A 55586-nucleotide genomic window follows, 5' to 3' on the forward strand; every position below is an offset into this window, starting at 1 on the left:
GGTGCGGGGGCCGAGGGTCTGCTTCAGGCGGGGTGGATCAGGCGGGTTTCGTAGGCGGCTATCACCAGTTGTGCTCTGTCGCGGGCTTGGAGTTTGGAGAGCAGGTGGCCTATGTGCGTCTTCACCGTGGCCGGGCTCAGGTGCAGGTGTTCGGCCAGTTCGCTGTTGGAGAGGCCGCGGGCGATGAGGGTGAGGACCTCGCGCTCCCGGTCGGTCAGGGCGTCCAGGGCGGCCGGCGGCGGCTGGACGGGGGCCGGGCGTCGGACGAACTCGGCGATCAGGCGGCGGGTCACCGTGGGGGCGAGGAGCGACTCACCGGCGGCGACGGCTCGGATCGCCGACAGCAGGTCGGCGGGCGGGGTGTCCTTCAGCAGGAAGCCGCTCGCCCCGGCCTTGAGCGCCGAGTACACGTAGGAGTCCAGGTCGAACGTGGTGAGGATGAGGACGCGGACGTCCGGAAGGTCGGAGCAGATCCGCCGGGTCGCCTCGATGCCGTCCATCTCGGGCATCCGGACGTCCATGAGGACGACGTCGGGGCGTTCGCTCGCGGCCAGTTCGACGGCCTCGGCGCCGCTGCCGGCCTCGCCGACGGTGCGGAGGCCGGGCGCGGTATCGATGAGGACGCGGAAGCTGCCGCGCAGCAGGGCCTGGTCGTCGGCGACGAGGACGCGCAGTTCCAACGGGTTTCCTAGGTTTCGTACGGGAAGTCGGCCGATACGGCGAAGCCGCCGGACGGGCGCGGGCCGGCGGTGAAGTCGCCGCCGTACATCATGACGCGTTCGCGCATGCCGATGAGCCCGTGCCCGTCGCCGCCCGGCAGGACGCGGACGCCGGGGCCGTCGTCGGTGACCTCGATGCGCATGCGCTCACCGTCGGCCTCGACGCGGACGCGGCAGCGGGCCGGTGCGGCGTGCTTGACGACGTTGGTGACCGCCTCCTGGACGATGCGGTAGGCGGAGAGCGCGACGCCTTCCGGGAGGCTCGGCGCGTCCACGTCCAGGTCGACGTGGACGCCCGCCATGGCGGCGCGTTCCGCGAGGGCGGTGAGGTCGGCGAGGCCGGGAGCCGGGCCGAGGTCGGCGTCGGTGCGCAGGACGCCGAGGAGGTGCCGCATCTCGGCGAGGGAACCGCGGCTCGTCGTCTCGATGACGCGGAGGGCGTCGAGGGCCTCCTCCGGCCGGGCGGCGGCGACGTGGACGGCGACGCCGGCCTTGACGGCGATCAGGCTCATGCTGTGCGCGACGACGTCGTGGAGTTCGCGGGCGATGCGCAGCCGCTCGTCCGAGACGGCCTGGTCGGCGAGCCGCCGGGCGGAGCGCGCCACCTGCGCGCGGCGTTCGCGGACGACGCGGCCGAGCGTCCAGGACGCGCCGAGGACGGCGAGGCCGAGCAGCAGGTCCCCGGCGGCCTCCGCGTGCCGGCCGCCGGGTCCGGCGATGGCGCCGCCGAGGATGACGGCGGCGCTGACGGCACCGATCAGCGGGGTCGGGATCCAGCGGCGGCGGCGCCGGGCGAGCGCGACCGGGTAGAGGGCGAACGCGGCGCCGGCGTAGGAGTCGAAGGGCAGGCCGAGGGCGAGCGAGGCGGTCGAGGCGGACAGGACGGCGGCGAAGACGGGGACCGGCCACAGCCGCCGCACCGCCAGGGGCAGGCCGGCCGCGGCGGCGAGCGGGACGGCGGCGAGCGCGGAGACGTCGGTATCGGCGGGGAGCACGAGGAGCAGGAGCGTGTAGACGACCGCGAGGCCCGCGTCCAGTCCGATCAGCGCGCGCCGGCCGAGCCGCATTAAGAACGGGGCGCGCAGCTCGGATTCGTCCACGTCACGAAGGTACCGGGACGGCGCGGAGCACCGCCTCCTCCCGGCGGCCGTCATACCGGGGTCGGAGGCGGGCGGGCCCCTCGGAGCAGGGGCGGACGTCCGGTTCCCGCCCACGTTCCGATGCGCGGGGAACACGTTCGGCACGAGCGTTGACCGCATGATCGAAGTGTGCGAGCTGACCAAGCGCTACGGCGGCACGACGGCCGTCGACCGCCTGTCCTTCGCGGTGCGGCCGGGGACGGTGACCGGCTTCCTGGGTCCGAACGGCGCGGGGAAGACGACCACGATGCGCGTCCTGCTGGGGCTCGACCGGGCGACGTCCGGCGAGGCGCTGGTCAACGGGACCCGGTACGGATCGCTGCGCCGCCCCATGCGGGAGGTCGGGGCGCTGCTGGATGCGGGCGCCGTGCACGGCGGGCGCCGGGCGTTCGACCATCTCGGGTGGCTGGCGCGCAGCAACGGCATCGGGACGCGGCGGGTCGCGGAGGTCCTGGAGCGCGTGGGCCTCGCCGGCGCGGCGCGCAGGCGGGTCGGCGGCTTCTCGCTCGGCATGCGGCAGCGGCTCGGGATCGCGGCGGCGCTGCTCGGCGACCCGGGGGTCCTCATGTTCGACGAGCCGGTGAACGGCCTCGACCCGGACGGCGTCCGCTGGATCCGCGAGCTGATGCGGTCGCTGGCCGCCGAAGGGCGGACGGTGCTGATCTCCAGCCATCTGATGAGCGAGATGGAGCTGACGGCCGACCGGCTGGTCATCATCGGCCGCGGGCGGCTGATCGCGGACACGTCGGTGCGGGAACTCGCGGACCGCTTCCGGCGCGGCGTCATCGTCCGCTCGCCGCGGGCGGCCGAGCTGACCGGGGTGCTCGCCGCCGGCGGCGCCCGCGTCGACTCCATGCCGGGCGGCGCCCTGACGGTGACCGGCCTCGACGTCGCCGCCATCGGCGACGCGGCGGCCGCCCACGGCATCCCGCTGCACGAGGTGACCCCGCACAGCGCCTCCCTGGAGGAGGCGTACATGGAGCTGACCGCGGGCAGCGCCGAGTTCGGGGCGGTGACGAGGTGACCGATAAGCCCAACGCCGATTGCCTGTCGGGCATCGGCCAACGGGACACCAGCGGTGGTTACGCGGCGCTTGGCGGGAGCAGTGAGAGATCGGGGAGCGGGATGGCCGGGGTCGGGGACGCCGTGGCGGCGGAGTGGTGCAAGTTGCGGAGTGTGCGGTCGACCGGGGCCGTCCTCGGGACGGTCGGCGGCTTCACGGTGTTGTGCGCACTCTGGTCCTGGTACGTGGCCCGCTACTGGGACGACCTGCCGGCGGCGCGCAGGGGAGTCGCGCAGGTGGCGCCGGCGGAGCAGCCGCTCGCGGTCTCGCTGCCGGTGTGCGCGGTCGTGCTCGGGGCGCTGACGCTGACGTCGGAGTACTCGTCCGGGATGATCCGGGCGACGTTGGCGGCGATGCCGCACCGGGGCGCGCTGTTCATGGCCAAGGGCGGCGTCGCGGCGGCCGTCATGGGCGCGGCGGCGCTCGTGGCGCTGGCCGCCGGGTCCGCTGCGGGCGCGGTCATCGTCGGTGACCGGCCGGTGGCCACGTTCCAGGCTCCCGTGGCCGATGTCGCGGTCCATCTGCTGTGGCTCGGGCTGACGACGGCGGCGATCACCCTGATCACGTTCGGGCTGGGCGCGGTGCTGCGCTCGACGGCGGCGGCGATCACGTCCGGTATGGCGGTGCTGTTCGTGCTGCCCGCTCTCGCACGGCTGCTGCCGTCCCCGTGGGACGAGCGCATCTGGTCGGCGCTGCCCGGCAGCCTGGCGAACCAGATCGCGGGGCCGCCCGGTTCGTCCGGCGACCACGGTGCGCTGTCGCCGGCGGTGGCGGTGGCGCTTCTGGCGGCGTACACCGTCATCGCGCTCGGAGCCGGCGCGTACGCGTTCGCGCGGAGGGACGCGTGATGGGCGGCGCGCTCGCGGCGGAGTGGTGGAAGCTGCGTTCGGTCCGCTCGACCTACGTGGTGCTGGCGGTGACGGCGGCGTTCACCGGGTTGGTCCTGCTGCTGGCGTTCCAGATGGCGCATGTCTGGGACGGGCTGCCGGCGGATCGCAGGGACGAGCTCCTGCTGCGCCCGCTGCAGGAGCTGGGCGGCTGGGGCGCGTCGCTGTGCCTGGGGATCCTCGGGGTGGTGTCGGTGACGTCCGAGTACCGGACGGGCATGATCCGCACCAGCCTCGTCGCGGTGCCGCGGCGGCGGACGCTGCTCCTGGCGAAGGCCGCGGTGGTCGGGGCGGTCGCGCTGGCCGCCGGTGAGGCGGTGGCGGTCGGGTCGTTCCTCGGGACGCGGCTCATCGTCGGCGACCGGCCGTTCCCCGACCAGCAGGCGTCCATCGCGCACGACCTTCCGGGGTTCGTCCTCGCGGGGACGATCGTGCCGGTGTTCGCGCTGCTCGGCCTGTCGCTCGGCGTGCTGCTGCGTTCAACGGCGGGTGCGATCGTGTCGGTGGTGTTCGTGTGGCACGTCCTGCCGCTCCTCGTCTTCCAGCTGCCGGAGCCGTGGAGGGAGCGGGCCGGGTCGGTGATGCCCGGGGGCCTGCCCACGCAGATGGCGGGGCTCAGTGCGGAGAACTCCGTGTACGGCGATCTGCTGTCGCCGGGCGCGGCGGCCGCTGTACTCGCGGCCTATGTCATTATTCCGCTCGGTTTTGCCGCATTTGTCATGACCCGGCGCGACGCCTGACAACGAGGGGCCTCAACACACGAACGGCGGTGCCCCGCCACGGGGCTCCGCCGTTCCCACGAACCCGCCGGTCCGGCGCTCCCGCATGGGCGCGCCCGGCGGGAGGAAGCGTCCGGCCTGTCAGGTGAGACCGACCTGGAGGGAGCTCACGCGCAGCGCCAGGCGCTCGCGCAGCATGTCGGTGGCCTCGTCGATGCGGGGCGCGGCGGCCTGCGCGCGGACCTGCCGGCCGTCCAGCTCCACGACGGCCTGGGCCAGCGCGGGGCGCGGCAGCGACGGGTCGTTGACGACGCTCAGCGTGACCCGGACGGACGTGACGCCGCGGGCGCCCGACAGCGCCTCGCGGATGGCCCGGTCCGCCGCGGCGCGCTCGTGCGCCGAGACATCGCCCGAGGTCAGAAAACGGATCTCTGGTCGCTCGCGGGTGGCGTTCATGGATTCCCCCAGGATGCGCGGTGGTGGTCGCCTCTCTGCAGAGCGGCGCTCGTTGCCGCCCTCTGACCAAGGAACGTCCCGGCCGCCGGAGATCTTGCCCGGCCGGGACGAGAGCTTCGTCACTCGCCCCTCCGCCCGCCCCGCATCGGCCCGCGGAAAACTCACCAGAACGCACGACGTGCGACATTCACGCGTCATACGACAGATCACGAAATGGCCTGTCAGGATTGGCCGCGCGCAATACCGGAGAACGGCGGCCAAATGGCGCCCCCGGCGGCGGCGCGGGCAGCGGCGAAATGCCGTCCCGGGCGAACCCGCCGCGGCGGTGGCACCACGTTCCGCAGCCGCACCGCCACCGACAGCACTGGTCACCGGACGTCCCCGCCCGCCCGGCGCGACCGGGCTCCGATCCCGGACGCGTTTTTCATAGCTCCCAAAAACGCGTCGGGATCCTCTAACATAGTGCGGTGCCGTTCAGCCTCCGCGCAGACCCATCGACTGGCGGGTGACCCTTGTCCGAGGATTCTGCTGCCCCGAGACCTCCGGCCGAAGACGATCCGGCCGGGCGGCTGATCGATTATCCCCGGCGCGGCGGCCCCACCGTCCTGCGCATTCTGCTCGGCGCGCAACTGCGCCGGCTGCGCGAGTCCCGCGGGATCTCCACCGAGCAGGCGGGCTATGAGATCCGCGGCTCGCACTCCAAGATCAGCCGGATGGAGCTCGGCCGGGTCGGGTTCAAGGAGCGCGACGTCGCCGACCTGCTCACCCTCTACGGCGTCTCCGCCGCCGGCGAGCGCGAACCGCTGCTGCGGCTCGCCAAGGAGGCCAACAACCCCGGCTGGTGGCACCGGTACGGCGACATCCTGCCGAGCTGGTTCGAGGTCTACCTCGGCCTCGAAGAGGCCGCCTCCATGCTGCGCGCCTACGAGCTCCAGTTCGTCCCCGGGCTGCTGCAGACCGAGGACTACGCGCGCGCCGTCGTCCGGCTCGGCTACTCCGACGCCTCGGACGAGGAGGTCGAGCGGCGCGTCCAGATCCGCACGACGCGGCAGGAGCGGTTCACCTCCCCCGAGGCCCCGACGCTGTGGGCCGTGCTGGACGAGGCGGTCGTGCGCCGCCCGCTCGGCGGCCGCGAGGTGATGCGGGCCCAGATCCGGCACCTGATCGAGGCGTCCGAGCTCGCCCACGTGACGCTGCAGATCGTGCCGTTCGGCGCGGGCGGGCACGCGGCGGCGGGCGGCCCGTTCACGATCCTGCGCTTCGCCGAGCCGGGCCTGTCGGACGTCGTCTACCTGGAGCAGCTCACCAGCGCCCTCTACCTCGACAAGCCGACGGACGTCGACACCTACATGCGGGCGATGAACAACCTGTGCATCACGGCGGCTCGTCCCGACGACACCGCCCGCTTCCTCACCCGCATCCTGAAGGAACTCTGACGCTCCGGCCTCCCCCGGCGGCGGTCAGGGCGCGCCGCCGCCGATGACCCGCAGGTCGCGGCTGCGGCTTCCGCCGCGGAACTCCGCGATGACCTCGCCGTCCGGGACGCGGCGCACCGTCACGTCGTAGATCCCGCTGCGGCCGTAGCGGACGCGTTCGACCGCGGTCGCCTCCAGGACGTCCCCGCCGCGCGCGCTCGCGACGAACACCACGTCGGCGGACGCGGCGACCGTCACGGCGTCATGGGTGTTGCACGCGTAGGCGAACGCCGAGTCGGCGAGCAGGAAGAGGTAGCCGCCGTGCGCGATGCCGAAGCCGTTCACCATCGTGTCGGCGACCGTCATGCGCAGGCGCGCCCGGCCGGGCGCGACCTCGGCGATCTCCATGGCGAGGTCCTGCGCCACCTTGTCCCGCGCGTACATCGTCTCGGCGCACCGCCGCGCCACTTCCGCCGCGCCCTCCGCCGCGTCCTCCGCCGCGTCCTCCGTCATGCCGTCCGCCGTGCCCTCAGCCGTGTCGTCCACCCTGTCGTCCACCGGCTCAGCGTAGTGACCCCGCCGCGCCGGCCCGGCACGGCTTTGAGGGCCGCGCCCCTGGGAAGGTCATCGAGGGTCCGCGGGTTGTCACCGGTGGCCGCGCCGCGGCCGAGACCCGAAGAGGAGGACCGATGCTGTACGGCAAGGAACACGTCCAGCGCTACCAGGAGACCGACGGGGCGGAGGGGCACGACTGGCAGGGCACGATCACGCTCCTGCTCACCACCACCGGGCGCAAGAGCGGCAAGGAGCGCACGACGCCGCTCATCTACCAGCCCGAGGGCGACGCCTACCTCGTCGTCGCGTCCAAGGGCGGCGCGGACGAGCCGCCGCTCTGGTACCTGAACCTCCAGGCCGACCCCGAGGTGAAGGTGCAGGTGAAGGGCGACAGGTTCACCGCGCGGGCGCGCACCGCGACCCCGGAGGAGAAGCCGGCGTTCTGGCGGAAGATGACGGCGACCTGGCCGGCCTACGACGAGTACCAGACGAAGACGAACCGCGACATCCCCGTGGTGGTGCTGGAGCGCGTCTGAGCCGCCGTCCGCGCGGGTTCCCTTTCGCCGTGCGGGCCGGGCGTGTAGCGTCGTCGTAGAACATCCATTCGACCGCCGTCCGCCCGACGCAGCCGAGGTGCCGAGGTGCCCACGTCGCACAGCACGGAGACCCGCCAGGGTGCCGACACCGACCCGCCGGCGCGGCTGCTGCGCCGCTGGGACGCCGGCGCGCCGGACGCGGTGAGCCCGCTGCCGGCCGGGCCCGGCCGGCGGTGCTGGCGCGTCGACACGGCCGCGGGGACGTTCTTCCTGCGCGAGTACGCCGCGCCCGACCGGCGCCGCGTGCTGTTCCAGCACACGGTGACCGCCGCGCTGGACGCGGCCGGGCTGCCGGTCCTCGCGCCGCTGCCGGCGCGCACCGGCCGGACGCTGGTCACCGCCGCCGGCCGCGGCTACGTCCTGTACCCGTGGGTCGGGGGCCGCGGGCGCGGCGGGCTGGAGCTGACGTTCGGCGGGTGCGAGGCCCTCGGCACGCTGCTCGGGCGGCTGCACGCGGCGCTGGACGAGCTGACGGCGCCCGTCCAGCAGAGCATGCTGGTGCCGACGCCGCGCGCCGCCGACGCGGCCGCCGCCGTCGAGGCGATGCTGGCGGACGTCCCCGGCGGCGGCGACGGCACCGACTTCGACGCGCTGACCGCCCGGCGGCTGCGCGAGCGCCGCGACCTGCTCGCCGAGTTCGCCGGGCACCAGCCGCCCGACATCGAGGTCAGCACGGTCGGGCACCTGCACGGCTCGTTCCACGCCGGGCACCTGCGCTACGGCGGGTCCGGCAACGTCACCGCCGTCCTCGGCTGGGACGGCCTCACCACGGGGCCGGTCGCCGGCGAGGTGGTCCGCTCGGCGGCGCGGCTGTTCGCGTGCGACGACGAGCGCGGCCTCGACCTCGACCGCGTGCAGGCGTTCGTGCGGGGGCACCGCTCGGCGTATCCGCTGGACGCCGGGCAGATCCAGGCGGCCGTCCACCGCGAGTGGTGGGAGCGGCTGTGCGACGTGGCGCCGCTGCGGCACCGCTACCTGGGCGAGGACGGCGCGGGCGGGCGCGGACCGGCGTCGCTCGTGGCGTGGTGGTCGGCCCAGCTCGACCGCACCCTCGACGCGTTCGCCGCCCCGTACGCCGACGCCTACGCCGACGCGGCGGACGACGGACACGCCTACGGCTGACCGCCCCGGACAACCGCCCGCCGCGAGGCTCGACGGTCCGCGGCAGAACCCCGCCCGGCGGTGGGTAGGGGCATCCATGAGGCGCGGCGCGCAGCCGTGTGCGAAGCTTGTCCCGCACAGTTATGAACTGGACAGTCCAAAAGGAGCGCGAGATGACTCAGGTCGCGATGCTCGGCACCGGCATCATGGGGGCCGCGATGGCCCGGAACCTGCTCCGGGCCGGCCACCGGGTCGCCGTGTGGAACCGCACGGCCGCCCGCGCGGAGCCCCTCGCCGCCGACGGCGCCGCGGTGGCCGGCTCTCCCGCCGAGGCCGTGAACGGCGCCGAGGTGGTCATCACCATGCTGAAGGACGGCGAGACCGCCCTCGCCGTCATGACCGACGCGGCGCCCTCGCTGCGCTCGGGGCAGATCTGGGCGCAGATGGGCACGGTCGGCCTCGGGGCCCTCGGACGGCTCGCCGCCTTCGCCGCCGAGCGGGGGCTCACGTTCGTCGACGCGCCCGTGCAGGGCACGAAGCAGCCGGCCGAGCAGGGGAAGCTGCTGGTGCTCGCCGCGGGCCCGCAGGACGCGCGGACCGTCCTCGCCCCGGTGTTCGACACGGTCGGCGCCAGGACCCTCTGGCTGGACGAGAGCGCCGCGGGCGGCGCGGGCACCCGGCTGAAGCTCGCCGCGGTCAGCTACGCGATCTCGCTGACCTCGGTCGTCGCCGAGTCGGTCGCGCTGGCGAAGGGCCTCGGGCTCGACCCGGCGCTGCTCGGCGAGGTCCTCACCGGCGGGCCGCTCGACAGCGTCTACCTGCAGACGAAGATGAAGGCGATGATCGCAGGCGACTTCGAGCCGAGCTTCGCCGTCCGCAACGCCGAGACGAACACCCGGCTCATCCACGAGGCGGCGGAGTCCGCCAAGATCCGGGTGGACGTCAACGACGCGGTCGGCGAGCGGTTCCGCCGCGCCATCGAGCAGGGGCACGGCGACGAGGACATGGCCGCGACCTACCGCGCGAGCTTCCCCACCTGACCCGCGCGCGGGGCGGCGGGGGCCGGCGCGCGGGCGCGGCGGTGCCCGGCGCCGGGCGGTGGCGGGCGAGGATGGGGGCATGGACGTTCTGAGCAGCCGCATCCTGCTGCGCCCGGCCGACCCCGCCCGCACCCAGCGCTTCTACCGCGACGTGCTGGGCCTCGCCGTCTACCGCGAGTTCGGCCCCGCCGACTCCCCCGGCGTGGTGTTCTTCCTCGGCCCGGGGTTCCTGGAGGTGTCGGGGCACGGCGCGGGCGCGACGGGGTCGTCCCCGATGATCTGGCTCCAGGTGCGGGACGTCCGGGCGGAGCACGACCGGCTCGCGGCGGCCGGGGCGCGCGTCACCCGCGAGCCCCGCGAGGAGCCGTGGGGCCTGGTCGAGATGTGGATCGAGGACCCGGACGGCGTCAAGATCGTTATCGCGGAGGTCCCGGAGCGGCACCCCCTCCGCCGCGACCCGCGCTCCTGACCTCGGCGGTGACGATGACCGACGACTACTGGAACCACAACACGCACTACCACGGCGTCGTGCTGCGCAACGTGCCGCGCGGGTGCGGCGAGGCGCTGGACGTGGACTGCGGCGACGGCCTGCTCGTCCGGCGCCTCGCGTCCCGCGCCGCGCACGTCACCGGGCTGGACCGGTCGGCGGAGATGATCGCCAAGGCGAAGGGGCTCAGCGGCGGGATCGGCAACGTCGACTTCGTCGCGGCCGGGCTTCTCGACCACGACCTGCCAGCCGACCACTACGACTTCGTCTGCAGTGTCGCCGCGATCCACCACATGGACTTCACCAAGGGCATGGCGGCGATGCGCGACGCCGTCCGTCCCGGCGGGAGCCTGGTCGTCATCGGTTTGGCGAACAACCGGGGCCCGCGGGACTGGACGTTCTCGGCGCTCGGCGTCCCGGCGCACCACGTCCACCGGCTCGTCAACCGGCGGCGGGCGGGCGAACCCGGCGCTCCCCTCGCCGACCCGGCGATGACCTGGGGCGAGGTGCGGGACGAGGCGCTGCGGCTGCTACCCGGCGCCGTGTTCCGGCGGCATCTGCTGTGGCGGTACTCGGTCTCGTGGCGGAAGCCGCGCTGACCGTCTCACCCTCGCAAAACTGGAAAACACTGGAAGTGTCCGGAAGTACCTGTACTGTCTGCGGCATGTCCCGGCCCCCCGGCGTCCCCACCCCCGACGAGCTGGAGGCGCGCATCACCGAGCTGCGCGCCGCCGTCCGCCGGGCGATGGCGGCCGGGGACCGGCGGGCGGCCCGCGACCTGCGCGCCGAACTGCGCGGGACGGAGCAGGCATGGGACGACGCGGTGCTCGGCGACCCCCGGCCCGCCGCCCCGGCCGAGAGCGAGCGCGGGCTGCTGCCCGTCCGCGACCAGGTCCACCAGGCGCTCACGCTCCTCGGCGCGCCGGCCGCGCCCAAGCTCATCGGCTCGGTGTACGCGGCGTTCTTCCCCGGCGAGATCCCCGGGACCCGGCTGACGAGCCTGCGCCGCGACGAGGAGCGCTCGTTCCGCACCGCCCCCTACGCGCGGCCGTACTACCTGTGCGCCGCGCTGACCGCCGACCTGCTCGCCCCCGCGCGCGGCCTGCTCACCGTGAGCACGTGGCCGCTGGAGCAGCGGATCGTCGGCCCGCTGAGCCCCCGCACCGACTTCCTCACCGCCGCGGTGCGGCTCGCCGAGCACGCCGGGCGCGGGACGCCGTCCCCGGACGTCCAGCGGCTGCTGTGGCGTTTCGCGTCCAACATTCCCGGTGCGGTCACCGGTACGGTCGGTACGGCCGATCCGGTCAGGCTCGCCGACGCCGCCCGGGCCGAGCTGGACGTCCACCGCGAACCCGACCGCCGGCGCCGCGAGGCCGCCGCGGTCCGCGCCCTGGAGCGGCTCGACGACGCGGAACGGCTGTTCGGCAGCCGGCTGCGCGCCGTGCGCGCGTCCGGGCGCCGCCCTGCCAGCAACGGAGAAACGGACCCATGACCGACACCGCACCGGATCTGGACCGGCTGCGCGGCGCCACTCCCCCGCGCAACCACGACGCCCGCACGATCGCCGCGCTGACGTCCAATCCGGGCTGCGCCCGCCGCGGGGTGATGGACGCGGCGGGCGTCGACAAGGACGCGGTGGCCCGCGCCCTCGGGTTCCCCGCGCCGTTCGGGCAGTCGCAGTTCGCGATCACGCGCGGGAACGTCTTCGAGGCGCAGGTGAAGGCGGACGGGTGCGCCGAACTGCTGACGCTGCTGCGCGACCGGCTCGGCCTCGACGTGCCGGAGGTCGCCTACGACGACCTGGAGGTGGTCGCGGGCAACGAGGGCCGGGAGCTGCGGCACTCGCGGACCCGGCGGCTGCTCGCCCGCGCGCTGGAGTCGGGCGAGGGCACGCTGTTCGACCATCCGCTGCTGCGGCTGGAGATCGCCGGGTGCCCGGCCTACCTGGAACCCGACGTCATCGCGTTCCAGCTCGCGGGCCGGCTGCACGTCATCGAGATCAAGTCGTTCGCGGTCGTGGACGGGCAGGCCGAGCCGGAGCAGGTCGCGGCGGCGGCCCGCCAGTCGGCGGTGTACGTCCTGGCGCTGCGCCGCCTGGTGGCCGAGCTGGGGCACGACCCGGCGCGCGTGTCGCACGAGGTGTTCCTCGTCTGCCCGGAGAACTTCTCCAACCGGCCGACGGCGACGCCGCTGGACGTGCGGCCGCAGCTCGCCGTCCTCGAGCGGCAGCTCGCGCGCCTCACCCGCGTGGACGCGCTGCTGGCGGAGCTGCCCGCCGGCCTGAGCTTCGAGATCGGCGAGGCGCTCGCGGAGTCGGTCCGGGCGGTGGACGCCCGGTACGCGCCCGAGTGCATGTCGGGCTGCGAGATGGCGCTGTTCTGCCGGGACGAGGCGCGCGCGTGCGGCGCGACGGGGGCGCTCGGCCGGTCCGTCCGCGACGACCTCGGCGGCGTCGACACGATCGGCACCGCACTGGCGCTGGCGGACGGCTCCCTGGACCCGTCCGACGACCTGGCCGAGACCGCCGGGCAGCTGCGCGCCGCCGCCCGGCTGCGCGCCGAGGCACTGCAGGGCGGCGCGCTGCACGGCTCCGCGCTGCACGGCTCCGCGCTGCACGGCTCCGCGCTGCACGGGGCGGCGTGATCGCTTCATGAGCGCACTGTCCTCGCTCGCGCAGCTGCAGGCGGTGGCCGCGGGGGTCGCGCAGCCGCTCGCGACCGTGCGGCACTGCCACGTCCCGGACGCGCCGCTGGTGCTCGTCCCGCTGAAGCTGGCCGGGGAGGCCGCGGCGCCGCTGGCCGTGCTCGTCGGCAGCGCGCCGGACGATCCGGCGCTGCTGGTGGTGCCGCAGCCGCGCAACCGCGACCTGCGGTTCGCGTTCGCCGCCGACCTCGCCAAGCTCGTCCTGAACCACATCGAGACGAGCCGGGGCGCGGTGGAGGAGCTGCCGCCCGGCAAGGAGGGCGAGGAGCGGATCCGGTACGGGGACGCGCCGCAGCTGCTCGTCCCGAACCGGGGCGGCGTCGCGTTCCTGCGGCTGATGGGCCGGTCGACGCGGTTCCGCAGCACCGAGGGCCCGTACGCGGTCGACCCGGCGGTGCCGGTGCTCGGCCGGTGGCTGACGTGGTTCGCCGACCGGTACGACCATCCCGGCTCGTCGCTGCTGCTGGCGATGACGGAGGCGCTGCGGCTGCACTGGGCGACCGGGCAGAGCTCGCTGGAGGACGGCAACCTCGCGGCCCTGATGGGCTGGATCGACCCGCCGGACGGCATGGACGGCCCCGCCGCGGCCGCCCGCGCCGAGGACCCGGTGCTGTGCCCGCCGGCCGGGCCCACCACCGATCCGACGTTCGACAACGAGGTCCTCGCCCCGGCGATCGCCGCCTGCGACCGGGCGGGCCGCGGCTCGCGCGCCGAGGAGCGGCTGCGCAGTGCCGTCGCCGGCCAGCTCACCCCCACCTGGGACCTGATGTGGCGGGGCGTCGAACTGCTGCGCGCGCTCCCCGAGGGGGCGAGCGTGCCGCGCCGCTGGGAGCGCGACCGCGACGCCTTCACCTATTACCACCAGACGTTCGGCGAGGCGTATCCTCAGGCGCGCCGCGACCCGCCCGTCCGGGCGGCCCGGCGGCTGCACGACCTCGAGCGGGCCCAGGACGCCTACGACGCGCAGCGCGCGTTCGACGACCCGCTGGTCATGGCCGAGTACCGGCTGAGCGGCCAGGCGTTCGGCGGGACGGTCACCGAGTGCGACCCCGCCCGGCTGGACGAGACGGGCAAGCGGCCGAAGCTGCGCCCGCTGCTGCGGGTCGGCACCGAGGACCCGGTGCGGCTCGACATCGGGACGACCGTGTGCAACGCGGCGCGTCCCGCGCTCAAGGGGAGGATCGTGGAGATCGGCGACGGGTCCGTGCTGCTGGAGCTGACCGGCGGGATGGGCCGCAAGCTCACCCCGGAGCCGGGCGCCGTCCCCGAGGCCGGGGACCGGGTCTGCTTCACCTCGCTGACCGAGGGCTCGTTCGGCGCGGCGAAGTTCCCCGACCGCGAGGAGACGCCGTGGACGCACGGCGGCCCGCCGGGCGAGTACGTGCCGACCGACGAGGACGCCGAAGAGGAATGGTCGTGACCGGGCACGCGGGCCGCCGCCTGATGCCGGTGGCGGCGGACGATCTCGTCCCGTCCGAGGCGGCGGCGCGGGTCGTCGACGGCGTCCTCGCCGACCTGGCGGGCGGGCACCGCGGCGTGGTGGTCGACTCGCCGCCCGGGGCGGGCAAGTCGACGCTGGTCGTCCGCGCCGCCGCGCACCTGGCCGAGGCCGGCGAGCGGCTGATGATCGTGGCGCAGACCAACGAGCAGGTCGACGACCTCATCGAGCGCATCGCCGGCAAGCACCCCGGCATCACCATGGGCCGGCTGTCTGCGTCGCAGTACGTGCCGTCCGAGCGGGTCCTGGCGCATCCGCAGGTGAAGGTCGCGCAGAAGGCCGGCGACCTCGCCGAGCGGACCGTGGTGATCGCGACCGCGGCGAAGTGGGCGACCCTGCCGGAGGGCTCGTGGCCGTGGGCGATCGTGGACGAGGCGTACCAGATGCGCTCGGACATGCTGCTGCGCATCGCGGGCCGGTTCGAGCGGGCGCTGTTCGTCGGCGATCCGGGGCAGCTCGACCCGTTCTCCACGGTCGAGGTCGAACGCTGGGCGGGCCTGAGCTGGGACCCGATGCGCAGCGCCGTGTCGGTCCTGCTCGCGCACAACCCGGACCTGCCCGTCCACCGGCTGCCGGTGTCGTGGCGCCTGCCCGCGTCGGCGGCGCCCGTCGTGTCGCGCGCGTTCTACCCGTTCACCGGGTTCCGCGCCGGGACGGAGCCGGGCGACCGCCGGCTGGAGTTCGGCGCGCGCGGCATGGGCACCACCTACGACCGCGCGCTCGAAGAGGCCGCGGCGACCGGCTGGGCCCTGTACGAGCTGCCGGCGCGGCACACGCTGCGCACCGACGCCGAGGCGGTCCGCGCGACGGCGGCGCTCGCCGTGCGGCTGCTGCAGCGCGGCCCCGTCGCCCACTCCGAGCAGGGGTCGGCCCCGGTGGACGCCGCGCGCGTCGCGATTGGCGCCGCGCACCGCGACCAGGTCACCGCGATCCGCGCCGCGCTCGGCCCGCACGGCGACGGCATCACGGTCGACACCGCGAACCGGCTGCAGGGCCGCGAGTACGACGTGACGGTCGTCCTGCACCCGCTGTCGGGGCGCCGCGACGCCACCGCGTTCCACCTGGAGTCGGGGCGGCTGTGCGTCCTGGCGTCGCGGCACCGGCACGCCTGCGTGGTGGTGGCGCGGGCGGGCATCCCCGAGCTGCTGGACGCGCACCCCTCCGCCGAGCCGGTGCACCTCGGCGTCCCGGTGAAGTTCCCGGACGGGTGGGAGGCGAACCAGTCGGTCCTCGCGCACCTGTCCGGCCACCGCGTCGCGGGCGCCTGAGCGGCGGCTAGGCGGATCCGGCGGTCGCCGCCCACCGGCCGTTGCGCCGGGTGATGGCGATCGGGTGGTCGAAGCACGCGCTGACGAGCCCGGTCGTGAGCACCTCGTCTGCGGGCCCGGAGGCCAGCACCTGCCCCTCGCGCAGCAGCAGCGCGTGGGTGGTGCTGGTGGGCAGCTCCTCCAGATGGTGCGTGACGAGCACGGTGGTCAGCTCGGGACGGTCGGCGCGCAGCTGGTCGATGCTCGCCAGCAGCCGCTCCCGCGCGGCGACGTCGAGGCCGGTGGCGGGCTCGTCGAGCAGCAGCAGCGCCGGGTCGGGCATCAGCGCCCGCGCGATCAGCGTCCGCCCCCGCTCCCCCTGCGACAGGGTCGGCCACCGCGCGTCGGCCCGCGCCGTGAGCCCCATCAGCCCGATCAGCTCGTCGGCGCGACGCAGGTCCTGCGCGGACGGCGTCCAGCGCGGGACGAGCTCGATGGTGCCGGTCACACCGGTCAGGAGGATCTCCCGGACCGTCCGCGCCGACTCCAGCGGATGCCGCGGGTTGACCTGCCCGATCAGCGGCCGCAGCGCGTGGACGTCGACCCGGCCGAGCCTGCGCCCGAGGATCTCCGCGGTCCCGCGCGTCGGGTGCGTGTAGGCGCCGAGGATGCCGAGCAGCGTGCTCTTCCCCGCGCCGTTCGGGCCGATCAGCGCCCAGTGCTCGCCGCGCAGCACGGTCATCGTGACGCGGTCGAGGAGCAGCCGCCGCTCGCGGACCAGATCGATCTTGTCGGCGTTCAGCACGACCTCGGACACGCAACCTCCCGTTCAAGGACTCGGCATGGGGGCACGCCGGGGAGTGCGCGGCGCGCGGGGCGCGGCGGGCCGGGATCACCGGCCGGCGCGGGAACGACGATCTTCAACGTACCCGAGCGGCGCCGGCTGGTACGACGGAGGCGTCCGGACGGATACTGTGAAGCCGGTGCCTCAGCGATCAGGAGGGGGACATGGAGGACATCGGCCTCATGTGCGCCCGCTGCGGCGGCGAGGTGCACGACGTGACGCACAACCGCGAGGGCTCGCTCGACGGCGTCGGCTACCGCCACAACCGGCGGGTCGAGCCGTGGGACCACGAGCTGGAGCTGGCGGTCGGCGAGCCCCTCCCGCAGGAGCCGGGCTGCGACTTCTGCGGCGCATCCGGGCCGAGCTGGCTCTACTACCCCACGCTCGACCCCGACGACACCGACATGTTCGAGGTCGAGCTCGACACCACGGACCTGTCGGACGACGACACCGCCGTCGCCGTGCTCAACATGCTCTATCCGTGGTACGCGTGCGACACCTGCTCCGTCCTCGTCGCCGACCGCAACATCGACCTCCTCATCGCCCGCGCGCTCGACCGCACCCCCGTCCCGCAGGACGGTCCCGTCGACGAGGACACCGTCCGCGCGCGGCTCCAGGGGTCCCTCTCGGTCTTCTTCACCACCCGCCCCGGCCGCCCTCAGCCGTCGCGGGCGGTGTAGCGTCGTCCCACCCCAGGGGGACGGGGTGTCGTTGGGGTTCATTAGGATCTATGCCGTTTTGTTGAGGCGCGTGTGGGTACGGGGGCGCAAATGATCATTGAGGGGCGGTTCCACGGGCCGGCGGGGTCCGGGAACGGCGGATACACGGCCGGCCGCCTGGCGGGCCGGGTGCCGATCGACACGGTGACGGTGACGCTGCGGCAGCCGCCGCCGCTGGACACCGAGCTGACGGTCACGGTGGAGGACGAGCGCGGGCACAGCGTCCGGCTGTGGGACGGCGAGCGGCTGGTCGCCGAAGCGCTCGCGGGCGCCATCGTCGTGCCGCCGATCGCGCCCGTCCCGTTCGAGCGGGCGCTGGAGGCGGCGGAGAAGTACCGGGCGCAGGAGAACCACCCGTTCCCCGGCTGCTTCGTCTGCGGGCCGGACCGCGAGCCCGGCGACGGGCTGCGGCTGGAGCCGGGGCCGGTCGGCGACGGCACCGTCGCGGCGCCGTGGGTGCCCGAGCGGGTCCCCGAGCGGGAGCTCGTGTGGGCGGCGCTCGACTGCCCCGGCGGCTGGTCGTTCGACGTGGCGGGCCGCCCGGCGGTGCTCGGCACCATGACCGCGCAGGTGATGGACGTCCCCGAGGCCGGCGAGCGGTGCGTCGTGATGGGGCTCGCGCGCAGCCGCGAGGGCCGCAAGATGCACGCGGCGACGGCGCTGTACGGGGCGGACGGGAGGCTGCTCGGCCGCGCCGAGCAGATCTGGATCGAGATCGATCCGGAGGTGTTCGGGCGCTGAGCCCGGCGCGCCGGCCGGTGATCCGCAGCCGGCCGGCCCCTGCCGGTTCCGCATGAATCGCGGAAATGTGTCGCCGGGCACTGTCGCCCGCGCCGGATCCGCTGTTCAATCTGAGCTGCCGCGGATTCGGAGGCGCAGCTCATGAGCGGAGACGGCTTACTCATCCTGGGCCTGGCGGCCCTGGCGATCTATACGGGCGTGCACTGGGAGCGGGCGCGCCGCTCGGTGACGGACCTGCGGCTGAGCCGCCGCCGCACCAGCACCCTGCGGCAGACCGCCGCGCGCGAACGCGGCCACGTGCTGATGATCAGCGCGGTGGCGGCGCTGGCGTTCTTCCTGGCGGTCCGGTACGGCTAACCCGGGCGGGGGCCGCCCGGGTGAGCGCGGTCACGGGCCGGCGAAGAGCGGGTCCTCGCGGTCCACGCCGTTCCGCGGGCGGCCGTGGTCGCGCGCCTCGCCGCCCGGCGTCCGGTGGCCGCCGGTGTTCGAGCCCGGCGTCCCGTTCGGGCCCGGCGTGCCGTGCGGGGGCGTCCCGTGCGGGGCGGGGGCCGCGTTCGGCAGCGGTGCCCCGAGCGGCATCGGGGCCCCGTTCGGGACGCCGTTCGGGACGGAGCCGTGCCCGGCCGGTCCGCCGATCGGGGGCAGGCCCGGCGGCAGGCCGGCGGGCTGCGGGCCGGTGCCGCTCGGGAGGACGCTCGGGACGCCCGCCGGGGGCATCGGGGTACCGCCGCCCGGCATCCGGCCGCCGGGCGGGACGTTCGACGACAGGGTGCTGTGGGTGAACTGGTCGACCTGGCGGCGGGCCCGGTCGGCCTCGGCGCGGGCGGCGTCGCGCTCCTCGGCGAGGGCGGTCAGCGCGGCCTGCTGCTCGGCGACCGACTGCGACAGCTGCCGCAGCTGCACGGCCTGGTCGTTGACCTTGCCGGCCAGCTCGTCGCGCTCCGCGGTCGCGGCCTCGGCCTGCGCCCGCGCGGTGTCGCGCTCCTTGGCGGCCTCGTCGGCGCGGGCCGCCGCGCGGACGACCTCCGCCTCGGCCTCGGACTGGGCGCGCAGCGCGGCGGTCCGCTCGGCCTCGGCCTTGCTGGCGGCCTGCATGGCGCGCTGCCGCTGCGCCTCGGTGTCGCGCATGGCGTTGCGCAGGTCCTCGGCGCCCTGCTTGGCGACGGCGGCCTCCACGCGCTGCGCCTCGGCGGCCCCCTCGGCCTCGGCGAGCTTGGCGTGCAGGCCGACGAGCTCGGCGCGCGCCGCCTCCAGCGCGGCGAGCAGCTCGGTCTCGCGGGCGGCGACGCGGTCGCGCTCGCTCTCGGCGGCGAGCTTGGCCGTCATCGACTGCTGCGCGACCTGGTGGGCCTCCTCCCACGCCTGCTGCGCGGCGTCGCGCTTGGCGGTGGCGAGCTTGGCCTCCTCGCGGGCCCTGCCGGCGACCCGCTCGGCCTCCGCGGCGCGCTTGCGGGAGGTGGCGGCCTCCTGCCACGCCTCCTCGGCGCGGCGCTGCGAGGCGTCCCGCTCGGTCTGCGCGATGGCGAGCTCGCGGGCGGCCTCGGCGCGCACCTCGGCGACGCGGCGCTCGACGCCGGCGACGCTCAGCTCGGACGTCAGCGAGTCGGCGAGCAGGTCGGCGGCCTTCTCCAGCCGCTCGACCATCTCCCAGGCGGAGGCGACCTGGCCGGTGAGGCCGGGCGCGTCCCGGCCGCGGTCGCGGCGGTCGCGGGCCTCCCGGGCGCAGGCGCCGTCGTTGTCCTGGCAGTAGCGGACGGCGCGGACCGCTCCCACGGGCTGCGGGACGGGACGTCCGCAGTTCGCGCACGGCCAGACCGTGACGGGGTCTCCCATGCGGGCGACCGCCGTCTCGGTGGACTCCCCCGAGCCTCCGGAGACCGCGCCGCCCTGCGGAGCCGCGGCCGCCCCCACGGGGCCGCTGATGTCGCGCTCTTCGCTGTTAGGCATGGAATGAACCATACGCACTGATGGGGGTTGCTGCAGTGACTTGGGAGGCAGATGTGGGGGTGCCCACTTCGTCGTTCAGTGAGCGGCGAACCGGTCGGTGGCCTCGATGAGCCTGTCCCGCGTGCCGGGCTCGGAGCCGCCGTGCCCGGCGTCCTCGACGATGTGGAACTCCGCCTCGGGCCACGCCCGGTGCAGATCCCACGCCTGGTCCGGCGGCGTCTTCATGTCGTAGCGGCCGTTGACGATCACGGCCGGGATGTGCCGGATGCGGTCCACGCCCGCGAGCAGGCCCTCCCCGGGGAGGAAACCGCCGTTGGAGATGTAGTGGTGCGTGATGCGCGCGAACGCCAGGACGGTCGCGTCGTCCAGGTCCGGCGGCGGGACGGGAAGGAGCGTGTTCGCGGACAGCTCCCAGGCCATCCAGGCGCGGGCGGCCGGGATGTGGACGGCCGGGTCCGGGTCCTCGATGCGGCGCCCGTAGGCGGTCATCAGGTCGTCCCGCTCGGCGGCCGGGATCGCGTCCCGGAACGCCGCCCACTCGGCCGGGAACAGGTGCGAGGCGCCGCCCGGCGTGAACCCCCACGCCTCATCGGACGGGCGCACGAGGTAGACGCCGCGCAGCACGATCTCGGTGACGCGGTCCGGGTGCGCCTGCGCGTAGGCGAGCGCGAGCGTGCTGCCCCAGCTTCCGCCGAACACGAGCCACCGGTCGACGCCCAGGTGCTCGCGCAGCCTCTCGATGTCGTCCACCAGGCGCGGGGTGACGTTGTGCTCCAGTGGCACCGACGGGTCCCCGGCGTGCGGCAGGCTCTGTCCGCAGCCCCGCTGGTCGAACAGCACGATCCGGTACCTGGACGGGTCGAAGAACCGCCGGTTGTCGGGGAGCAGCCCGCCGCCGGGGCCGCCGTGCAGGAACACCGCGGGCTTGCCGGCGGGGTTCCCGCAGACCTCCCAGTGGACACGCTGGCCGTCGCCGACGTCGAGCAGGCCGGAGTCGTACGGCTCGATCGGCGGATAGTACTCCCGCAACGTCATGATCCAGTCATACAGGCAGCTGATCATGCCCCGCCAATCGGAGCGATCCGGTCAGAGCTGGGCCATGGCCTTGCGGATGCGCTTGTCGGAGACCGGGAAGCGGGTTCCGAGCTGCTGGGCGAAGAGGCTGACCCGCAGCTCCTCCAGCATCCAGCGGATCTGCCGGGCCGGCTCGTCGTCGCGGCGGGACGGGTGCAGGCGGCGCAGCGCCTGCTCGTACTCCTGCGCCAGGACGTCGACCTGGTGCGCGAGCGTCCGGTCGCGTCCGGGGTTCTCGGGGAGCTTGTCGAGCCTGACCTGCAGGGCGCGCAGGTAGCGTGGCAGGTCGTGGAGCCGCGCCCAGCCCGTCGCGGTGACGAAGCCGGGGTGGATCAGCGTGCCGAGGTGCCCGCGGATGTCGGTCAGCGCCGGGACGAGCGTGAGGCTCGCGGTGCCGCGCAGCCGCCGGTCGGCCTCGTGCGCCTCGGCGAGGATCCGCTCGACCAGGGCGACGGTCTGCGCCGTCGCGTCGTGGAGGTCGGCGCGGACGCGGTCGTACAGGGCGCGGAAGCCGTCCTCGTCCCAGGCGGGGCCGCCCGCCTCGGCGATGAGCCGGTCGGCCGCGGCGGTGACGCAGTCGTCGAACAGCGCCGCGACGGAGCCGTGCGGGTTGTGGCTGAGCGCGAGCTTGCCCTTGTTGGTCAGGCGGCCCTGGATGAGCTTCACCGGGGACGGCGCGTTCAGCAGGATCAGCCGGCGCGTGCCGAGCCACATGGCACGGCGCTGCTCGGCCTCCGTCTCGTACATGCGGACGGCGACCGTGCCGCCCTCGTCGGTGAGCGCCGGGTACGCCTTGACGTCGTAGCCGTTCTGCTTCTGCTCGTAGGTGCGGGGCAGCTCGCCGATCGTCCACTCGGTGAGGCCGGAGCGCTCAACGGTGGACGCGGCCTTCGACAGCGTCCCGCGCACCGTGCCGGCGAGGCGGCGCTTCAGCTCGCCGAGGTCGGTGCCCTCGCCGAGGGTGCGGCGCCTCTCGTCCACGACGCGGAACGTGATGCGCAGGTGGGCGGGCAGCCGGGACGGGTCCCACGCCTCCCGCGCGACGGGCACGCTCGTCATCGCGGTCAGCTCGCGTTCGAGGGCGTCCAGCAGCGGCTCGGTGCGCGGCGCGACGCGGTCGAGGACCTTGCGGGCGTAGTCGGGCGCCGGGACGAAGTTGACGCGCAGCTGCTTCGGCAGCGACCGGATCAGCTCGGTGACGAGCTCGGTGCGCAGGCCGGGGACCTGCCACTCGAAGCCGTCCGGCCGCACCTGGTTGAGGACCTGGACGGGGATGTGCACGGTCACGCCGTCGGCGTCGGTGCCGGGCTCGAACTGGTAGGTGAGGCGCAGGCGCAGCGGGCCCTGCTTCCACACGTCCGGGTAGTCGGCCTCGCTGACCCCGCCCGCCGTCTCGTTGATGAGCATCGACTTCTCGAACCCGAGCAGGTCGGGGTCGGCGTGCCGGGCCTTCTTCCACCAGGCGTCGAAGTGGCGCCCGGAGACGACGTCCTCGGGGATCCGCTCGTCGTAGAAGTCGAACAGGGTCTCGTCGTCGACGAGGATGTCGCGGCGCCGGGCGCGGTGCTCCAGTTCCTCGACCTCGTCCAGCAGGGCGCGGTTGTCATGGAAGAACCGGTGGTGGGTCTCCCAGTCGCCCTCGACGAGCGCGTGCCGGATGAACAGCTCGCGCGACAGCTCCGGGTCGATGCGGCCGTAGTTGACGCGGCGGTCGGCGACGATCGGCACCCCGTAGAGGGTGACCTTCTCGTGCGCCATCACGGCCGCCTGCTTCTTCGACCAGTGCGGTTCGCTGTAGCTGCGCTTCACCAGGTGCCCGGCGAGCGGCTCGATCCACTCGGGCTCGATCTTGGCGTTGATCCGCCCCCACAGCCGGGACGTCTCCACCAGCTCCGCCGACATGACCCAGCGCGGCGGCTTCTTGAACAGCGACGACCCCGGGAACACGGCGAACTTCGCGCCCCGCGCGCCGAGGTACTCCTGGCCGCGGCGCTGCTTCTCCTTCTTCTCGGCGTCGATCAGCCCGATGTGGGAGAGGAGGCCGGCGAGCAGCGAGGTGTGGATCAGGTCGGGCGGCGCGTCGGCGGTGTTGAGCGTGACGCCGAGCGCCTTGGCGACCTGCTTGAGCTGGCCGTGCAGGTCCTGCCACTCGCGGACGCGCAGGAAGTGCAGGAACTCGTTCTTGCACATCCGCCGGAACGCGCTTCCCGACAGCTCCCGCTGCTGCTCGCGCAGGTAGTTCCACAGGTTCAGGTAGGCCAGGAAGTCCGACGCGGGGTCGGCGAACCGGCGGTGCTTGTCGTCGGCGGCCTGCTGGTGCTCGGCGGGGCGCTCGCGCGGGTCCTGGATGGACAGCGCGGACGCGATGACCAGCACCTCCCGGACGCAGCCGTTCTTGTCGGCCTCCAGCACCATGCGGGCGAGGCGCGGGTCGACGGGCAGCTGGGCGAGGCGGCGGCCGAGCGGGGTGAGGCGCTTGCGCGGGTCCTTCTCGGCCGGGTCGATGGCGCCCAGCTCGTGCAGCAGGTCGACGCCGGCCTTGACGTTGCGGCGGTCCGGCGGCTCGACGAACGGGAACGCGGCGATGTCGCCGAGGCCGAGCGCGGTCATCTGCAGGATGACGGACGCGAGGTTGGTGCGCAGGATCTCCGGGTCGGTGAACTCGGGGCGGGACTCGAAGTCCTCCTCGGAGTACAGCCGGATGCAGACGCCCTCGGACACGCGCCCGCAGCGGCCCTTGCGCTGGTTCGCCGACGCCTGCGACACCGGCTCGATCGGGAGCCGCTGCACCTTCAGCCGGTGGCTGTAGCGGGAGATGCGTGCGGTGCCGGGGTCGACGACGTACTTGATGCCGGGGACGGTCAGCGACGTCTCGGCGACGTTGGTCGCGAGGACGACGCGCCGGCCGCGGTGCGCCTGGAACACCCGGTGCTGCTCGGCCGCCGACAGCCGCGCGTACAGCGGCAGCACCTCGGTGGTGCCGCGCTGCCGGGTGAAGTGCTTGGTCAGCGCGTCGGCGGTGTCGCGGATCTCCCGCTCGCCGCTGAGGAAGACCAGCACATCGCCGGGGCCCTCGCGGCCCAGCTCGTCCACCGCGTCGATGATCGCCTGGATCTGGTCGCGGTCGGGGTCGGCGGAGGGGTCCTCCGGATCGGCGACGGGCCGGTACCGGACCTCGACCGGGTAGGTGCGCCCCGACACCTCCACGATCGGGGCGTTCCCGAAGTGCGCGGAGAACCGCTCCGGGTCGATCGTCGCCGAGGTGATGATCACCTTGAGGTCGGGGCGCCGGGGCAGGATCTCCTTGACGTACCCGAGCAGGAAGTCGATGTTCAGGCTGCGCTCGTGCGCCTCGTCGATGATCAGCGTGTCGTACTGGCGGAGCAGCCGGTCGGTCTGGATCTCGGCGAGCAGGATGCCGTCGGTCATCAGCTTGACGAGCGTGTCGTCGCTGGACCTGTCGGTGAACCTGACCTTGTAGCCGACGGTGTCGCCGAGCTCGGTGCCGAGCTCCTCGGCGATGCGGTCGGCGACCGTCCGGGCGGCCAGCCGGCGCGGCTGGGTGTGCCCGATCGAGCCGAGCACGCCCCGGCCCAGCTCCAGGCAGATCTTGGGGATCTGGGTGGTCTTGCCCGATCCCGTCTCGCCCGCGACGATCACGACCTGGTGGTCGCGGACCGCGGCGAGGATGTCGTCCTTCTTCTGCGCCACCGGCAGCTCGGCCGGATACGTGATCGCGGGCACGGCGAGGCGCCGCCGCTCGACCCGCCGCTCGGCGGCCCCGATGTCGGCGGCGATCTCCTTGGCGACCTTCGCGCGGCGCGCGGCGTCGCGCATCTTCTGGGCGCCCTCGATCCGGCGGCGCAGCCGGTGCTGATCACGGAGCATCAGCTCCGGCAGGCGCGCGCGCAGGCCGGCGAGCGGCGATTTCACACTCGTCCTCATATCCGTCACCAAGGATAGGGTTCCGGGCCCGCGGCCCCGCTCACCCCGCAAACCTTCGCACCGTAGCCCGAACACCCGGCGAGGGGCGATCCATTTTCGGGCGCTGCGGGGGGTACAACACCGCTCCTCGGGACGGAATTCCGGGGCCGCGCCTGCGCGGCGGCCCCGGAAACGCCGGCGGCGCCGCTCAGCCCGCGCCGTAGACCGGCTCCGGAGCGGGCGCCTTCGCCAGGAGGTCCTTGACGACGGCGCCGACCTCGGCCGGGTCCCACCTGGCGCCCTTGTCGGCCGCGGGGCCGTGGCGGAACGCGTCCATCACGCAGATCTTGCCGCCCTCGGCCTCGAAGACCCGCCCGGTGACGCCGCGGGACTCGGCCGAGCCGAGCCAGACGACCAGCGGAGAGACGTTCTCGGGGGCCATGGCGTCGAACTCGCCCTCGGCGGGGGCGGCCATCGTCTGCGCGAAGACCTCCTCGGTCATCCGGGTGCGGGCGGCGGGTGCGATCGCGTTGACGGCGACGCCGTAGCGGCCCATCTCGGCGGACGCGACCAGGGTCAGCCCGACGATGCCGGCCTTGGCGGCGGAGTAGTTGCCCTGGCCGACGCTGCCGAGCAGCCCGGCGCCGGACGAGGTGTTGATCACACGCGCGTCGACGGGGCGGCCCGCCTTGCTCTCGGCCCGCCAGTACCGGCCGGCGTGCTTGAGCGGCAGGAAGTGGCCCTTGAGGTGGACGCGCATGACGGCGTCCCACTCGTCCTCGCCCAGGTTGATCAGCATGCGGTCACGGAGGAAGCCGGCGTTGTTGACGAGGGCGTCCAGCCGCCCGAACGCGTCGATCGCCGTCGCGACCAGCGCGGCGGCGCCCTCGTCGGTGGCGATGTCGTCGGTGTGCGCGACGGCCTTCCCGCCGAGCGCCTCGATCTCCCGGACGACGTCGTGCGCCGGTCCCCCGGACGCGTCGCCGGTGCCGTCCCGCGCGACGCCGAGGTCGTTCACGACGACGAGGGCGCCCTGCCGGGCGAACTCCAGCGCGTGCGCGCGGCCGAGGCCGCGGCCGGCGCCGGTGACGGCGACCACCCGGTCCTTGCAGATCATCGCGTTTCCTCCTTGTTCACGGTGGCGGCGTCCAGGAAGGCGGGCCGCTCTCCCCCGCCGTGGACCTGCATCGACGCGCCGGTGACGTAGGACGCCAGGTCGGACGCCAGGAACGCGCAGGCGGCGCCGATGTCGTAGGGGTCGGCGAGGCGGCCCATCGGCACGGTCTGCGACACCGCCGCGATGCCGTCCTCGTCGCCGTAGTGCAGGTGGGACAGCTCGGTGCGGACCATCCCGAGGACGAGCGTGTTGACGCGGATGTGCGGCGCCCACTCGACGGCCAGCGACGTGGTGAGGCTGTGCAGGCCGGCCTTGGCGGCGCCGTAGGCGGCGGTACCGGGCGACGGGCGCACCCCGCTCACGCTGCCGATGTTGATCACCGAGCCGCCGCCCCGCTCCATGAGCTTGCGCTGCAGCGCCCGCGCCATGATCAGCGCGGACGTCAGGTTCAGCTCGATGATCTTCACGTGGGTGCGCAGGCTCCCGTCGGCGACCGGCAGGAAGGGGGCGCCGCCCGCGTTGTTGACCAGCACGTCGACGCGGTCGAGTCCGTCGGCGAACGCCTGCACGGCATCCGGGTCGCGCACGTCCAGCGAGACGAAGCGGGCCGTGCGGCCGCCCGCCTCGGGCAGCGTCTCGGGCTCGCGCCGGGCGACCGCGACGACGTCGGCGCCCGCCTCCAGGAGGGCGCGGCTGATCCCGGCGCCGACCCCGCGCACGCCGCCCGTGACCACGGCGGTCCGGCCGCCCAGGTCGAGCGTCAGTGACATTCCGCCTCCTCTGCTACCTTCTGTTCTAACAAATGTTTGGTGGAAAGGTAGCGCATGGGAGTCTCCACCACGACCCTGGACGGGGTCGCCGAGATCGTCGTGGACGCGCCGCCGGTCAACGCCCTGACCGTCGCGGGCTGGTACGAACTGGCCGACGCGGTCACCGCGGCCGGCCGCGACCCGGAGGTCGGCGCCGTCGTGCTCCGGGCCGCGGGCCGGGGCTTCAACGCGGGCGTCGACATCAAGGAGATGCAGAGCACCGAGGGGCACACCGCGCTGGTCGGCGCGAACCGCGGCTGCTACGCGGCGTTCGCGGCCGTCTACGACTGCGAGGTCCCGGTCGTCGCGGCCGTCCACGGCTTCTGCCTCGGCGGCGGGATCGGCCTGGCCGGCAACGCCGACATCGTGGTCGCCTCGCAGGACGCCTACTTCGGGCTGCCGGAGGTCGACCGGGGCGCGCTCGGCGCCGCGACGCACCTGGCCCGGCTCGTCCCGCAGCACCTGATGCGCGCGATGGTCTACACGTGCCGCAACGTCACCGCGGAGGAGCTGCGCCACCACGGCTCGGTGCTGGAGGTCGTCCCGGCGGACGAGCTGCGCGCCAAGGCCCTGGAGGTCGCCGCGAACATCGCCGCGAAGGACAAGTACGTGATCCGGCGGGCCAAGGAGTCGCTGAACGGCATCGACCCGGTCGACGTCAAGCGCAGCTACCGCTACGAGCAGGGCTTCACGTTCGAGCTCAACCTCGTCGGCGCCGGCGACGAGCACCGTGCCGCGTTCGTCGCGAAGGGGGCGAAATGAGCAGCAAGGTGATGTCGGCCGACGAGGTCGCCGCGTCGCTGGAGAGCGGCATGACGGTCGGGATCGGCGGCTGGGGGTCGCGGCGCAAGCCGATGGCGCTCGTCCGGGCGATCCTGCGCTCCCCCGTCACCGACCTGACGCTGGTGACCTATGGCGGGCCGGACGTGGGGCTGCTGTGCGCGGCCGGCAAGGTCCGCCGCCTCGTCACGGCGTTCGTGACGATGGACTCGATCCCGCTGGAGCCGCACTTCCGGCAGGCGCGGCAGAGCGGGGCCATCGAGCTGACCGAGTACGACGAGGGCATGTTCCTGTTCGGGCTGTACGCGGCGGCGCACGGACTGCCGTTCCTGCCCACCCCGGTCGGGCTCGGCTCGGACGTCCTGAAGGTCAACCCGGAACTGAAGACGATCCGCTCGCCGTACGAGGACGCGACCGAGCTCGTCGCCGTCCCGGCCCTGAAGATGGACGCGGCGCTCGTCCACATGAACCGCGCCGACGCGCGCGGCAACGCCCAGTACCTCGGCCCCGACCCGTACATGGACGACCTGTTCGCCAAGGCGGCCGGCCGCACCTACGTGTCGTGCGAGCGGCTCGTCGACACGGCCGACTTCGCCAAGGAGGGGCCGGTGCAGTCGCTGCTGATCAGCAGGGCGCACGTGGCGGGCGTGGTCGAGACGCCGAACGGGGCGCACTTCACCGACTGCGTGCCCGACTTCGGGCGGGACGAGAAGTTCCAGAAGCTCTACGCGCAGTCGGCGGCCGACCCCGAGAAGTGGGCCGCGTTCACCGAGCGGTTCCTGTCCGGCGACGAGGCCGCCTACCAGGACGCCGTCCGGGTCTGGCGGGAGGAGAACCGATGAGCGACATCACGCGCGCGGAGGTGTGCGCGGCGGCGTGCGCCGACCTGTTCCGGGGCGACGGGGAGATCGTCGCGGCGGCGGTGGCCGGTTTCGTGCCGATGCTGGGGTCGCGGCTGGCGCGGGCCACGTTCGCGCCCGACCTGCTGACCACGGACGGCGGGCCGTCGCTGAGCGCCGAACCCGTCCCGCTCGGCGGGTCGGCGGAGACGGTCGAGGGCTGGCTGCCGTTCCGCGACCACCTGTGGCTCGTCCTGAACGGGCGGCGGCACGTGGTGATGGGGCCGAGCCAGATCGACGCGCACGGCAACACCAACATCTCCTGCATCGGCGACTGGGAGCGCCCGACGCGGCAGCTCCTCGGGGTGCGCGGCGGGCCCGGCAACACGCTGCTGAACCCGACGAGCTACTGGGTGCCGAAGCACTCGACGCGCGTGTTCACCGAGAAGGTCGACATGGTGAGCGGCGTCGGCTGGGACCGTGGCGCGCACGAGATCCGCGCGGTCGTGACCAACCTCGCGGTGCTCGACTTCGACACCCCGGACCGGCGGATGCGGCTGCGGTCGGTCCACCCCGGCGTGAGCGTCGCGGACGTGACCGCCGCCACCGGCTTCGAGCTGGCCGTCCCGGACCAGGTGCCCGAGACGCGGCTGCCGGACGGCGAGGAGCTGCGGATCATGCGCGAGGTCCTCGATCCGAAGGGATGGCGCGAGCGAGAGGTCCCGGCATGAGCGAAGCGGACCGGGGGGTGTGGGGGGTCGCCCCCCACGGAGAGGAGGCCTGATGGAGCAGCTGCTCGACACCCCGCTGACCCGGCTGACCGGCGTGCGGCACCCCGTCGTCCAGACCGGCATGGGCTGGGTCGCCGGGCCGAAGCTCGTCACGGCCACGGCGAACGCGGGCGGCCTCGGGATCCTGGCGTCGGCCACGATGACGCTCGACCAGCTCGCCGGCGCGATCCGCGAGGTCAAGGACCGCACGGACGCCCCGTTCGGGGTCAACCTGCGGGCCGACGCCGGCGACGCGGGCGACCGCATCGACCTCCTGATCAAGGAGGGCGTGAAGGTCGCCTCGTTCGCGCTCGCCCCGAAGAAGGAGCTGATCGCCAAGCTGAAGGACGCCGGGCTCGTGGTGATGCCGTCGGTCGGCGCGCGGCGGCACGCGGAGAAGGTCGCGGGCTGGGGCGCGGACGCGGTGCTCGTCCAGGGCGGCGAGGGCGGCGGCCACACCGGCGCCGTCGCGACGACGCTGCTGCTGCCGCAGGTCGTGGACGCGGTCGACATCCCGGTCATCGCGGCGGGCGGCTTCTTCGACGGGCGCGGCCTCGCCGCCGCACTGTCCTACGGCGCGGCGGGCGTCGCGATGGGCACCCGGTTCCTGCTGACGTCCGACAGCTCGGTGCCGGACGCGGTCAAGCAGGTCTACCTGGAGACCGGCGAGACCGTGGTGACCCGGCAGGTGGACGGCATGCCGCACCGGGTGCTGCGCAGCGAGCTGGTCGACACGCTGGAGAAGTCCGGGCGCATCGGCGGCCTGGTGCGGGCGGTGCGCAACGGCGCCCGGTTCAAGAAGCTGTCCGGGATGTCGTGGCGCGCGATGATCGCCGACGGGAAGGCGATGAAGCACGGCAAGGACCTGTCGTGGTCGCAGGTGCTGATGGCCGCGAACACGCCGATGCTGCTGAAGGCCGCCATGGTGGACGGCCGCCCGGACCTCGGCGTGATGGCGTCCGGCCAGGTCGTCGGCGTCATCGACGACCTGCCCACCTGCGGCGAGCTGATCGACGGCATCGTGCAGCAGGCCGTCGAGGCGATCGCCGCGCAGCAGGCCCTGCTGGCGCGTTAGGCGCCTTCGGCGCCGAGACCGCGCAGCACGGCCGCCAGTCCCCCGCGGAACTCCTCGTCGGGGCCGATATGGCGGGCGTGCCGCGCGGTCTCCGCCATGTGGGGGAACTCGCCGGCGGGCAGCGTGGCGATGGCGTCCGTCCCCTCCCCCGCCAGCGGGCCGAGGTGCTCCAACTGGATCGCGCCGATGATGTAGGCGATCAGCGCGCGCAGCGCGATGGCCGCGCGCGGCCCCGTGATGCCCGCCTCGGCGAGGAGCCCGGCGACCGTCTCGCCCCAGCACAGCGAACCCGCCGAGGCGTGCCGGTGGGTGAGCGTCAGCGGCAGGATCGCGGCGTGGGCGCCGAACGCGTCCCGCAGCCGCAGCGCCATGGTCTCGATCCGCGCGTCCCAGGGCCCCTCGCCGGGCGGAGCCGGGTCGACCTCGCCGTAGACCAGGTCGACGACGAGCCCTTCCAGTTCCTCGCGGTCGCGCACGTAGCGGTAGAGGGCCATGGTGCTCATGCCGAGCTCCTTGGCGACGGCGCGCATGGACAGCCCGGCGAGCCCGTCGCGGTCGATGACGGCGAGCGCGGCTCCCGCGAGCTTGTCGGTGCTGAGCGAGCGTGGTCGAGGCATGGCGCTTGACAGCGTACGGCATACGCTTACGATCGTAGGCGTATGCCGTACACCTAAGGAGGCGCTCATGCACCTGGCACCCGGCTCCGACGTCCCGGCGCGCGAACTCACCCCGGTCGGCGGCCCGCCGCTGCCCGTCCCCGACCCCGGCCGGCTCGTCCACCTGCAGTTCCGGCGGTTCGCGGGCTGCCCGATCTGCAACCTGCACCTGCGCTCGTTCACCGTCCGGCACGCCGAGATCGAGGCCGCGGGGATCCGCGAGGTCGTCGTGTTCCACTCGTCCGCCGAGGAACTGCGCGAGCACGTCGCCGCCCTGCCGTTCGCGGCGGTCGGCGACCCGGACAAGCGCCTGTACGCCGAGTTCGGCGTCGAGTCCGCCCGCCGCGCGCTGCTCGACCCGCGCGTCTGGTGGACGGTCGCCAGGTCGGTCGCCATCGGCACCTGGCAGGTCGCCCGCGGCCGCGCACGGGCGCCGAAGTCCCGCCCGGACGGCGGGCGCCTCGGCCTGCCCGCCGACTTCCTGATCGCCCCCGGCGGCCGCCTCGTGGCCGCGAAGTACGGCGAGCACGCCGCCGACCACTGGAGCGTCGACGATCTCCTCTCCCTGGCCGCGCAGGCCCCGGCCGAGGCGCCGAAGTGAGCACACGCGGAGGGCGCCGCCGTCCAGTTCGGCCGGGCACCGAACGTGCGCGCCGCCGAACTCGGGGATCGTGACGGCCCGCGTCAGTAGCGCTCTCCGACGGCGGCGGGGACGTCGTCCAGTTCCGCCAGGTCGGTCGCGGTGAGGTCCAGGTCGGCGGCGCCGGCGTTGTCGCGCAGGTAGCGCTGCTTCTTGGTGCCGGGGATCGGGATGACGTGCTCGCCCTGCGCGAGCGTCCAGGCGATCGCGACCTGCGCCGGGGTGGCGCCGTGCCGTCCGGCGACCGCCCTGACGACGTCGACGATGCGCAGGTTGGCCTTCAGCGCGTCCTCCTGGAAGCGCGGGTTGCCGCCGCGGAAGTCGGTGTCCTCGAAGTCGGCGGACGTGACCGTCCCGGTGAGGAAGCCGCGGCCGAGCGGCGAGAACGGGACGAACACGGCGCCGTTGGCGGCGCACCACCCCACCACGTCGCCCGCCTCCTCCCCCGTGCCCGCCGTGTGGCCCGGTGCCATGCCGGCCACACCGCCGGGCGCGCCCATCGCGTCGCGCGTCCACAGCGACAACTCCGACTGGATCGCGGCGACCGGGTGGATCGCGTGCGCCTCGGCGGCCTGCCGCACGCTGACCTCCGACAGTCCCAGCGTGCGGACCTTCCCCTCGGCGACCAGTTCGGCCATCGCGCCCCACGTCTCGGCCAGCGGCACGTCCGCGTCGACCCGGTGCAGGTAGTACAGGTCGATCACGTCGGTGCCGAGGCGGCGCAGGCTGTCCTCGGCGGACGCTTTGACATGCTCGGGCGTCCCGTTCCGGACGAGGTTCCAGGACGACCTGTCCCCGACGATGAGACCCGTCTTCGTCGCCACGACCGCCTCGTCACGGCGGCCCTCCAGCGCGCGGCCCACGAGCGCCTCGTTGTGGCCGTCGCCGTAGGGCTGCGCGGTGTCCAGGAACGTGACGCCGAGGTCGAGGGCCTCCCGGATCAGCGCGACCGACGCGTCGTCGTCGCGCTCCGAGGCGCTGTAGGCCCAGCTCATCCCCATGCACCCGAGCCCGACCGCGCCGACCTGCGTGCCCGCGAGATCACGCGTCCTCATGAGTCCTCCTCAGTGGTTCTCGCTTCGGGGACGATCATGCGGGACGGGCCGCGGACCCGGCAGAGTCCGCTCATCATGGGTGTGGCACCACCACCCTGGGGCGGGTTCAGCTCGCGGCGGCCATCCCGCGGCGGGCCATCAGCCGTTCGAGCCGCTCCTGCGTCCCGGTGCCGGGCCGCGGGTTGTGCAGGACCAGGTTGCAGCCCGGACGGTCGGCCAGCGGCAGCAGCGTCCCCTCGAAGATCAGCTCGCCCGCGTCCGGATGCCGGATCCCCTTCACGGCCTGGGTGTTCCCGCTGACGTCGTGGCGGGGCCACAGCTCGGCGAACTCGGGGCTGACGGCGAGCAGGTCCGCGATGAGCCGGCCGAACTCCGGGTCGTCGGGGCAGCGGGCGACCTCGGCGCGGAACCGCGCGACGACATCGGGCGCCGTCGCGGACCAGTGCGTGTTCATCGACCGGTACCGGACGTTGGTGAAGAACGTGACCAGGCAGTTGTGGTCGGTGTCGCCGTAGCCGAACACCTCGCGTGCCGCATCGTTGATCGCGATGAAGTTCCAGTGCCGGTCGCGGACGTAGGCGGGCCGGGGCGACCAGGCGTCCAGCACCCGCTGCAGCTCCGGCGTGATCGGGACGGCCGGGGCCGCGTCCGCGCGCGGCGGGTTCAGCCCGGCGAGCAGGTACAGGTGCTCGCGCTCGGCGGCGTCCAGGCGCAGGGCGCGGCCGATCGCGTCCAGCACGTCGCCGGACACCGTGATGTCGCGGCCCTGCTCCAGCCACGTGTACCAGGAGACGCCCACTCCGGCGAGGACGGCGACCTCCTCGCGGCGCAGGCCCGGCGTGCGGCGCCGTCCGCCGTCCGGCATGCCGACGTCGGCGGGGGTGAGACGGGCACGGCGGGTCCGCAGGAAGTCGCGGAGTTGGTCGCGGCGGCCGGGGGCGGGAGTCGGGCGTGCCATGACCGCCACGATATCCGCCGCGGGCGGCCCGGCACGGGGTCAGCCGATCGTGCCCGCGGCCCGGAGTGCGGCGATCGCGGCGCCGTCGCGGCCGAGTTCGCGCAGGACGGCGTCGGTGTGCTCGCCGAGCGCCGGGATCGGGTCCATGCGCGGCTCGGCGTCGGCGAAGGTGATCGGCGGGAGCAGCGCCCGGATGCCGCCGACCGGGGAGGCCACCTCGCGCCAGCGGTCCCGCTCGGCGAGCTGCGGATGCGCGATCAGGCCGTGCCCGTCGTTCAGGGACGCGTTGGCGACGCCGGCCTCGTCGAGCCGCCTCAGCAGCTCGTCGCGGCCCATGCCGGACGTGACACCGGCGACGATCGCGTCCACCTCCTCCCGGTTGCGGACCCGCGCCCGGTTGGTCGCGTACTCGGGGTCGGTCACGAGGTCGGGCCGCGCCAGCACGCCGGTGGCCAGCGCCGCCCAGCCGCGGTCGTTCTGGACCCCGATCACGACGTCGGCGCCGTCCGCCGTGGGATAGGCGTCGTAAGGGGCGATCACCGGATGGCTCAGCCGCGTGCGAGGCGGTACGGAGCCGGTGTAGAGCGTCGTGTACATCGCCTGGCTCATCCATTCGGCGACCGCGTCGAACATCGTGATCTCGATCGACGCGCCCCCGCCGGTGGTGCCGCGCCGGACGAGCGCGGCGAGCACGCCCGAGAACGCGTACATGCCGGCGGCGATGTCCGCCAGCGGAGATCCGGCCTTCACGGGCGTCTCCGGGGTGCCGGTGACGGAGATCAGCCCTGCCTCGGCCTGGACGAGCATGTCGTAGGCGCGCTTGTCCCGGTACGGGCCGCTCGTCCCGTATCCGAACATGTCGACCACGATGAGGCGGGGGTCGCGGGCCCGGAGCACGTCCGCGCCGAACCCGAGCCGCGCCGCCGCGCCGGGCGCCAGGTTCTGCAGGAACACGTCGGCGCCCGCGACCAGGTCGGTGAGGATCGCGCGCCCCTCGTCCCGCTTGAGGTCGAGCGCCACCGACTCCTTCGAGCGGTTCAGCCACTCCAGCGCGACGGCCGTGACCCCTTCAAGAGGCCGCGTCCGGGGAGTAATGCCCTCTGGGGGCCGCCCCCCAGGCCCCCGCGGGGCCGACCGATGATCCTCACTCCGCCGGCGCTCCGCCGCGGTCATCGGTCAGCCCTCCAGGAGGCGGCGGCCGATGATCATTTTCTGGATGTCGGCGGTGCCCTCGCCGATGAGCAGCATCGGGGCCTCGCGGTAGAGGCGTTCGATCTCGTACTCCGTGGAGTAGGCGTAGCCGCCGTGGATGCGGAACGCGTCCTCGACGACCTCCTTGCAGTACTCGCCGGCGAGGTACTTCGCCATGCCGGCCTCAAGGTCGTTGCGCTCGCCGGAGTCCTTGCGGCGCGCCGCCATCACCATCATCTGGTGCGCGGCCTCCACCTTGGTCGCCATCTCGGCGAGGCGGAACAGGACGGCCTGGTGCTCGGCGATCGGTCTGCCGAACGTCTCGCGCTGCCGCGCGTAGCCGAGGGCCAGCTCGTAGGCGCGCTTGGCGACGCCGCAACCGCGCGCCGCCACGTTGACGCGGCCGACTTCGACGCCGTCCATCATCTGGTAGAAGCCGCGGCCCGGCGTCCCGCCGAGGATCTGGGAGGACGGGACGCGGTACCCGTCGAAGATCAGCTCGGTGGTGTCGACGCCCTTGTAGCCCATCTTCTCGATCTTGCCCGGGACGGTCAGGCCGGGCGCGACCTCGCCGAACCCTGGGGTCTTGTCGATGAGGAACGTGGTCATGCCGCGGTGGCCGGCGTCCGGGTCGGTCTTGACGAGCGTCGCGACGAGGTTGGCCGAGCCGCCGTTCGTCAGCCACATCTTCTGACCGCTGATCAGGTGGTCGTCGCCGTCCGGGACGGCGCGGGTCGTGATCGCGGAGACGTCCGAGCCGCAGCCGGGCTCCGACATCGAGAACGCGCCGCGGATCTCACCCGCCGCCATCTTCGGCAGGTAGTGGGCCTTCTGCTCGGGCGTCCCGTGGTGGGTGATCATCCAGGCGACGATGAAGTGGGTGTTGACGATGCCGGACACGCTCATCCAGCCGCGCGACAACTCCTCCACGGCCAGCGCGTAGGTCAGCAGCGACTCGCCGAGCCCGCCGTGCTCCTCGTCGATCATCAGGCCGAAGAGGCCGAGGTCCTTCATGCGGTCCACGATGGCCTGCGGGTACTCGTCCGCGTGCTCCAGGGCGGTGGCGACCGGGAGGATCTCCCGGTCGACGAACGCCCGGACCGTCGCGATGATCTCCCGCTGCTCGTCCGTCAGCCCGTGGGTCTGCTGCAGCCTGCTCACGTCGCTCCTCCCTAGCGGCCTTCGAAGCGGGGCGGCCGGCGCTCGGCGAACGCGGCGCGCCCCTCGGCGAAGTCGGCGGTGCCGAACAGGGCCGCCTGCTCCTCCAACTCGGCCTCCAGCAGCTCGTCCGGAGCGATGTCGGTGCAGGCCAGCAGTTGCTTGGCGGCGGCGACCGACAGCGGGGCGAGCGCGGCCGCCTCGGCGGCGAGTGCGAGCGCGGCGTCGAGTGCCCCGCCGGACGGGGCGAGGGAGTCGGCGAGGCCGATCTCGTGGGCGCGGGGCGCGGGGACCGTCCGCCCGAACACGAGCATCTCCTTCGCGCGGCCCATGCCGACGCGCTGCGGGAGCGTCCAGAGCAGGCCGCCGTCCGCGACGAGGCCGACCCTGCCGAACGCGGCGACGAACCGGGCGTCCTCGGCGGCGACCACGTGGTCGCAGACGGCGGCGAGGGACACGCCGAGCCCGGCGGCGGCGCCCTCGACGGCCGCGATCACCGGGGTCCCGCAGGTGGCGATGAGCCGGACGGCCTCGTGCACGGGCGCGAGGCGGGCGCGGACGGCGTCCGGGCCGGCGCCCTCCATCGACCGGACGTCGCCGCCCGCCGAGAACGTCCCGCCCGCGCCGGTCAGCACGATCGCGCGGACCGCCGGGTCGCCGGCGGCGCGCCGCAGCTCCGCCAGGAGCAGCTCGCGCATCGGGATGTCGATCGCGTTGCGCGCCTCCGGCCGGTTCAGCGTGAGCACGCGCGCTCCATCGTGGTCGGTGACCGTGACCACCCGGTCGTCCATCAGCCCTCCCGGGAAATTTTTTATACGATACGGCGCCGCGGAAAGGGCCGTCACTCCGGCTCGGCCGCCCAGAACCCCTGGGCCTCCAGGTGGACGACGAGCAGGGTCCCCGCGTGCCGGATGTGGGCGCGCATCGCCTGCCGCGCGGCGTCGGCGTTCCCGGCCCGCAGCGCGGCGAGGACGAGGCGGTGGTCGTCGGCGGACGCCCGCGTCCAGCCGTCGATGCTCGCGTAGAAGCGGCGCGGCGCGTACCTGACGACGGTCTGCAGCAGGAAGGCGGTCTTCGGCGACCCGGCGCACAGGTTGATCGCCCGGTGGAACCGGTGGTTGGCGCGCTCGATGCCGGCCGAGTCCCCGGCCTCGAACGCCTCCTCCAGCTGCGCCTGGGTCCGGTCGAGCGCCGCCAGCTCCGGCTCGGTGATCCTCCCGGCGGCGCGGGCGGCCAGCTCGCCGGCGAAGTACGCCTGCGCCTCGAACAGGTCCTGGACGTCCTGCCGGGTCAGCGGCGCCGGCATGAACCCGCGCCGGGGCTCCAGGGTCACGAAGCCCTCGCCGCGCAGCGACAGCAGCGCCTCCCGGACGGGGGTCACGCTGATCCCGAGGTCCTCGGCGATCCGCTCCAGGCGCAGGAACTCGCCGTGCCTGACCCGGCCCGCCATGATGAGGTCGCGGACGTGGTCGGCCACCTCGTCGCTCAGCTGGCGGCGCCTGCCGAGGGCGTGGTCGCCGGTACCGGCCACAGTCATCGTCTCCCGTGGGCCTGCGGGGCATGGGCACATCAAATATATGAGAGATCGCCCCGCTTGGGGGGGTGCCGGGCCCGGCGGGGTCCGGGTTCACGGGGCCGAGGCGGGGTCCTCACCGCTGCGGATCCAGTCGAAGGTGCGCTCGACGGCGCGCCTCCAGTTGTCGTACTCGGCCGCGCGCCGCGCCGGCTCCATGGCCGGGACCCAGCGGGCGGCGCGGTGCCAGTTGCGCCGCAGCCCCTCCAGCCCCGCCCAGTAGCCGACGGCGAGCCCGGCGGCGTAGGCGGCGCCGAGCGACACCGTCTCGACCACCATCGGCCGCTCCACCGGCACGTTCAGCACGTCCGCGACCATCTGCATGACGAGGTTGTCGGACGTCATGCCGCCGTCGGCCTTCAGCTCCTTGAGGCCGAGCCCGGAGTCGGCGTTCATCGCGTCGACGACCTCGCGGGTCTGCCAGGCGGTCGCCTCCAGCACGGCCCGCGCCAGGTGCCCCTTCGTGATGTAGGACGTGAGGCCGACGATGATGCCGCGCGCCTCGCTGCGCCAGTGCGGCGCGAACAGCCCGGAGAAGGCGGGGACGATGTAGCAGCCGCCGTTGTCGCCGACCGACCGGGCGAGGGTCTCGATCTCCGGCGCGGTGGTGATCAGCCCGAGGCCGTCCCGGAACCACTGGACGAGCGCGCCGGTGATCGCGATGGAGCCCTCCAGCGCGTACACGGCGGGCTCGTCACCGATCTTGTAGCCGACGGTGGTGAGCAGCCCGTTGTCCGACTTCACCGGCGCGGTGCCGGTGTTCATCAGCAGGAACGCGCCCGTCCCGTAGGTGCACTTGGTCTCGCCCGGGGCGAAGCACGTCTGCCCGAACAGGGCGGCCTGCTGGTCGCCGAGGGCCGCGCCGATCAGCACGCCCGGGAAGACGCGGCGGGCCGTCCCGTAGGTCTCGGTGGACGACCTGATCTCCGGCAGCATCGCCTTCGGAACGCCGAAGAAGTCGAGCAGGCCGTCGTCCCAGGCGAGGGTGTGCAGGTCCATCAGCAGGGTGCGGCCGGCGTTGGTCACGTCCGTGACGTGGACGCCGCCGTCGACGCCACCGGACAGGTTCCAGATCAGCCAGCTCTCCATCGTGCCGAACAGCACCTCGCCGCGCTCGGCGCGCTCCCGCAGGCCGGGCGTGTGGTCGAGCAGCCAGCGGATGCGCGGGGCGGAGAAATAGGTGGCGAGGGGCAGGCCGCTGCGCTCGGTGACCATCGCGGCGCCGGGCGCGCGGCCGAGCTCGTCCACGAGGGCGCCGGTGCGCATGTCCTGCCAGACGATGGCGCGGCCGATCGGGACGCCGGTCACCCGGTCCCACAGGACGGTCGTCTCCCGCTGGTTGGCGATGCCGACCGCGGCGACCTGGTCCGCGGTCACGCCCGCCTGGGCGAGCGCCTCCGGGGCGATCCGCTCGAGGTTGCGCCAGATCTCCACCGGGTCGTGCTCGACCCAGCCGGGCCTCGGGAAGTGCTGGCGGTGTTCACGCTGCGCCACCGAGACCAGCCGGCCGCCGTGGTCGAACAGGATGCACCGGGTGGACGTGGTGCCCTGGTCGATCGACATCACGTAGCGCTCGGTCACGCGCGACCGCCTCCCCCCGTGCGGACGCCACCGGCGTGAGCGCCGCCGGGGCGGGCGTCACCAGCGCGAGCCGCCGAGGTCGCGGGAGACGGCGCGGGCCGCGTCCCGCACGTAGGCGACGAGCCTCGGCTCCGGGACGCGGCGGGCGTCGCAGATCCGCTCGACCGCGCCGGAGATGCCGATGGCCCCGACGACGAGCCCCCCGTACCCGCGGATCGGCGCGGCGATGCCGGCGTCGCCGATGGACAGCTCCTCGACCTCGGCGGCCCAGCCGTTCTCCCGCACCCGGGTGGCGGCCCGTGCGAGCTCGCGCGGATCGGTGATGGTGCGGCGGCAGTACGACTCCAGGACGGTGTCGCGGATCGACGCCGCCGCGTTGGCGTCGTGGGCGAGCAGCGCCTTGCCGAGCGCGGTCGCGTGCAGCGGCAGCAGGGAGCCGACGTCCATCGCCTGGAGCGTGTCGTCCGGCCGGAACACGTGGTGCACGACCAGGACCCTGCCCTCCAGCAGGGTTCCGATCCGGACGGCCTCGCCGCTGCGCGAGGCGAGCGCGTCGGCCCAGTTGATGGCGCGGGAGCGCAGCTCGTTGACGTCCAGGTAGCTGGTGCCGAGATGCAGCAGGGCGGCGCCGAGCTGGTACTTGCCGGTGCCGCCGTCCTGCTCGACGAATCCGACGCGCTCCAGGGTGCGCAGGATGCCGTGCGCGGTGCCCCGGGCGAGGCCGAGCGAACTGGCGATCTCGCCGACTCCGAGCCGGCCCGAGCTGGCGGCGAGCAGGCGCAGGATCGCGGCGGCCCGCTCGATCGACTGCACAGGTCCGGGCATGAATCCGAGGGTAGTCGGCCCGGCAGGGTGCCGACAATGTCGGCAGTCGTCGTAATCGTCGTCCTTTGCGCCCCGAACTGCCCGGATTCAGTGATCTGGTGCACAGACTGGAGGGTAACCGGCGCCGGGCATCGGGGAAAGTGTTCGACATTGTCGGCAGTGTCCGGTTGTTCGCCGTTCCGTCCCGGCCTAGCGTCCAGGCCAGCCTCACGGGGCTCGCGTCCACCCCCTCTGCCGAGGAGCGCCCATGGCGGAACGAGCAGCGGAACGAGCAGTACGACGACCCGGAATCCCCGCCCTCGCCGGCGAGCTCGCGGCCGAGTTCGCCGGCACCATGATCCTCATCCTGTTCGGCGTCGGCGTCGTCGCGCAGGTCGTCGCCGGCGGCCCCGGCCTCGGCGGCCACGACAGCATCGCCTGGGCCTGGGGTCTCGGCGTCACGCTCGGCGTCTACGTCGCCGCGCGGATCAGCGGCGCCCACCTCAACCCGGCCGTCACCGTCGCCCTCGCCGCGTTCAGGGAGTTCGCCTGGCGCAAGACGGCCCCCTACATCGCCGCGCAGACCGCGGGGGCGTTCGTCGCGGCGCTGGTCGTCCGCTGGAACTACAGCGAGGTGCTCGCCAAGGTCGACCCCGGCCACACCATCAAGACGCAGGGCGTGTTCTCGACCCTGCCCGGCAACGGAACCCTCCCGGTCGGCACCTGGGGAGCGTTCCGCGACCAGGTCATCGGCACCGCCATCCTGCTCTTCGTGATCAAGGCGCTGACCGACGTCCGCAACGCGCCGCCGCTCGCCAACCTCGCCCCGTTCATGATCGGCCTGCTGGTGGTGGCGATCGGGATGGCGTTCGGCACCGACGCCGGCTACGCGATCAACCCGGCCCGCGACTTCGGCCCCCGGCTCGCCTCGTTCCTCACCGGCTACGGCGGCGCCTGGCGGGACCAGCACGGCGAGTTCTACTTCTGGGTCCCGATCATCGGCCCGCTCATCGGCGGCGTGCTCGGCGTCGGGCTCTACAAGGCCCTGATCGGACGGTTCCTGCCCGCCGAGGAGGAGCCGGCCCAGGAGATCGCGAAGCCCGAACCCCAGTACGAGACGGCGTGACCCGTCCCATCCCCTCGTCCCAGGAGACCGCGCGCATGGCCGACTTCGTCGGAGCCCTCGACCAGGGCACGACCAGCACCCGCTTCATGATCTTCGACCACGGCGGCACCGAGGTCGCCCGCCACCAGCTGGAGCACGAGCAGATCCTGCCCCGGGCCGGCTGGGTCGAGCACGACCCGACCGAGATCTGGGAGCGGACCCGCGCCGTCATCCAGAGCACGCTCACCAAGGCGAACCTGCACCACGGCGACCTCGCGGCCGTCGGCATCACCAACCAGCGCGAGACGGCCGTGGTGTGGAACCGGCGCACCGGCCGCCCCTACTCCAACGCGATCGTCTGGCAGGACACCCGCACCGACCGCATCGCCGCCGCCCTGGAGCGGGACGGCCGGGGCGACGTCATCCGCCGCAAGGCCGGGCTGCCGCCGGCGACCTACTTCTCCGCCGGCAAGGTCCAGTGGATCCTGGAGAACGTCGACGGGGTGCGGGAGGCCGCGGAGAACGGCGACGCGATCTTCGGCACGGCCGACTCGTGGGTGCTGTGGAACCTCACCGGCGGGAGGGACGGCGGCGCCCACGTCACCGACCCGACCAACGCCAGCCGCACCATGCTCATGGACCTGGAGACCCTCTCCTGGGACGACGAACTGCTGTCGTTCTTCGGCATCCCCCGCCCGATGCTGCCGGAGATCAGGCCGTCCTCGGCGTCCGACGCCTACGGGGTGACGCGCGCGGACGGCCCCTTCGGCGGCGAGGTGCCGCTGACCGCGGCGCTCGGCGACCAGCAGGCGGCGATGGTCGGGCAGGTGTGCTTCGCGCCCGGCGAGGCCAAGAACACCTACGGCACCGGCAACTTCCTCCTGCTCAACACGGGCGAGGAGCTCGTCCGGTCGAAGAGCGGCCTGCTGACGACCGTCTGCTACCAGTTCGGCTCCGAGAAGCCGGTCTACGCGCTCGAAGGGTCGATCGCCGTGACGGGATCGGCGGTGCAGTGGCTGCGCGACCAGCTCGGCATCATCTCCGGCGCCGCCGAGAGCGAGTCGCTGGCCCGGCAGGTCGACGACAACGGCGGGGTGTACTTCGTCCCGGCGTTCTCCGGCCTGTTCGCCCCGTACTGGCGGTCGGACGCGCGCGGCGCGATCGTCGGCCTCTCCCGGTTCAACACCAACGCCCACGTCGCCCGCGCGACGCTCGAAGCCATCTGCTACCAGTCCCGCGACGTGGTCGAGGCGATGCGCGCGGACTCCGGCGTCGCGCTCGACACCCTCCGCGTCGACGGCGGCATCACGGCCAACGAGCTGTGCATGCAGATGCAGGCCGACATCCTCGGCGTCCCGGTGTCGCGCCCGGTCGTCGCCGAGACCACCGCGCTCGGCGCCGCCTACGCCGCCGGCCTCGCCGTCGGCTTCTGGAACACCACCGACGAGCTCCGCCAGAACTGGAACGAGGACAGGCGCTGGCAGCCCACCTGGACCGACGACCAGCGCCAGGCCGGCTACGCCGGCTGGAAGAAGGCCGTCGACCGGACCCTCGACTGGGTCGACCTCGACTGACCGGCCCCCGCCCACCACCAATCAACGGACGAACTCCGTTCACACCGTCCTCCAGCCCCCACCCACCACCATCCAATGGACGAACTCCGTTCGCGCCTTTTTGGGAGTGAGAAGTGACATCCGTAGCGCTCGGTCCGCGGTACCGGGAGGACGCCCTGCGCGGCCTCGCCGAGACCGAGTTCGACGTCCTGGTCGTCGGCGGCGGCATCGTCGGCGCCGGCGCGGCCCTGGACGCGATCTCGCGGGGGCTGTCCGTCGCCCTCGTGGAGGCGCGGGACTGGGCGGCCGGGACCTCCAGCCGCTCCAGCAAGCTGATCCACGGCGGGCTGCGGTATCTGGAGCAGCGCGACTTTGGGCTGGTGCGCGAAGCGCTGCGGGAACGCGGCCTGCTGCTGCACCGGCTGGCGCCGCATCTGGTCCGCCCCGTCCAGTTCCTGTATCCGCTGCGCAACCGGGTGTGGGAGCGGGCGTACGTCAGCGCGGGCGTCACCCTGTACGACACGATGGGCGGGAGCCGCGCGCTCCCCCGGCACCGGCAGCTGACCCGGCGCGCCGCGCTGCGCCGGGCCCCCGCGCTGCGCCCGGACGCGCTGATCGGCGCCGTCCAGTACTACGACGCGCAGGTGGACGACGCCCGCTACACGATGATGGTCGCCCGGACCGCCGCCCAGTACGGTGCGACGGTCGCCACCCGCGCCGAGGTCACCGGGTTCCTGCGCGAGGGCGAGCGGGTCACAGGCGCCACCGTCCTCGACCTGGAGGGCGGCCGGGAGATCGACGTGCGGGCGCGGCGCGTCGTGTGCGCGACCGGCGTGTGGACGGACGGCGCGCAGGCGATGACCGGATGCCGCGCGGCGTTCGGCGTGCAGGCGTCCAAGGGCGTCCACCTGGTCGTGCCGCGCGACCGCATCCCGATGGACACCGGCCTGATCACGCGGACGGCCAAGAGCGTGCTGTTCATCATCCCGTGGGGGCGGCACTGGCTCGTCGGCACCACCGACACCCCGCACGGCGACGGCCCGGACGAGCCCGTCGCCGACCACACCGACGTCGGTTACCTCCTCGACCAGGCGAACGCCGTGCTGCGGACCCCGCTCGCGCATGACGACATCGAGGGCGTCTACGCGGGTCTCCGGCCGCTGCTGTCCGGCGAGATGGACGACACCGCCCGCCTGTCGCGCGAGCACGCGGTCGCCGAGCCGGTGCCGGGCCTGGTCGTGGTCACCGGCGGCAAGTTCACCACCTACCGGGTGATGGCGCGGGACGCCGTCGACGCCGTCGCCGAGAGCCTGGACGACGCCGTCCCCGAATCGGTCACCGCGCGGCTCCCCATCCTCGGCGCGACCGGCTTCGAGGTGCTGTGGAACGAGCGCCGCCGCCTCGCCGCCGCGTCCGGCCTGCACGTCGCGCGCGTCGAGCACCTGCTGCGCCGCTACGGCTCGTGCACCCGGGAGATCCTGCGGATGATCGCGGGCGACCCGGCCCTCGGCGCGCCCATCCCCGGCGCCGGCGACTACCTGTGCGCCGAGGCCGTCTACGCGGTGACGCACGAGGGCGCGCTGCACCTGGAGGACGTCCTCGCGCGACGCCTCCGCATCGCGATCGAGGAGTGGGACGGCGGCGTCGCGGCGGCGACCCACGTCGCCGGCCTGGCCGCCCCGATCCTCGGCTGGGACGAGGAGGAGACCGCGAACGAGATCAAGGCATATGTCCGCCGGACGAGCGAGGAACGCCGCGGCGGAGCGGCGATCGCCGAGGCCGCCGCCTAGCCGGCCCGCATCAGCTCGGGATCAGAGGACAGTGGGTGCCCTTGTAGATCGTCGGAACACAGTGATTGCAGTGCGTGCACAGGGAAGGCGTGGACGGGTCCGCGGCGATGCGGTTCACCAGGTCGGGTTCGCGCAGCAGCGCGCGGGCCATGGCGACGAACTGGAAGCCCTCCTCCATCGCCTTGTCCATGGTCGCGCGGTCGGTGATGCCGCCCAGCAGGATCAGCGGTAGGTCGAGTTCCGCCCGGAACCTGCGGGCGTGCTCCAGCAGATAGGCGTCCTGGTAGGGGTAGACGCGCAGGAACTGCTTGCCGAACATCCGCAGGCCGATGCGCATGGGGAGCTTGTAGCTCGCCGCGAACTCGGGGATCGGCATCGGGCCGCGGAACAGGTACATCGGGTTGAGCAGGGAGCTGCCGGCGGTCAGCTCCAGCGCGTCGACCGTGCCCTCTTCCTGGAGTCTCCGCGCGACGTACAGGCTGTCGTCGATGTCCAGGCCGCCGCGGACGCCGTCGCGCATGTTGAGCTTGCCGGTGACCGCGATGCGGTCGCCGACCTCGTCGCGGACGGCGCGGGCGATGCCGAGCGCGACCTTGGCGCGGTTCTCGATCGGGCCGCCGTAGGCGTCCTTGCGCCGGTTGAGGCGGGGGCTGAGGAACGAGCTGGCCAGGTAGTTGTGCCCGAAGTGCATCTCCACGGCGTCGAAGCCGGACTCGATCGCCAGGCGCGCGGCCTCGGCGTGCGCGCGGGTGATGCGCTCGATGTCCTCGGCCGTGGCGACCTTCGTGAAGGCCATGCCGAGCGGGTTGAAGAACCGCCCCGCGGAGATGGCGGGCAGCCTGTTGGAGCTGGCGTCGGCGACGGGCCCCGCGTGCCCGATCTGCGCGGACGCCGCGGCGCCCTCGTCGTGCACGGCGTCGGTGAGGCGGCGCAGCCCGGGGACGGCCTCGGGCCGCATCCAGATCTGCCCGCGCTCCGTCCGCCCCTCGGGCGAGACCGCGCAGTACGCGACGGTCGTCATGCCCACTCCCCCGGCGGCCGGCCGCCGGTGGTACTCGATCAGCTCGTCGCTCACCACCGCGTCCGGGGTCATCCCCTCGAACGTCGCGGCCTTGATCACCCGATTGCGCAGCGTCAGCGGCCCCAGCTGCGCCTTGTCGAACACGTCCACGGCGAGCTCCGTTTCCTTATCTAGGTCTGAACCTCAGCCACCGGAACACGGGTTGCGCGGCCGGAGGGCGCTCTAGCGCCCGGAGGTCGCGCGACCCGCCGGCCGAGAGGCCGTTTCCTGAGACGCGCCAGCGGCTCGGAAAACGGCCTCTCGGCCGTAACGGGGGTTCCAGGGGGTCGCCCCCCTGGGCTAGCACAGTTCGATGATCGTGACGTTGGCCTGGCCGCCGCCCTCGCACATGGTCTGGAGGCCGTAGCGGCCGCCGGTGCGCTCCAGTTCGTGGAGGAGGGTGGTCATGAGGCGGGCGCCGGTGGCGCCGAGGGGGTGGCCGAGGGCGATGGCGCCGCCGTTCGGGTTGACCTTCGCCGGGTCGGCTCCGGTCTCCTTCAGCCAGGCGAGGACGACGGACGCGAACGCCTCGTTGATCTCGACGGCGTCGATGTCGCCGATCGTCATCCCGGTCTTCTTCAGCGCGTAGGCGGTGGCGGGGATCGGCGCGGACAGCATCCGGATCGGGTCCTCGCCGCGCGCGGAGATGTGGTGGATGCGGGCGCGCGGGGTGAGCCCGTGGTCCTTGACGGCCTGCTCGGACGCGATGAGCAGCGCGGCGGAGCCGTCGGAGATCTGGGACGAGACGGCCGCGGTGAGGCGTCCGCCGTCCACGAGGGTCTTCAGGCCCGCCATCTTCTCCAGGGTGGTGTCGCGGCGCGGCCCCTCGTCGGTGGCGACCTCCTCGTAGGGGGCGATCTCGCGCTCGAAGCGGCCCTCGTCGATGGCGCGGATGGCGCGCTGGTGCGACTCGTAGGCGAACCTCTCCATGTCCTCGCGGGACAGGTCCCAGTCGCGGGCGATCATCTCGGCGCCGTTGAACTGGGAGACCTCGGTGTCGCCGTAGCGGCGCGTCCAGCCCTTGGAGCCGGCGAAGGGGCCCTCGGTGAAGCCGAGCGGCGCGGCGGCGGTCATCGCCGAGGCGATCGGGATCTGCGACATGTTCTGCACGCCGCCCGCGACGACCAGGTCGGACGTCCCGGACAGGACGGCCTGCGCGGCGAAGTGCACGGCCTGCTGGGAGGAGCCGCACTGCCGGTCGACGGTGACGCCGGGGACCTCCTCGGGCAGCCCCGCGGCGAGCCAGCAGGTGCGGGCGATGTCGCCGGCCTGCGGCCCGAGGGTGTCGACGCAGCCGAACACGACGTCCTCGACGGCGGACGGGTCGATCCTCGTCCGGTCCATGAGCGCGGTGAGGACGTGCGCGCCGAGGTCGGCGGGGTGCACGCCGGCGAGCCCGCCGTTGCGCCGCCCCACGGGGGCGCGGACGGCGTCGACGATGTATGCCTCGGCCATGGGGTCTTCTCCTTCGTACAGGGGGTCTAGCTCGCCTGGATGCCTTCGAGGAACATGGCGAGGTACTGCTTGGCGATGTCGTCGGCGGACAGCCGCCCGCCGTGCTGGTACCAGTTCGCCGCGACCCAGACGGTGTCGCGGATGAACCGGTACACGAGGGTCCGGTCGAGGTCGGCGCGGAACGCGCCCTCCTTGACGCCCCGGTCCAGCAGGGACAGCCACATCTCCTCGAACCGGCGCTGGGAGTCGAGCAGGTAGTGGAAGCGTTCGCTGGTCGCGAGGTGCTTGGACTCGTTCTGGTAGAGGACGACGGCGGGCCGGTGCCGGTCTATCGACCGGAACGACTGGGCGACGATGGCCTCCAGGGTGTCCCGGGCGCTGAGGTCCGCCGCGAGGATCCGCTCGTACCCGGCCCACATCTCGTCCAGGAACGTCCGGAGGATCTCGTCGGCCATCGACTCCTTGGAGTCGAAGTGGTAGTAGAGGCTGCCGCCGAGGATGCCGGCGGCGTCGGCGACCTTCCGGACCGTGGTGGCGGAGTAGCCCTGGGAGGCGAACACCTCGGCGGCCGTGGCGAGCAGTTCCGCCCGACGTTCCGCGCGGGCGGCGGCGGTGCCCTCGGCGTCGCGCCGTCGTGGACTCATGTGCTTCCTATGCGTGCTGGGAGGAGACGGAGACGACCTCGCCCGTCATGTACGAGGAGTAGTCGCTGGCCAGGAAGACGATAACGTTGGCCACCTCCCACGGCTCGGCGTAGCGCCCGAACGCCTCCCGGCGCGTCAGCTCGTCCAGCAGCTCCTCCGAGGTCACCTTGACCAGGTGCGGGTGCATCGCCAGGGACGGCGAGACGGCGTTGATCCGGACGCCGTAGTCGGCGGCCTCCAGCGCGGAGCAGCGGGTGAGCGCCATGACGCCGGCCTTCGCGGCGGCGTAGTGCGACTGGCCCTTCTGCGCCCGCCAGCCGATCACCGAGGCGTTGTTGACGATGACGCCCGCGCCCTGGCCGCGCATGACGCGCAGGGCGGCGCGGGTGCAGCGCATAGTGCCGTTGAGGGTGATGTCGATCACGCGGTCCCACTGCTCGTCGGCCATGTCGACGAGGTCGGCCGTCCCGCCGAGGCCGGCGTTGTTGACGGCGACGTCGATGCGCCCGAAGCGCTCCACGGCCAGGTCGTACAGGGCCCGCACCTGCTCCTCGGACGTGACGTCGCAGGGCAGGGAGGCGACGCGGTCGGCGCCGAACTCCTTCTCCAGCTCCTGCGCGGACGCGGTGAGCCGCCGCTCGTGGGTGTCGGAGATCAGGACGCGGGCGCCCTCCTCCAGGCAGCGGCGGGCGGTGGCGCCGCCGATCCCGGCCCCGGCCGCCGCGGTGATCACGACGGCGCGGTCCTTGAGCAGTCCGTGTCCGGGGACGTAGGGGGGCGGCGTCATCCACGTGCCTCTCTGCTGGCGGTCGGTTCACGGGGCAGCCCGAGCACGCGCTCGGCGATGATGTTGCGCTGGATCTCGTTCGACCCGGCGTAGATCGTGTCGGAGCGGGAGAACAGGAACAGCCGCTGCCAGTCGTTCAGGTCGTAGCTCCCCCCGGGGGCGAACCCCCGAACCCCCTGGGCTTCGCCCGAAGTGCGGTCGGAGGGCTCGCCGTCGGCGACGAGGCCGGCCGCGCCGAGGACGTCCATGGCCAGCTCGCCCAGTTCCCGGTGCCAGGTGCCCCAGACGAGCTTGGAGATGGACGACTCGGGCCCGGGCGCTCCGGCGGCGACGCCCGCCATGGTCCGCACGGCGTTCAGCCGCATGATCTCCAGGCCCATGTAGGAGCGGGTCAGCCGGTCGCGCAGCAGCGGGTCGTCGATGGCGCCGGTGCGGCGGGCGAGGTCGGCGACGCCCTGGAACTCGCGGGCGAACCCCACCTGCTGGCCGAGGGTCGCGACGCCGCGCTCGAACCCGAGCGTCGCCATCGCGATCTTCCAGCCCTCGCCGGGCGCGCCGACGATGTTGCCGGCGTCGGTGCGGGCGCCGTCGAAGAACACCTCGTTGAACTCGGAGGTGCCGGTCAGCTGGATGATCGGCCGGATGTCCACGCCGTCCTGCCTCATCGGGACGAGCAGGTACGACAGGCCCTTGTGCCGGGACGAGCCGGGCTCGGTGCGGCAGACGACGAAGCACCAGTCGGCTTCGAGGGCGAGGGACGTCCACACCTTCTGGCCGTTGACCGTCCAGTGGTCGCCGGCGAGTTCGGCGCGGGTCTGGACGTTGGCGAGGTCGGAGCCCGCGTCCGGCTCGGAGTAGCCCTGGCACCACAGCTCCTCGACCGCCACGATCGGCGGGAGGAAGCGGGCGCGCTGCTCGTCGGTGCCGAAGGCGATGATCGTGGGGCCGAGCAGGTTCTCGCCGATGTGGTTGACCCGGGCGGGGCCGTCGGCGAGCGCGTACTCCTCGTGGAAGATGACCTGCTGCTCGAGGCTGGCGCCGCGCCCGCCGTACTCGGCCGGCCAGCCGACGCACGTCCAGCCGGCCGCGGCCATGTGCCGCTCCCAGGCCAGCCGCTCCTCGAACGCCTCGTGCTCGCGGCCGGGGCCGCCGAGCCCGCGGACGTGCGCGAACTCCCCCGACAGGTTCGCCTGGAGCCAGTCGCGGACCTCGGCGCGGAAGGCGCGGTCCGCCGGCGACTCGTTCTGGTTCACGCTCCGGACTCTACCAAACAGTTGTTAGAAAGAATCACTCCCCAGTGCGGGTTCGGCCGCCGGTTCCGGGACCGGCGCGGCGGGGCGCTCCGGCACGGCCCGCGGCAGTTCCCGGTGGAGCAGGTCGAACAGCCGGTCCCAGCGGGCGAGGACGGCGTCCGGGTGGAACCGGAGTACCGAGGCGCGCGCCTCGGCGCCCAGCGCGCGGCGCAGGTCGGGGTCGTCGATGAGCCGCTCCAGGGCCGACGCGAACGCGGCCGTGTCGCCGGGTTCGACCAGGATCCCGCCCCGGCCGTCCTCGATCAGCGTCCGGACCCCCGGCGCGCAGTCGAAGGCCACCGTCGGCAGCCCGTACGCCATGGCCTCCAGCACCGACATCGGAAAGCCCTCCGACCGCGAGGGCAGGGCGAAGACCGACGCCTCGACCAGCGCCTCCTCGACGTCGGCGACCACGCCCCGGAACTCCACGGAGCCGGCCATCGCGGCCGCCCGGGCGCGCAGGTCCGCCTCGTCGGGGCCGCTGCCGTAGATGTGGAGCCGCCACTCCGGGCGGCGCGCGGAGATCCGCCCCCACGCCTCCAGCATCAGGTCCATGCCCTTCTCGTAGGAGAGGCGGCCGACGCAGGCCACCACGGGGAGGTCCAGCGTGGGATGGACGGTCGGCGTGACGTGCAATGGGTTCGGGATGTAGTCGGCGTTGGTCATGCCGTCCCGGGCCCAGGCGTCGGCGTCCTCGGCGGTCAGGACCAGCATCCGGTCGGCGTCCCTGTAGTGCTCCTTGACCCGCCGGTACCGGGTCGATCTGCGGGTGGCCTTGTAGGACTCGTGGCTCATCGCCACGACCCGCAGGCCGGAGGTGTCGGCGAGCCGCACCCACTCCATCGCCCACACCTGCGCCACGATGACCACCGAGCCGGGCTCCGCGGCGGCGAACAGCTCCGACAGCCGGGCGGCGCCGCGCCGCTGGGCCGCCGCCCGCCGCAGCTCCCGTGCGCGCGCCACCGCGTTCAGGCGGTCCAGGGGCCTGTTCGGCCGCCACGCCATCACCGGGGCCCGCCATTCGCGGTGCAGGACCTCGACGGCGTAGGAGCCGTCGCGGCCGTGGTGGTACGGCTCCGGGCCGCGGGTGATCCCGACGAGCGTGACGCGGTCGCCGCGTCCGGCCAGCAGCCGCGCCATGTGGTGCGCCCAGCGCTGGAGCCCGCCCATCTCGTCGGCGTTGTTGCACACGATGAAGACGTCACGCCGTGCGGCCATCGCGTTCCCCCCTGTTCCCCCTGCGGTCCGGCCGCGCGGCCGGGAAGTAGCGGTCCACCACCGTGCGGGCGGCGGTGCCCCGGTCGTGCTCGCCGAAGCGCGCGGCGAACGCGCGGCGCCGGGCCGCGTGGACGGCCTCCACCGCGTCCAGGCCGGCGAGCGCGGCGACGAGCTCCTCCTGCGTGCGGGTGATCGGCCCGGGACCGAGCCGGTCCAGGTCGAAGTAGCCGGTGGTGAGGTCGCGGCCGTCCGGGAGGTGCAGGATGATCGGCCGGTCCAGCAGCGCGAAGTCGAACATGATCGAGGAGTGGTCGGTGATCAGCGCGTCCGCGAGCAGCAGCAGCGGGGTGACGTCGGGCACGGCGCCGACGTCCCGCATGACCGCGCGGGCCCCGGGCGGGACGTTGGCCCGGCACAGGTAGTGCGGCCGGACGAGCAGCACGTACTCCTCGCCCAGTTCCCGCGCGAAGAGCTCCGGGTCGACGGGCGGCTCCAGCAGCTTGACGGGCCGCCCCTTCGGCCCGGTCGCGAACGTGGGCGCGTACAGGACGGCGCGGCGCCCGTCGCCGAGGCCGAGCGACGCGCGGAGCGACGCCACCTCGGCGGCCAGCTCGGCGTCGCCGCCCACCCCGTTGACCAGCGGGTCGTTGCGCGGGTAGCCGGCCGGAAGCAGTTCAGAGCGGACGCCGAGGCCCGCGCAGAGCGTCTCGGCGTCGTGCCCGGAGCGCACCAGGAAGCAGTCGTAGCGCTCCACCATCCGGCGCAGCCGGGCCCGCTCGGCGGCGGGCGCGATCTTGAGCCGCGGCTGGTCCAGGCCCATGAGCTTGAACGCCGAACCGTGCCAGGTCTGGATGTAGGTGGTCTCCGGGCGCTTGCGGAGGCCCTCCGGGTAGCCCTGGTTGTCGATCCAGAACTCGGCGCGGGCCAGCGCCAGGAAGTACGCCCACGAGCCCCGCCGGACCAGCGCGGCGTCGTCCGGGAACCCCTTGGGGGACGACGCGTACGCCCACACCGCCCGCACCGGCCGGCCCGTCCTGCGCAGCTCCCGGTAGATGTACTTGGGGTTGTCCGAGTAGTGCCGGCCCAGATGGCTCTCGAAGACGGCCAGGCCGGGCCGGACCGGCAGCCGGCTCAGCACCCGGTTGAACACGGCGATCTTGGTTGTGCGCGAGGTCAGCCTCCGCCGGACGGCCTTCTCCGCGTCGCGCGCCCGGCGCCAGGCGAGCCGTCCCGCCGGCGAGCGGGCGGCGCGCAGCGCGGCGGCCCCGGCGAGCCGCGCCCAGGGGTTCGCCGTCTCCAGTGCGAAGGCCAGGTGCCCGCCCTCGGTGACGTAGGAGCGGAGCCGGTCCGCGGCGACCCTGGTCAGCCGGGGCCGGACGGGCAGCGCGACGCCCGTCAGCGACGGGGATCCGCGGCCCTCGCCGGGGCGGGTGACCATCTCCTCGCCGTCCACCCGGACGCGGAGCCGCACGTCCCAGACGGGATCGATGAACCCGACGGGCCTGATCCGCGCGGCCGGGGCGAACTCCGACCGCCACGCCAGCCGCTCCCCCTCGTGGCGCACGGTCGCGCGGGCCCGCGCCCGGCGGGCGCGGCGGCGGCGGTCGCAGAACTCCAGCGTCCCGGCCAGCTCGGCGTCCGGGGGGACGCGGTCCAGGGGGTTCAGCACGTGCCCGGCCATCAGGAGGCGCTCGCCGCGCATCTCCAGCCGCGTCACCGTGTTGGCCGGGCGCAGCTCCTTCAGCGGCCGGACGTGGAAGCCGAAGCGTGTGACGTCCAGGATCGTGCGGCCGAGCGTCCCGCGCGGCCGTCCCGCGCCCCAGAAGACCCGCCCGTCGCGCTCCACCAGCCGCGCGCGCAGCTCGGGCCGCTCGGCGGGCCGGTACTCGGCGGCCGCGAGCGCCCCGTCGTGGTCGCCCTCCCGGATCAGGTACGCGGCGATCGCGGGCATCGGGTTGGCCAGCTCGAAGACGCCCGGGTCCAGCTCGGCGAGGTAGCCGGCCGCGAGGTCCAGGAAGCGCTCCCGGTACCCGGCGTCGCGGTCGCGCAGCTCGCGCAGGTAGAGGACCAGGTCGTGGTTGATGAACTTCACGTCCTTGGCCTGCCGCAGATCGTGCGCGCCGCGCAGCGTGAACAGCATGTCGATGCGCCGGTGGATCTCCAGCCGGTCGGCGAAGTTGGCCAGCTCGGCGCGCCGGTTGGAGATCGACGGCGCCGCCGTCCGCTGCCGGACGAGCCAGTGGTAGACGCGGTGCGGGATCAGCGCGGTGCGGCCCGCCGCCAGGTACGCCTCGGCGGTGAACAGCAGGTCCTCGTAATGCAGCCGTTCGACGAACCGGAGCCCGTGCTCTTCCAGGAAACCGCGCCGGTAGGCCTTGTTGGTCGACAGGGTGTCGTAGAGGAGGTCGGGGTTCTCGGCCAGCGACCCGTACACGGCGCTGTTCCGGTAAAGCCACGGATACCAGGGGCGGATGCGCCCCTTCGCGCCCGCGGGGACGTCCAGGAAGACCCGGTCGCAGAGGCCGGAGACCAGGTCGGCGCCGGTGTCCTCGGCCGCGGCGACCAGGTTGAGGCAGGCGTGCCGGTCCAGCAGGTCGTCGCTGTCGAGGAACATCAGGAAGCGGCCGGACGACGCGTCGATCCCGGTGTTGCGGGGCCGTCCGCACCCGCCGGAGTTGGACGTCAGGTGGACGGCCCGGACCCGCCCCGGGTGCGCGGCGGCGAGCCCGTCGGCGACCTCCCCGGTGCCGTCGGTGCTGGCGTCGTCGACGATCACGGTCTCGACGCCGCCCAGCGACTGCGCCAGGGACGAGGCGACCGCCCGGGGCAGCCGCCGGGCGTCGTTGTAGGCGATCACCACCACGCTCACATCCGGGCGCACCGGCATGGGCATCCCCCTTCCCCCGGTTCCGCCGGGGACTGAGCCGGCCGCAGGAGCCGGTCGGACGCGTCGCCAGTGATTCCTATCCCGGAACTCCGCACTGAGGTCCAAGCAGGATCAAAGGCTGCCAATGCTTCGCATTACCCGTCTTGAGCGGAGACATGGCGCAGATCACCAGGAACGCCTGAAGGCGCCCGGCCGGGGCCGGACGCCTTCAGGTCTGGAGAATCTTCGGTGTGCCGGGCTCGACGAGCCGGAGGTCAGCTCTTCGCGTAGTCCGGGTAGCCGTAGCCCACGATCTGCGACTTGTCGCGGACCTCCTTCTTCACCGCGTCGTCCTTGTTGCCTTCGATGGTGGTGACGGTGCCGTTGCCGTTGTCCTTCACGACGAGGCCGACGTGGTCGATGTCACCGATGGAGCCACTGGAGCCGTTCTTCCAGTCGAAGAACACGACGGCGCCCGGCTTGGGCTTCTTGCCCCAGCGGTCGGTCTTCTTGAACCAGCTGGCGTGCTGGACGGTGTAGGCGTCCCAGCCCATGTTCTTCACGCCGGTCTGGGCGCCGAGCCAGGACACGAACATGTCGCACCACTGGGCGCCGTTGTAGGCCTTGACGGAGAACCCGCCGTCGCGCTGCGCGGTGGCCTTGGCGTGCGGGGTCGAGACGTACCAGTTGTGGAACTTGGTCTGGCCGCCCTTGCCCTCGCTGATGCCGACCTGCTTCTGGGCCAGCTTGATGACCTCGGAGGCCTCGACGGCGCGCGGCGCGACCTTGTAGCCGGCCTTCTTGGCCTCGGCGGTGGTCATGGCCGCGGAGCCCTTGGACGCGGCGCTCTTGGACGCGGCGCTCTTCGACGCGGTGCTCTGCTCGGCGACGGCCGCCGCCGCCTGAGCGGGCGTCTCGGCCGCGGCACTGCCACCGGCGAGGGGGTTGAGGACGGCGAGCCCGACGGCTCCGGCCAGGACCGCGCCGGCGGCGACGCCGACGGCCTTGTCCTCGGACGAGAAGCGGTTGAGCGAAAGTCGATCGAAACGACCGGTCATGCAGGGAATCTCCTTGTCTTCCATGACGCCTACCGGGTTAGCTGACGGATTCGGGCATGGAAGCAGCCCTACGGCGCGGCTCTCGACGCGCCGATTCACCCCTGGAACATTGGGTCCCCGGCTCCGTCCGGTCGCGTGGACCGGGACGGACTCGGCCTCGCACCGCGTGACGCGGCGCAGACTATTCGGATGGATCTCAGCGACTGATCTCGGTGAGGGTGCGCGCGTCAGGTGGCGCGCATCGCGTGCGGGTACCGCTCCGCGATCCTCGGCCGCGCGTGGCGCGGCCGGCGGCAACGCATGGGGTGCGCTGCGGGATTCGGATAGAAGGTAGCAACCTTCTCAAGAAAAGCAAACCAGACACAAACCTCGTTTATGCCCGCTTCATGCCCTTCCAAGGATTCACCAACAGCGTCCGGCCGCCGGGTGTTCCCGATCTTTCCCCGAGTGCCCCTCAGCCCTTTGCCCGCAGGGCTTACCGGCAGATGAGCATAAGGTAAAGAACGTCTGAGTGCGCGGCGGCCGGCACCCGGCCCCTCCCCGCGCACCGGCCCCGACCACCGCCCTGACTGAGTCCTAGCTCACACGAATCGGCCTCTCGGGACCGCGCGTGCGCCCGGTCACTCGATGTGCAGGGCGAACAGCGTGGTGTCGTCCGCCGCCCGGTCGAACTCCATCCGCGCCATCACCTCGTCGAGGGCCAGATCCGGGCGCATCGAGGAGTCCTGCAGGATCGCGGTGAGGCGGCCGATGCGCTCGTCCAGGTCGGCGTCCCTGCGCTCCACCAGGCCGTCGGTGTAGAGGAACAGCAGGTCCCCCGGGTGCAGCTCGGTGCCGATCGTCGTGTAGTGCCAGGGCATGGCGCCGAGCATCGGGTC

General features: G+C 73.6%; 52 protein-coding genes and 1 riboswitch (1 of these 53 running past the window's edge). Of the genes, 24 read left to right on the top strand and 28 right to left on the bottom strand.

What is annotated here, in order from left to right; genetic code table 11:
* Window positions 1-23 precede the first annotated feature (23 nt).
* Window positions 24-680 carry a response regulator gene (locus E1284_RS05350; protein WP_207923579.1) on the bottom strand — a complete coding sequence of 219 codons (657 nt, stop codon included), beginning with the start codon at window positions 678-680 and terminating at the stop codon, window positions 24-26.
* An 8-nt stretch (window positions 681-688) separates the two neighbouring features.
* Window positions 689-1819, bottom strand: coding sequence for a sensor histidine kinase (locus E1284_RS05355; RefSeq protein ID WP_207923580.1), 1131 nt, complete (start codon window positions 1817-1819; stop codon window positions 689-691).
* 157 nt (window positions 1820-1976) lie between these two features.
* Here E1284_RS05355 and E1284_RS05360 point away from each other — a divergent pair, with 157 nt between their 5' ends.
* From E1284_RS05360 to E1284_RS05370, 3 genes are all read left to right on the top strand, one after another.
* On the top strand, window positions 1977-2882 hold the full coding sequence (locus tag E1284_RS05360; protein WP_131937687.1) for an ATP-binding cassette domain-containing protein: 906 nt from the start codon (window positions 1977-1979) through the stop codon (window positions 2880-2882).
* A gap of 101 nt (window positions 2883-2983) precedes the next feature.
* Window positions 2984-3769 carry an ABC transporter permease gene (locus E1284_RS05365; protein ID WP_131937689.1) on the top strand — a complete coding sequence of 262 codons (786 nt, stop codon included), beginning with the start codon at window positions 2984-2986 and terminating at the stop codon, window positions 3767-3769.
* Entirely contained in the window at window positions 3769-4548 is a 780-nt protein-coding gene (locus E1284_RS05370; protein ID WP_131937691.1) for an ABC transporter permease, read from the top strand. The genes E1284_RS05365 and E1284_RS05370 overlap by 1 nt, the downstream gene beginning before the upstream one ends.
* A 120-nt stretch (window positions 4549-4668) precedes the next feature.
* Here the strand turns inward: E1284_RS05370 and E1284_RS05375 are convergent, their stop codons facing one another.
* Window positions 4669-4983: a hypothetical protein gene (locus E1284_RS05375; RefSeq protein ID WP_131937693.1), complete on the bottom strand. Its 315-nt coding sequence runs from the start codon at window positions 4981-4983 to the stop codon at window positions 4669-4671.
* Window positions 4984-5552: 569 nt separating this feature from the next.
* Between E1284_RS05375 and E1284_RS05380 the strand changes: the two genes are divergently transcribed.
* Window positions 5553-6419, top strand: coding sequence for a helix-turn-helix domain-containing protein (locus tag E1284_RS05380; protein ID WP_131937775.1), 867 nt, complete (start codon window positions 5553-5555; stop codon window positions 6417-6419).
* A gap of 24 nt (window positions 6420-6443) precedes the next feature.
* On the opposite strand, the gene paaI is transcribed toward E1284_RS05380, so the two are convergent.
* Window positions 6444-6956 (bottom strand): hydroxyphenylacetyl-CoA thioesterase PaaI, encoded by a 513-nt coding sequence (paaI, locus tag E1284_RS05385; RefSeq protein ID WP_424923467.1) that lies wholly within the window; start codon window positions 6954-6956, stop codon window positions 6444-6446.
* A gap of 131 nt (window positions 6957-7087) precedes the next feature.
* On the opposite strand from paaI, the gene E1284_RS05390 reads away from it, so the two are divergent.
* From E1284_RS05390 to E1284_RS05430, 9 genes are all read left to right on the top strand, one after another.
* A complete protein-coding gene (locus E1284_RS05390; protein ID WP_131937695.1) occupies window positions 7088-7489 on the top strand; it encodes a nitroreductase family deazaflavin-dependent oxidoreductase in 402 nt (133 codons plus the stop codon).
* Between the two features lie 105 nt (window positions 7490-7594).
* Window positions 7595-8671, top strand: coding sequence for a phosphotransferase enzyme family protein (locus E1284_RS05395; RefSeq protein WP_165965133.1), 1077 nt, complete (start codon window positions 7595-7597; stop codon window positions 8669-8671).
* A gap of 152 nt (window positions 8672-8823) precedes the next feature.
* Window positions 8824-9690, top strand: a complete 867-nt coding sequence (locus E1284_RS05400; protein ID WP_131937697.1) for an NAD(P)-dependent oxidoreductase — start codon at window positions 8824-8826, stop codon at window positions 9688-9690.
* Window positions 9691-9769: 79 nt separating this feature from the next.
* On the top strand, window positions 9770-10159 hold the full coding sequence (locus E1284_RS05405) for a VOC family protein (RefSeq protein WP_131937699.1): 390 nt from the start codon (window positions 9770-9772) through the stop codon (window positions 10157-10159).
* Window positions 10160-10173: 14 nt separating this feature from the next.
* Window positions 10174-10776, top strand: a complete 603-nt coding sequence (locus E1284_RS05410; RefSeq protein WP_131937701.1) for a class I SAM-dependent methyltransferase — start codon at window positions 10174-10176, stop codon at window positions 10774-10776.
* 65 nt (window positions 10777-10841) lie between these two features.
* On the top strand, window positions 10842-11669 hold the full coding sequence (locus E1284_RS05415; RefSeq protein WP_131937703.1) for a hypothetical protein: 828 nt from the start codon (window positions 10842-10844) through the stop codon (window positions 11667-11669).
* Window positions 11666-12820, top strand: a complete 1155-nt coding sequence (locus E1284_RS05420; protein WP_131937705.1) for a hypothetical protein — start codon at window positions 11666-11668, stop codon at window positions 12818-12820. Before E1284_RS05415 ends, E1284_RS05420 begins: the two co-directional genes overlap by 4 nt.
* A 7-nt stretch (window positions 12821-12827) precedes the next feature.
* Window positions 12828-14300, top strand: coding sequence for a hypothetical protein (locus E1284_RS05425; protein ID WP_131937707.1), 1473 nt, complete (start codon window positions 12828-12830; stop codon window positions 14298-14300).
* A gap of 23 nt (window positions 14301-14323) precedes the next feature.
* A complete protein-coding gene (locus tag E1284_RS05430) occupies window positions 14324-15646 on the top strand; it encodes an AAA domain-containing protein (RefSeq protein WP_131937781.1) in 1323 nt (440 codons plus the stop codon).
* 7 nt (window positions 15647-15653) lie between these two features.
* Here the strand turns inward: E1284_RS05430 and E1284_RS05435 are convergent, their stop codons facing one another.
* The gene (locus E1284_RS05435; RefSeq protein ID WP_207923581.1) at window positions 15654-16442 is read right to left on the bottom strand and encodes an ABC transporter ATP-binding protein; all 789 of its coding nucleotides are present in this window, start codon (window positions 16440-16442) and stop codon (window positions 15654-15656) included.
* Between the two features lie 191 nt (window positions 16443-16633).
* On the opposite strand from E1284_RS05435, the gene E1284_RS05440 reads away from it, so the two are divergent.
* The 3 genes from E1284_RS05440 (at window position 16634) to E1284_RS05450 (ending at window position 18286) form a co-directional block, all read left to right on the top strand.
* Entirely contained in the window at window positions 16634-17149 is a 516-nt protein-coding gene (locus E1284_RS05440; protein WP_131937709.1) for a hypothetical protein, read from the top strand.
* A 90-nt stretch (window positions 17150-17239) separates the two neighbouring features.
* Window positions 17240-17929: a hypothetical protein gene (locus E1284_RS05445; protein WP_131937711.1), complete on the top strand. Its 690-nt coding sequence runs from the start codon at window positions 17240-17242 to the stop codon at window positions 17927-17929.
* A gap of 141 nt (window positions 17930-18070) precedes the next feature.
* Complete coding sequence (locus E1284_RS05450) at window positions 18071-18286, top strand: hypothetical protein (protein WP_131937713.1); 216 nt, start codon at window positions 18071-18073, stop codon at window positions 18284-18286.
* 30 nt (window positions 18287-18316) lie between these two features.
* Here E1284_RS05450 and E1284_RS05455 read toward each other — a convergent pair whose 3' ends face one another.
* The 5 genes from E1284_RS05455 to E1284_RS05475 all read right to left on the bottom strand — a co-directional run bounded on the left by E1284_RS05455 (window position 18317) and on the right by E1284_RS05475 (window position 26761).
* Window positions 18317-19876: a coiled-coil domain-containing protein gene (locus tag E1284_RS05455; protein WP_243714270.1), complete on the bottom strand. Its 1560-nt coding sequence runs from the start codon at window positions 19874-19876 to the stop codon at window positions 18317-18319.
* A gap of 75 nt (window positions 19877-19951) precedes the next feature.
* Entirely contained in the window at window positions 19952-20905 is a 954-nt protein-coding gene (gene pip, locus E1284_RS05460; protein ID WP_131937784.1) for a prolyl aminopeptidase, read from the bottom strand.
* 57 nt (window positions 20906-20962) lie between these two features.
* Window positions 20963-24895, bottom strand: coding sequence for an ATP-dependent RNA helicase HrpA (gene hrpA, locus E1284_RS05465; RefSeq protein WP_131937715.1), 3933 nt, complete (start codon window positions 24893-24895; stop codon window positions 20963-20965).
* Window positions 24896-25082: 187 nt separating this feature from the next.
* Window positions 25083-25991, bottom strand: a complete 909-nt coding sequence (locus E1284_RS05470; RefSeq protein WP_131937717.1) for an SDR family oxidoreductase — start codon at window positions 25989-25991, stop codon at window positions 25083-25085.
* Window positions 25988-26761 carry an SDR family oxidoreductase gene (locus E1284_RS05475; protein ID WP_131937719.1) on the bottom strand — a complete coding sequence of 258 codons (774 nt, stop codon included), beginning with the start codon at window positions 26759-26761 and terminating at the stop codon, window positions 25988-25990. Before E1284_RS05475 ends, E1284_RS05470 begins: the two co-directional genes overlap by 4 nt.
* 54 nt (window positions 26762-26815) lie before the next feature.
* Here E1284_RS05475 and E1284_RS05480 point away from each other — a divergent pair, with 54 nt between their 5' ends.
* From E1284_RS05480 to E1284_RS05495, 4 genes are read left to right on the top strand one after another with little or no spacing between them, the layout of a single operon-like run.
* Window positions 26816-27562 carry an enoyl-CoA hydratase family protein gene (locus tag E1284_RS05480; RefSeq protein WP_131937721.1) on the top strand — a complete coding sequence of 249 codons (747 nt, stop codon included), beginning with the start codon at window positions 26816-26818 and terminating at the stop codon, window positions 27560-27562.
* Complete coding sequence (locus tag E1284_RS05485) at window positions 27559-28422, top strand: CoA transferase subunit A (RefSeq protein ID WP_131937723.1); 864 nt, start codon at window positions 27559-27561, stop codon at window positions 28420-28422. Before E1284_RS05480 ends, E1284_RS05485 begins: the two co-directional genes overlap by 4 nt.
* A complete protein-coding gene (locus E1284_RS05490; RefSeq protein ID WP_131937725.1) occupies window positions 28419-29150 on the top strand; it encodes a CoA-transferase subunit beta in 732 nt (243 codons plus the stop codon). Before E1284_RS05485 ends, E1284_RS05490 begins: the two co-directional genes overlap by 4 nt.
* Window positions 29151-29202: 52 nt before the next feature.
* Window positions 29203-30264, top strand: coding sequence for an NAD(P)H-dependent flavin oxidoreductase (locus E1284_RS05495; protein ID WP_131937727.1), 1062 nt, complete (start codon window positions 29203-29205; stop codon window positions 30262-30264).
* Here the strand turns inward: E1284_RS05495 and E1284_RS05500 are convergent.
* A complete protein-coding gene (locus tag E1284_RS05500; protein WP_131937729.1) occupies window positions 30261-30881 on the bottom strand; it encodes a TetR/AcrR family transcriptional regulator in 621 nt (206 codons plus the stop codon). The genes E1284_RS05495 and E1284_RS05500 overlap by 4 nt on opposite strands.
* 67 nt (window positions 30882-30948) lie before the next feature.
* Between E1284_RS05500 and E1284_RS05505 the strand changes: the two genes are divergently transcribed.
* On the top strand, window positions 30949-31521 hold the full coding sequence (locus tag E1284_RS05505) for a peroxiredoxin-like family protein (protein ID WP_131937731.1): 573 nt from the start codon (window positions 30949-30951) through the stop codon (window positions 31519-31521).
* A gap of 83 nt (window positions 31522-31604) precedes the next feature.
* Here E1284_RS05505 and E1284_RS05510 read toward each other — a convergent pair whose 3' ends face one another.
* The 8 genes from E1284_RS05510 to E1284_RS05545 all read right to left on the bottom strand — a co-directional run bounded on the left by E1284_RS05510 (window position 31605) and on the right by E1284_RS05545 (window position 39901).
* Entirely contained in the window at window positions 31605-32615 is a 1011-nt protein-coding gene (locus E1284_RS05510) for an aldo/keto reductase (RefSeq protein WP_131937733.1), read from the bottom strand.
* A gap of 106 nt (window positions 32616-32721) precedes the next feature.
* Complete coding sequence (locus tag E1284_RS05515; protein ID WP_131937735.1) at window positions 32722-33573, bottom strand: helix-turn-helix transcriptional regulator; 852 nt, start codon at window positions 33571-33573, stop codon at window positions 32722-32724.
* Window positions 33574-33612: 39 nt separating this feature from the next.
* On the bottom strand, window positions 33613-34746 hold the full coding sequence (locus E1284_RS05520) for a CaiB/BaiF CoA transferase family protein (RefSeq protein WP_131937737.1): 1134 nt from the start codon (window positions 34744-34746) through the stop codon (window positions 33613-33615).
* 3 nt (window positions 34747-34749) lie between these two features.
* The gene (locus tag E1284_RS05525) at window positions 34750-35925 is read right to left on the bottom strand and encodes an acyl-CoA dehydrogenase family protein (protein ID WP_131937739.1); all 1176 of its coding nucleotides are present in this window, start codon (window positions 35923-35925) and stop codon (window positions 34750-34752) included.
* Window positions 35926-35936: 11 nt separating this feature from the next.
* Window positions 35937-36713, bottom strand: coding sequence for an enoyl-CoA hydratase/isomerase family protein (locus E1284_RS05530; RefSeq protein ID WP_131937741.1), 777 nt, complete (start codon window positions 36711-36713; stop codon window positions 35937-35939).
* 50 nt (window positions 36714-36763) lie between these two features.
* Window positions 36764-37459, bottom strand: a complete 696-nt coding sequence (locus E1284_RS05535; RefSeq protein WP_131937743.1) for a GntR family transcriptional regulator — start codon at window positions 37457-37459, stop codon at window positions 36764-36766.
* 90 nt (window positions 37460-37549) lie between these two features.
* Window positions 37550-39076: a glycerol kinase GlpK gene (gene glpK, locus E1284_RS05540; protein ID WP_131937745.1), complete on the bottom strand. Its 1527-nt coding sequence runs from the start codon at window positions 39074-39076 to the stop codon at window positions 37550-37552.
* 57 nt (window positions 39077-39133) lie between these two features.
* Window positions 39134-39901, bottom strand: a complete 768-nt coding sequence (locus tag E1284_RS05545) for an IclR family transcriptional regulator (protein ID WP_131937747.1) — start codon at window positions 39899-39901, stop codon at window positions 39134-39136.
* A gap of 247 nt (window positions 39902-40148) precedes the next feature.
* On the opposite strand from E1284_RS05545, the gene E1284_RS05550 reads away from it, so the two are divergent.
* The 3 genes from E1284_RS05550 (at window position 40149) to E1284_RS05560 (ending at window position 44328) form a co-directional block, all read left to right on the top strand.
* Entirely contained in the window at window positions 40149-41006 is an 858-nt protein-coding gene (locus tag E1284_RS05550; RefSeq protein ID WP_131937749.1) for an MIP/aquaporin family protein, read from the top strand.
* Between the two features lie 35 nt (window positions 41007-41041).
* A complete protein-coding gene (glpK, locus tag E1284_RS05555) occupies window positions 41042-42559 on the top strand; it encodes a glycerol kinase GlpK (RefSeq protein ID WP_131937786.1) in 1518 nt (505 codons plus the stop codon).
* A gap of 113 nt (window positions 42560-42672) precedes the next feature.
* The gene (locus E1284_RS05560) at window positions 42673-44328 is read left to right on the top strand and encodes a glycerol-3-phosphate dehydrogenase/oxidase (protein ID WP_131937751.1); all 1656 of its coding nucleotides are present in this window, start codon (window positions 42673-42675) and stop codon (window positions 44326-44328) included.
* 10 nt (window positions 44329-44338) lie between these two features.
* On the opposite strand, the gene E1284_RS05565 is transcribed toward E1284_RS05560, so the two are convergent.
* The 9 genes from E1284_RS05565 to E1284_RS05605 form a co-directional block, all read right to left on the bottom strand.
* Entirely contained in the window at window positions 44339-45499 is a 1161-nt protein-coding gene (locus E1284_RS05565) for an NADH:flavin oxidoreductase (RefSeq protein WP_131937753.1), read from the bottom strand.
* A 189-nt stretch (window positions 45500-45688) separates the two neighbouring features.
* Complete coding sequence (locus E1284_RS05570; RefSeq protein WP_131937755.1) at window positions 45689-46843, bottom strand: acetyl-CoA C-acetyltransferase; 1155 nt, start codon at window positions 46841-46843, stop codon at window positions 45689-45691.
* Window positions 46844-46869: 26 nt separating this feature from the next.
* On the bottom strand, window positions 46870-47487 hold the full coding sequence (locus E1284_RS05575; RefSeq protein ID WP_131937757.1) for a TetR/AcrR family transcriptional regulator: 618 nt from the start codon (window positions 47485-47487) through the stop codon (window positions 46870-46872).
* Between the two features lie 7 nt (window positions 47488-47494).
* Window positions 47495-48274 carry an SDR family oxidoreductase gene (locus E1284_RS05580; protein ID WP_131937759.1) on the bottom strand — a complete coding sequence of 260 codons (780 nt, stop codon included), beginning with the start codon at window positions 48272-48274 and terminating at the stop codon, window positions 47495-47497.
* Entirely contained in the window at window positions 48271-49527 is a 1257-nt protein-coding gene (locus tag E1284_RS05585) for an acyl-CoA dehydrogenase family protein (RefSeq protein WP_131937761.1), read from the bottom strand. The genes E1284_RS05580 and E1284_RS05585 overlap by 4 nt, the downstream gene beginning before the upstream one ends.
* Window positions 49528-49551: 24 nt before the next feature.
* Window positions 49552-50784 (bottom strand): glycosyltransferase, encoded by a 1233-nt coding sequence (locus E1284_RS05590; protein WP_131937763.1) that lies wholly within the window; start codon window positions 50782-50784, stop codon window positions 49552-49554.
* Window positions 50768-53671, bottom strand: a complete 2904-nt coding sequence (locus E1284_RS43595; protein WP_131937765.1) for a bifunctional glycosyltransferase/CDP-glycerol:glycerophosphate glycerophosphotransferase — start codon at window positions 53669-53671, stop codon at window positions 50768-50770. Before E1284_RS43595 ends, E1284_RS05590 begins: the two co-directional genes overlap by 17 nt.
* Before the next feature lie 254 nt (window positions 53672-53925).
* A complete protein-coding gene (locus E1284_RS05600) occupies window positions 53926-54708 on the bottom strand; it encodes a CHAP domain-containing protein (protein WP_131937767.1) in 783 nt (260 codons plus the stop codon).
* Window positions 54709-54719: 11 nt separating this feature from the next.
* Window positions 54720-54875: riboswitch (cyclic di-AMP (ydaO/yuaA leader) on the bottom strand.
* Window positions 54876-55328: 453 nt separating this feature from the next.
* Window positions 55329-55586, bottom strand: the end of a protein-coding gene (locus E1284_RS05605) for a PP2C family protein-serine/threonine phosphatase (RefSeq protein ID WP_131937769.1). 1632 nt of this gene lie beyond the right edge of the window; 258 of the gene's 1890 nt are visible here — the last part of the coding sequence; its start codon lies beyond the right edge, outside the window — the gene reads right to left on this strand; its stop codon occupies window positions 55329-55331.

Source organism: Actinomadura bangladeshensis, assembly GCF_004348335.1.
Taxonomy (GTDB): Bacteria; Actinomycetota; Actinomycetes; order Streptosporangiales; family Streptosporangiaceae; genus Spirillospora; species Spirillospora bangladeshensis.

What these genes read in the sequence shown, in the direction of transcription:
- E1284_RS05360 (WP_131937687.1), top strand. Translation starts at nt 1,977, where the DNA reads ATGATCGAAGTGTGCGAGCTGACCAAGCGCTACGGCGGCACGACGGCC.
- E1284_RS05365 (WP_131937689.1), top strand. Translation starts at nt 2,984, where the DNA reads ATGGCCGGGGTCGGGGACGCCGTGGCGGCGGAGTGGTGCAAGTTGCGG.
- E1284_RS05370 (WP_131937691.1), top strand. Translation starts at nt 3,769, where the DNA reads ATGGGCGGCGCGCTCGCGGCGGAGTGGTGGAAGCTGCGTTCGGTCCGC.
- E1284_RS05375 (WP_131937693.1), bottom strand. Translation starts at nt 4,983, where the DNA reads ATGAACGCCACCCGCGAGCGACCAGAGATCCGTTTTCTGACCTCGGGC.
- E1284_RS05390 (WP_131937695.1), top strand. Translation starts at nt 7,088, where the DNA reads ATGCTGTACGGCAAGGAACACGTCCAGCGCTACCAGGAGACCGACGGG.
- E1284_RS05400 (WP_131937697.1), top strand. Translation starts at nt 8,824, where the DNA reads ATGACTCAGGTCGCGATGCTCGGCACCGGCATCATGGGGGCCGCGATG.
- E1284_RS05405 (WP_131937699.1), top strand. Translation starts at nt 9,770, where the DNA reads ATGGACGTTCTGAGCAGCCGCATCCTGCTGCGCCCGGCCGACCCCGCC.
- E1284_RS05410 (WP_131937701.1), top strand. Translation starts at nt 10,174, where the DNA reads ATGACCGACGACTACTGGAACCACAACACGCACTACCACGGCGTCGTG.
- E1284_RS05415 (WP_131937703.1), top strand. Translation starts at nt 10,842, where the DNA reads ATGTCCCGGCCCCCCGGCGTCCCCACCCCCGACGAGCTGGAGGCGCGC.
- E1284_RS05420 (WP_131937705.1), top strand. Translation starts at nt 11,666, where the DNA reads ATGACCGACACCGCACCGGATCTGGACCGGCTGCGCGGCGCCACTCCC.
- E1284_RS05425 (WP_131937707.1), top strand. Translation starts at nt 12,828, where the DNA reads ATGAGCGCACTGTCCTCGCTCGCGCAGCTGCAGGCGGTGGCCGCGGGG.
- E1284_RS05430 (WP_131937781.1), top strand. Translation starts at nt 14,324, where the DNA reads ATGCCGGTGGCGGCGGACGATCTCGTCCCGTCCGAGGCGGCGGCGCGG.
- E1284_RS05440 (WP_131937709.1), top strand. Translation starts at nt 16,634, where the DNA reads ATGGAGGACATCGGCCTCATGTGCGCCCGCTGCGGCGGCGAGGTGCAC.
- E1284_RS05445 (WP_131937711.1), top strand. Translation starts at nt 17,240, where the DNA reads ATGATCATTGAGGGGCGGTTCCACGGGCCGGCGGGGTCCGGGAACGGC.
- E1284_RS05450 (WP_131937713.1), top strand. Translation starts at nt 18,071, where the DNA reads ATGAGCGGAGACGGCTTACTCATCCTGGGCCTGGCGGCCCTGGCGATC.
- E1284_RS05455 (WP_243714270.1), bottom strand. Translation starts at nt 19,876, where the DNA reads ATGCCTAACAGCGAAGAGCGCGACATCAGCGGCCCCGTGGGGGCGGCC.
- hrpA (WP_131937715.1), bottom strand. Translation starts at nt 24,895, where the DNA reads ATGAGGACGAGTGTGAAATCGCCGCTCGCCGGCCTGCGCGCGCGCCTG.
- E1284_RS05470 (WP_131937717.1), bottom strand. Translation starts at nt 25,991, where the DNA reads ATGATCTGCAAGGACCGGGTGGTCGCCGTCACCGGCGCCGGCCGCGGC.
- E1284_RS05475 (WP_131937719.1), bottom strand. Translation starts at nt 26,761, where the DNA reads ATGTCACTGACGCTCGACCTGGGCGGCCGGACCGCCGTGGTCACGGGC.
- E1284_RS05480 (WP_131937721.1), top strand. Translation starts at nt 26,816, where the DNA reads ATGGGAGTCTCCACCACGACCCTGGACGGGGTCGCCGAGATCGTCGTG.
- E1284_RS05485 (WP_131937723.1), top strand. Translation starts at nt 27,559, where the DNA reads ATGAGCAGCAAGGTGATGTCGGCCGACGAGGTCGCCGCGTCGCTGGAG.
- E1284_RS05490 (WP_131937725.1), top strand. Translation starts at nt 28,419, where the DNA reads ATGAGCGACATCACGCGCGCGGAGGTGTGCGCGGCGGCGTGCGCCGAC.
- E1284_RS05495 (WP_131937727.1), top strand. Translation starts at nt 29,203, where the DNA reads ATGGAGCAGCTGCTCGACACCCCGCTGACCCGGCTGACCGGCGTGCGG.
- E1284_RS05500 (WP_131937729.1), bottom strand. Translation starts at nt 30,881, where the DNA reads ATGCCTCGACCACGCTCGCTCAGCACCGACAAGCTCGCGGGAGCCGCG.
- E1284_RS05505 (WP_131937731.1), top strand. Translation starts at nt 30,949, where the DNA reads ATGCACCTGGCACCCGGCTCCGACGTCCCGGCGCGCGAACTCACCCCG.
- E1284_RS05510 (WP_131937733.1), bottom strand. Translation starts at nt 32,615, where the DNA reads ATGAGGACGCGTGATCTCGCGGGCACGCAGGTCGGCGCGGTCGGGCTC.
- E1284_RS05515 (WP_131937735.1), bottom strand. Translation starts at nt 33,573, where the DNA reads ATGGCACGCCCGACTCCCGCCCCCGGCCGCCGCGACCAACTCCGCGAC.
- E1284_RS05520 (WP_131937737.1), bottom strand. Translation starts at nt 34,746, where the DNA reads ATGACCGCGGCGGAGCGCCGGCGGAGTGAGGATCATCGGTCGGCCCCG.
- E1284_RS05530 (WP_131937741.1), bottom strand. Translation starts at nt 36,713, where the DNA reads ATGGACGACCGGGTGGTCACGGTCACCGACCACGATGGAGCGCGCGTG.
- E1284_RS05535 (WP_131937743.1), bottom strand. Translation starts at nt 37,459, where the DNA reads ATGACTGTGGCCGGTACCGGCGACCACGCCCTCGGCAGGCGCCGCCAG.
- E1284_RS05545 (WP_131937747.1), bottom strand. Translation starts at nt 39,901, where the DNA reads ATGCCCGGACCTGTGCAGTCGATCGAGCGGGCCGCCGCGATCCTGCGC.
- E1284_RS05550 (WP_131937749.1), top strand. Translation starts at nt 40,149, where the DNA reads ATGGCGGAACGAGCAGCGGAACGAGCAGTACGACGACCCGGAATCCCC.
- glpK (WP_131937786.1), top strand. Translation starts at nt 41,042, where the DNA reads ATGGCCGACTTCGTCGGAGCCCTCGACCAGGGCACGACCAGCACCCGC.
- E1284_RS05570 (WP_131937755.1), bottom strand. Translation starts at nt 46,843, where the DNA reads ATGGCCGAGGCATACATCGTCGACGCCGTCCGCGCCCCCGTGGGGCGG.
- E1284_RS05575 (WP_131937757.1), bottom strand. Translation starts at nt 47,487, where the DNA reads ATGAGTCCACGACGGCGCGACGCCGAGGGCACCGCCGCCGCCCGCGCG.
- E1284_RS05580 (WP_131937759.1), bottom strand. Translation starts at nt 48,274, where the DNA reads ATGACGCCGCCCCCCTACGTCCCCGGACACGGACTGCTCAAGGACCGC.
- E1284_RS05590 (WP_131937763.1), bottom strand. Translation starts at nt 50,784, where the DNA reads ATGGCCGCACGGCGTGACGTCTTCATCGTGTGCAACAACGCCGACGAG.
- E1284_RS43595 (WP_131937765.1), bottom strand. Translation starts at nt 53,671, where the DNA reads ATGCCGGTGCGCCCGGATGTGAGCGTGGTGGTGATCGCCTACAACGAC.
- E1284_RS05600 (WP_131937767.1), bottom strand. Translation starts at nt 54,708, where the DNA reads ATGACCGGTCGTTTCGATCGACTTTCGCTCAACCGCTTCTCGTCCGAG.